The following is a 45600-nucleotide window of genomic DNA, read 5'->3' as shown; positions in this document are numbered from 1 at the left end:
CGTTCGGATAGCGCTGCCGAAACATCGGCCCCAGCCACCATGACGTCGTCGCACGATGCCCATCAAGCAGGCCGCTCTCTGCAAGCAAGAAACTACCGGAGCAGGCGGCACCAAGGTGCGCGCCAGCGGCGGACCACTGCTGCAGCACGGCGACCGCATCGGGCACGTCGGGGCGTGTGAGCCGAGCCGAGAGCGTGTCAGGCATCTTGTCACCAAACGCGGGCACGAGCACGACGTCTGGTTCCGGCACACCACGCGCAGTGACCACGGGGACCGTCAAGCCTTGCGCAGTTCGGATGCGACGCCGCACGCCCACCAGCGTGAGCTCTATGTGCGCGGGAGCCTGTGGCAGCGAGCCCGACATCGCATTGGCCAAGCCCACTGTGTCGGTGAGCGCCGCAAGCCCCAGATCAAACACGCCATCACAAACAAGGAGGTGGAGTTTCATGGCAACAATGATATCAATGTTGTCATTCTTGCCTATAGAGATGTCTGTCATGAAGACTTAGACTGCAGTCTCATCGATCCCTTCCCCCACTTTTCCATTTACCCAAAGGAATACAGCATGACCAAGCTCGCCCTGTTTGTTCGCCTCGAAGCCAAACCCGGCCAGGAGGCTGCGCTTGCCGACTTCCTGGCCAGCGCACTGCCGCTCGCCAACGCCGAGTCCGGCACCACGGCCTGGTTCGCATTGAAGTTTGGCCCTTCGACGTTCGGTGTGTTCGATGCCTTTGCCGATGAGGCTGGTCGCCAGGCACATCTGAACGGACAGATCGCCGCGGCCTTGATGGCCAACGCCGCGACCTTGCTCAGTTCTCCGCCCAATATCGAGAAGGTCGAACTGCTTGCAGCCAAACTGCCGTCTGGGTGAGCCAGATTTCCGGCTCATTGGAAGTCCGCAGTCCGCAAGCGCGGACTGATCAAGCGGGTTGTTCAAAATCAACTGCCGACTATCCCGGATGACAAATGCCAGGTCGGATGCCCACGCGGTCTCGAAATGATGGCGGGCCAGTTGGGATTCGAAGAACCGCTCGGCTTCGGAGGCAGCGAGTTCGTGCCACAAGCCGATGCGCGACGCGAGTCCGTAGTTGTCGTGAGGGACTTCTTCGAGAAAGTCCTCAAGCGCTTGCAAAAGGCCAGGCCGCAGGTAGTCCTTCCAGACATACCGCCACTGGATCTGCTCGATCGGCGTCTCTTCCGCGGTCGGGTCCAGCTCCCATCGGGCGTCTGGCCACGGCGCTTCGATGATCCCCTGCTCGCGTAGGGCATGGAGCATTGCAAGGGAGTGGCGACGGGTGGGCGCTACCGGGATGCGCTTGTGCTGGGCCATCAGCAGCGCAGCAAGCGCCAGGCAACCTTGGATCCCCAAGTCGTCCAGGGTAGGCGCTGGTACGGGGGCCATGAACGGGCCTCCGCCCTCGCTGGTAAGCATCCTAAGTTTACCATAGTATCGCTGGCGGCCGGTCTTTCTCACCCTATTGGCATGGCCAAGTTGAGCAAGACTGTCAAAAGGGTGCAGCCATCGACCACGTTCTCGAAACGCCTCAGGCAGGCACGGGAGCGCGCGGGGCTGACACAAACCGAGCTCGGCCTTCGGGTCGGGATGGACCCGTCAGCCGCCAGTCCGCGAATGAACCAGTACGAGAAGGGCATCCACGAGCCCCCGCACGCGATGGTCAAGCGTCTCGCGGAGGAGCTTGGCGTGCCGGCAGCCTTCTTGTTCGTAGACGACGATCGGCTCGCGGATCTGCTGCTCTTATGGACCGAGCTCGGGGACGAGGGTCACGAGAAGCTTCTGCGGTACGCCAAGCGGCAGGTAAAGGCGCAGGAGTAGGCGTGTGCCACTGCATGAGGTGAGTCGACCGGGCGCTGGCAGGACGACTTCAATGCTGGGTCACGATCCGGGCTTGACCCTGTAGTAGCTCCAGACTCTAGTATTGGTCGCCTGTCCCCGGGAGCTTCAGCATGGCCGAGACATACGACGTCATCATCATTGGCGGTGGACCAGGCGGCTATCCGGCCGCGATTCGTGGCGCGCAGCTGGGTCTCAAAGTCGCTTGCATCGAACGTCGCCGGCGCCTGGGTGGGACATGCCTCAACATTGGCTGCATTCCGTCCAAGGCCCTGCTCGAGTCATCCGAGCGCTTCCACGCGGCCTCGAGCGAATTCGCGGTGCACGGGGTCGAGTTCGATGGGTTGCGGGTCAACCTGCCCCGGTTGCTGGCTCACAAGGATGATGTCGTCGCCGGCCTGGGCAACGGCATCGACTTCCTCTTCAAGAAGCACGGCGTAACGCGCCTGCAGGGTAGTGGCCGGATCGCAGCGCCAGGGCGCGTCGAAGTCACGGACGATGCCGGGCACACTCAAGAGCTTTCAGGCCGCTGGATCATCATCGCGACCGGATCGGACAGCACGCCGCTGCGCGGCGTCGAGGTCGATGAGGATCGGATCGTATCGTCGACAGGCGCGCTTTCGTTCCCGGAGGTGCCTGCGCACCTCGTGGTCATCGGTGCGGGCTACGTCGGCCTCGAACTCGGCTCGGTGTGGCGTCGACTGGGTGCTCGAGTCACCGTGGTCGAATACCTTGACCGCATCACACCAGGAATGGACGTCGAAGCAGCGACGGTGCTGCACAAGGCGCTGAAGTCGCAGGGCTTCGAGTTCCGCCTCTCCCAGAAAGTCGTCGGCGCGGCAGTGAACGGTGACGGTGTTGAGCTCTTGATCGAACCGGCCAACGGCGGTGCTCAGGATCGGATCCACGCTGATCGGGTGCTGGTCTCCATCGGGCGTCGGCCCTTCACCGAGGGACTGAACCTGGAACAGCTCGGCGTGGAGCGCGACGCGAAGGGCTTCATCAAGGTCGACGACCACTGGCGCACGAATGTCGAAGGGATCTACGCGATCGGCGATGTCATCGGTGGCGCGATGCTCGCGCACAAGGCGAGCGAAGAGGGTGTTGCGTTGATCGAGCAGCTGGCGGGACTGCCGGGGCATGTGAACTACGGGACGATCCCGGCCGTGATCTACACGGCACCCGAGGTGGGCTCGGTCGGTCAGACGGAGGAGCAGCTCAAGGCTGCAGGCATCCCATACAAGGTGGGGCGATTCCCCTTCAGCGCCAGCGCGCGTGCACGTGCCAAGGCGCAGACCTATGGGCTCGCCAAGGTGCTGGCGCACGCGGAGACGGACCGCATTCTTGGCGTACACATCGTGGGCCCGGAGGCGGGCTCGCTCATCCATGAGGCCGTCGTCGCGATGGAGTTCAGCGGATCGGCGGACGACGTGGCGCGCAGCTGCCACGCCCATCCCACGCTCCCGGAGGCCCTGAAGGAAGCTGCGATGGCGGTGAACGGCTGGGCCCTGCACATCTAGCAGCCTGTTGAAATTCGACCCGGCGAAGCCCCCGACTCGGTCGGCAGCGCGGATTTCTCGCTGCTCAAGCGCTCCGCAAGCGCGTCCCGCGCTCTGAAACAAGCCCGCTTTCGGACTTCCAGGCGCACCTTCCCCGCCGGGGCCGCCATCACGCGCCCCCCGCGGCGATCAGCTTCGGCAGGCGGACGAGGTTGCTCGCCGCCATCGCCAGCTGAAACAGCGCCTCGACCTTCGTAAGGCCGCGCTGCTTGACCTGACGCATTCCGGCAGCCGCCTTGAGCCATCCGAAGTGCGTTTCGATCCAGGCGCGCGTCCGCAGGCTGATCGCATACCCGGCGTGTCGGGTAGTGCGGCCATCGATGGCGCTGCGGCGGTGCGAGGTGTTCTGCGCAACGTGCGGGGTGATACCCATGGCCCGACAGCCCGCGACGAAGTCCGCCGTGTCGTACCCCTTGTCCGCGGCCAGCGTGCGCCGTCGTCGGCCGCGCAGCGAACCAAGCATCGCCAACGCCGCGTCACGCTCACCATGGCCGCTGGCCTGCGTGACACACGCTGCACGCACCAGGCCGCTGCGATGCTCCATGAGCACATGGGCCTGGTAGCTCAGCTGCGCCCCGGTATTGCCCTTGCGGTAAAGCCTGGCGTCCGGATCGCTGGCCGATTCGTGCGTTTCGTTGCGACGCTTCTGACCCTTGAAATCAGGCTGGGCGTTGCGATGCCCACCACCCGGTGGGTCCTTCGGCGTCCCATCCTTGGGACGGAAGCTCTTGTGCGAGGCCCACGCCTGCAGCAGCGTGCCGTCGACCGAGAAATGCTCGTCCGACATCAGGCCCCAGCGTTGTAGACCACGCTTCCCGCCGCCTCTGGCCAACCGACGACCGCGACGATGCCCTGCGTCGAATGCGCAATGGCCCGCACGGCCGTGTCGCACTCCGCGAGGAACTGGGGGCGAAACAGCAGGTCCTCCGGCGAATAGCCGCTGACGCAGAGTTCGGGGAAGACGATCAGGTCAGCCCCGTGTGCGTCGCGCGCCTGCTCGATGAGCGTCTGGATGCGCCTGACGTTGCCGGTGATGTCTCCGACCGGGAAGTCGTACTGGGCCAGGGCGATGCGCATCACGCCGCCTCGCCCGGGGCAGGAGAGTGCTTGAGGGCGTTGAGGATGGCGCACTGGGCCCTAACGCCGCCACCGCAGCTGCGGATGGTGCGCTCCAGCTCGCGCGCCACGCGCTGCAGGTCGCGAATGCGTTCCTGGACGTCGATCAGGTGCTGCTGCGCGAGGCGGGTGACGTCCTCGCACGCCAGGTCGCCGTCCTGGTCCAGCCGCATCAGGCTTCGGATCTCGTCCAGGCTGAAGCCCAGATCCCGACCCCGGGTAATGAAGCGCAGACGTTCCACGTCCTGCTCCGAATACGACCGGTACCCGCTGCCCGTCCGGGTTGGCGACGGCATGAGGCCGATCCGCTCGTAGTACCGGATCGTTTCCAGGTGGCAGCCGCTTGCCTGGGAGGCTTCGCTGATCTTCACGCTCGGATCCCTTGACTCTGTAGTCGCTACGGACTCTACGATACCGGCTCCGTCGAAGCGTGAAAAGTCGATGTTCCCGATTGCCTGGCGCTGCGTACTGTCCGTCCTCCTTGCCGTGGTGGGGCTGGCGTCCGCTTGTTCGGCACGCGCGGCCGACCCGGCGGCCGAGGCGCGGCAGGCATGGCAGCTGCTCGACTACATCGCGGTCGACTACCCCGCGGCGATCCAGAACGGTGAGGTGGTCGACGCGGGCGAATACGCGGAGATGCGGGAGTTCACCGCATCCGTCAGCGCGAAGCTGGCCGCATTACCGCCGGGCGCGGGGCACGCGGCGCGCCTTGCGAAGGCCAAGCAACTGGAAGGGCTGGTGGCCGAGCGCGCTGACGCAGAGCAGATCGCCCGCAGCGCAGGGGCCTTGGCGTCCGAGCTCCTGACCGTCTACAAGATCGAGGCCGCGCCCGCGGCTGTCCCCGATCTGGCGCGGGGCGCGGCCCTGTACGCCCAGCAGTGCACCGCGTGCCATGGCGCGACCGGCCGAGGCGATGGTCCCGCTGCCGCCGGCATGGATCCGCCCCCGATCGCCTTCACCGACGCCGACCGTGCAAAGCACCGCAGCCCGCTGTCGCTCTACCAGGTCATTTCGCAAGGACTGCCGGGCACCGCGATGATGAGCTACGCCCATCTGTCAAACGATGATCGATGGGCCTTGGCCTACTACACCGGCGGACTCGCGTACGACGCGGCGGCCCGGGAACAGGGTGCGGCGATCTGGGCAGACGACGATCAGGTGCGTCGCGTATTTCCCGACCTGGCTGCGTTATCGGGTGCCACTGAAGCTGACCTTTCGAAGACGCTGGGAGCGGACAGGGCGCGCGCGATCATCGCCTATCTGCGTGGTGAGCCGAGTGCCGTGGCCGCCTCCTCGCCAGTCAACAGCAATGCATCTCTAGCGCTGGCCCGTCAGCGCCTGCAGCAGAGCGTTGCGGCCTACCGGTCGGGTGACCGGGGGCAGGCGTCGGCACTGGCCTTGTCCGCGTATCTCGACGGTGTCGAGCCTGTCGAGCCGCAGCTCGGATCGCGGGACCGCAAGCTTCTGCGACAGATCGAGTCCGCCATGGCAACCCTTCGCGCCAGGATCGGCGAGGGCGCACCGACCTCCGCCGTCGAAGCTCAGGCCGCAGCGGTCGGACAGCTGCTGGACCGCAGCGAGTCGGCGCTTGCCGACCGGAGCAATAGCACCACCGCAGCGTTCCTGGGCAGCTTCACCATCCTCTTGCGCGAAGGGGTTGAGGCGCTGTTGATCGTCATCGGCATGATCGCCTTCCTACGCAAGGCCGAGCGCAGGGATGTGCTGCCGTACGTGCATGCCGGATGGATCGGTGCGCTGCTGGCGGGCGGCGTAACGTGGGCTATCGCGACGTATGCAGTCAGCATCAGTGGCGCGGAGCGGGAGGCCACCGAAGGGCTGTCGGCACTGTTCGCGGCGATCGCCCTGCTCAGCGTCGGGATCTGGATGCACCAGAAGAGCATGGCCGGCCGCTGGCAGCAGTACCTGCAGGAAAAGATGTCCGCAGCGCTCACACGTCGTTCCGCGACCTTCCTGTTCGTGCTGTCGTTCGTCGCCGTGTACCGCGAGGTCTTCGAGACCATCCTGTTCTACGCCGCGATGTGGAACGAACAGGACAGCTCCGCGATCCTCGCCGGGCTGGGCTTGGGCCTGGCCGTCCTGGCCGTCATCGCATTCGCGCTGCTGCGACTGGGAACGCGCTTGCCGATCGGCCAGTTCTTCCGCTTCAGCTCGATCCTGATCGCCGTCCTTGCCGTGGTGCTTGTGGGCAAGGGCGTGGCGGCGCTGCAGGAAGCCGGCTGGATCAGCCAGGCCTTGGCTGCCGTGCCACAGATCGAGTGGCTGGGCCTTTACCCGACGTGGCAGTCGATCCTCGCCCAGATCGCCGTCGCGGCGATCGCCGTCCTCGGCTTCGTCGCCAATGCGCGTGGCGCAAAGGCCATGCCTTCCGCGCACGAACGTCCGAGAGGTAATGCATGAGTGCAGCACTTCGCCAGGTGGTGATTCGTTATGGGAGCTATCCCGTGGTCATGCTGCCGGCGGCAGTCGCGGCCGTAGCCGTGGCCAGCAGCGCCCTGCCCGCGTGGCCCGCGCTTGCCTTGATCGCATCCGTTGGTGTCACGGCCGTGGCCTTGCTGGAAAGGCTCTCCCCTTACGAGCCCGAGTGGCAGAGGGACCATGGCGACCTGAATGCTGATGTGGTGCATGGCGTCGTCAACTTCGGTCTGCTTGCGCTGGCCGGCGTGCTTCTCCATGCGCTGCGCCAGTTCCTGCCTATCGACGGCGGGTGGCCCCACCAGTGGCCTGGCGCGATGCAGCTGCTGCTGGCCGGGCTGATTGTGGATGCAGGCCTCTATACGATGCACCGACTGAGCCATCGGTACGCCTGGGCGTGGCGGCTGCATGCGGTACACCACGGTGCCGAACGTCTCTACTGGCTCAACGGCGAGCGGCGTCATCCGCTGAGTGCGTTGCTGATGGCGGGCCCTGGCCTGGCGGTCGCGGTGCTGCTCGGCGCGCCGTCTCACGTGCTGAGTGCATGGCTCGCCCTGCTCAGCGTCCAGCTCGCGTTCCAGCACGCGAACCTCGACTATCGCGTCGGCCCCCTGCGACGTTGGCTTGGGGTGGCCGAAGTGCATCGATGGCATCACAAGCGCGAGTACGAAAATGCCCAGGTGAACTTTGGCGAGTTCTTCATGATCTGGGACCGCTTGTGTGGAACGTACCTGGGCCGACCGGAAGCCCTGCGGGCGGGCGACGTGGGGCTGCGCGAAGAGAAGCTTCCACTCGACTACCGGGGCCAGCTCACCTGGCCATTCCGGCAGCACGCCCGTCATCGCGAAACTGCCGCTGGGATTTTGGCCTTCGCCCAGCACCTGTCGGCAGGGTATTCGGCGCTATACGCAGGTGATTTGAAAGGCGCGTACGCGGCGTTCGAGCGGGCCCACGTGCTGGCGCAGACGCACACGATCCGGCACGTCTGCAGTCACATCGCATTCCTGAGATGGGCGATCAGCGCCCGTGACTGGCGCGAGGCGGCCGGTCAGCTCGTTCGAATTCCCGCGTCCTTGCTGTTTACCTGGCTATGGATGCCCCGCGGCAATACCGGTGGTGCACGCGTGGGTGCGCTGCGCTCGATGCCGGTTGCCGATGAACTCCGTCCGTTTCTGGAACCCTACCGATGAGTGACTGCGGCTGCCACCACGAAGCGAAAAATGCTCAGGAGCGCAAGATCCTGACAATCGCGCTTGCCCTCAATGCGACGATGGCCGTCGTCGGCGGCATCGCAGGCTGGATCGGCCAGTCCACAGGCCTGCTCGCCGATGCGCTCGACATGCTGTCGGACGCCACGGCCTACGCCATCGGCCTGGTCGCCATCGGCCGCGCCGCGAGTTTCAAGGCCAATGCCGCCATGCTCAGCGGCGCTGCGCTGCTGCTCCTCGGTCTCGGCGTGCTGTTCGAGGTGGGGCGACGGGTGATCTACGGCGCCGAGCCCGCCAGTGGCTGGATGATCGGCACCGCCATCCTTTCCCTCATCGTCAACATGGCGGTCCTTCGCATGCTCGCGCCGCTCAAGTCGGCTGAAGTGCATCTGCGGGCGACCTGGATCTTCACCCGCGCCGACATGGTCGCCAACGTCGGCGTCATTCTCGCGGGCGTGCTGGTGCTGTGGCTGGGGTCACCGTACCCGGACTTTGTGATCGGAACGCTGATCGGCCTCTACGTGGTCAAGGAAGCGGTCGAGATCCTCCGCGAGGCGCGCGAGGCTCGCCACAACGCAGGAGGTACCCCCGAGTGATCCGTTCGAGACGAGTGCCGGCTTTCTGGGTGAGGTGGCTGATGACGGCCGGCCTTGTCCTGGGCCTGCTCGTCCAGCTGGTCATTGGTGCCATGGGCGAGCTGCACGAGCTGATGTCCACCCGGCACGCCGAAGCGATCTCCTCCGGCTCGCTGGATGGACGCTCGAGCCTCGCCGCAGCGACGGACGACTCCGATGCGCTCCAGCTCGTCCACCATATCGCGCATTGCTGCGGTCACATCGCCGCGATGGCGACGGCCGAGATCGCAGTCCCGCAGATGATTCCGGCCCAAGCTGTGCCCCGACTCGATATTGCACAGCCCCCAACGGCTGGGCGATGGCCGGCACCGTTTCGACCCCCAATCGTCAGTTGAGTGCCACCCGGCACCGCCAGACCCTCAACCTGCATTCGGAATTTCAACCTGCATTCGGAATTTCCATCATGTCGATTCGACTGGCGGCTCGCGCCGCCTTGTGTGCGGCCGTGCTGGCTGCATCCGCTGCCCATGCGGCGGAAAGTTTGACCCTCGACGACGCGTTCCGCCGTGTCGAGCAGACCCATCCGGAACTCAGGCTCTTTGGCGGACGCCGGGATGTTCTGACGACCGAGCTGGACCGCGCGGCCTTCAAGCCGCCTCTGGTCGTTGGCATCGAAGCCGAGAACGTACTCGGCACCGGCGAGGCCAGCGGCCTGCAGGGCGCCGAGATCACCTTGAGCCTGGCCTCTGTGCTGGAGCGGGGCGGCAAGCTCGACGCCCGCCGCGCGCTGGCGCAGAGCCGCATCGATGTACTTGCAGTGGAGCGTGAAGCCCGTCGCCTGGACCTGCTCGCCGAGGTGGCTCGCCGCTACCTGGCGGTCGTAGCGGCCGAGAAGCGCGCGGAGATCGCGCGCCTGGATATCGCGCAGCGCAAACGCGCGGTGGCCGGCGCTCGGCAACGCCTTCAGGCCGGGGCATCGCCGGAATCGGTCGTGCTGACTGCAGAGGCCGCGCTCGCGCGTGCGGAACTCGATCAGGCGCGCGCGGTGCAGCAGGCACGGGCGGCCCGACAGCATCTGGCGACCCTCTGGGGCGAGCGCGCACCGAGCTTCGACGTCGTGCCCATCAACCCGTTGGCGCTGCCGAAGATCGCCTCGTTCGACGAGCTCGCCTCCTGGCTCGCCAAGACACCCGAGCTTGCCCAGTTCGCCGGCGAGCAGCGCATTCGAGAGGCTCGCCTCCAGCTCGCGCGAACCGCTGCCACTCCCGACCTGGACTGGCAGGTCGGCGTCCGGCGTTTGCAGGCGACCGACGACTTCGGGTTGGTCGTCAGCGTATCGATGCCGCTGGGCACCAAGGTGAGGGCGCAGCCGGAAATTCGGGCTGCGGAAGCGGAGCTGGCACTGCTCGGCCTCGAGCGCGAGGTCAAGAGCCTGTCGCTGTATTCCACCCTCGCCGAAGCGCATGGACGGTTTCTCACCGCACAGCTCGAAGTGCGCCGCTTGGGGAGCGACGTGATCCCGAGGCTCTCGCGCGCCGAGGCGGCTGCCGAGCGCGCCTACCGCGCAGGCGCGGCGAGCTATCTGGAGTGGGCGCAGCTGCAAGCCGAGCGCACGGCCGCCCTCCGCGACCAACTCGAAGCTGCACTCGAGGCCCACTCGGCACTGCTCGAGATCCAGCGCCTGACCGGGCAGCCGTTCGTTTCGGCCGGCCCGTCCATTGAACAAGGAGACACCCCGTGAAACTTCATTGGATTGCAGCCCTGTCGTTGGCCGCGCTGCTGGCAGCATGCAACGCGTCATCTCCGACGGGAGGCGAGGCGGGCGAGGAAGGTGAGGAGGGCGAGCACGGCGAGCTGCCGACGAGCACCAAGATCGGCACGCAGGCCGCTGCGGCGGCGGGCGTGCGCGTGAGCCCTGCCGGGCCGGGCGAGATCTCGGACGACCATGAAGTGCAGGGGCTCCTGACCCCGGTCGACGGAGCAATCGCGCGGGTCATGGCGCGCTTCCCCGGACTGGTGCGCGCGCTACACGCCAACGTCGGCGACCAGGTCCGCGCCGGCCAGCCGCTGGCGACGATCGAGAGCAACCTGAGCCTGACCACCTACACGGTCACTGCCCCCATCTCGGGTGTGGTGTTGTCCCGCGATGCATCGGTGGGGACTGTGGCAGGCGAGGGTGCGGCCCTGTACGAGATCGCAAATCTCTCGGACCTGTGGGTCGACCTGCATGTCTTCGGGCGCGACGCCCAGCGTCTGCGCGTCGGCAGCCCGGTCATCGTGACGCGCATGAGCGATGGGGTCACCTCTGAGACCCAGATCGAACGGATCCTGCCCAGCACGGCGACAGCGAGTCAGAGCACGGTCGCCCGCGCGCGCCTGCGCAACCTGGACGGCCTCTGGCGTCCAGGGTCGGCAGTCAAGGCTCGCGTAATCGTGGACCAGGCGCGCGCCAATCTCGTCGTGCCACTCAGTGCACTGCAGACGTCCAACGGCGAGGAGGTCGTCTATGTGCAGAAGGGCGAGACCTACCACAGGCGACCGGTGAAAACGGGGCGGCGCGACGCCGACACCGTGGAGATCCTGGCCGGGTTGAAGCCCGGCGAGCAGGTCGTCGTCCAGCAGAGCTACCTGATCAAGGCGGACATGGAAAAGTCCACCGCCGAAGAGCATTAGGGCCGCCACCATGCTCGAGAAAATCATCCGATTCGCGATCACGCATCGGTGGCTGATGCTGCTCCTGACTCTCGCCCTCGTGGGGCTTGGCGTCTGGAGCTTCACGAAGCTGCCGATCGACGTCACTCCGGACGTGACCAACGTCCAGGTCCAGATCAACACGCAGGCAGAAGGTTACTCACCGCTCGAGACCGAGCAACGCATTACGTTTCCTATCGAGACGGCACTCGCGGGCCTGCCGGGGCTCGACTACACGCGATCGCTGTCGCGCTATGGGCTTTCGCAGGTCACGGTCGTCTTCAAGGACGGTACCGACATCTTCTTTGCCCGCCAGCAGGTGGCCGAGCGACTCCAGCAGGTGCGTTCGCAGCTGCCCGGGGGGATGGAACCCGAGATGGGCCCCATCGCAACGGGCATGGGCGAGATCTTCATGTACACCGTGGAGGCCGATGCCAAGGCGCTGAAGAAAGACGGCACGCCCTACACCACGACTGACCTTCGAACGCTGCAGGACTGGGTCATCCGCCCGCAGCTGCGCAACACACCCGGGGTCGCCGAAGTCAACACGATCGGTGGGTATGAGCGCCAGATCCACATCACCCCGGACCCGGCCCAGCTGGTCGCGCTCAATCTGACGCTGCGGGACGTCGTTTCGGCGATCTCGGCCAACAACCAGAACGTGGGCGCCGGCTACATCGAGCGCAACGGCCAGCAGTTCCTCGTCCGCGTGCCCGGGCAGGTCGGGGACCTCGATGCCATCCGCAGCATCGTGCTCGACCGGCGCGGTGGCGTCCCGATCCGGGTAGGCGATATCGCCACGGTGGCCGAGGGGCGCGAGCTGCGCTCGGGCGCCGCGACCCAGAACGGGCACGAGGTGGTCCTCGGCACCGTCGTGATGCTGGTCGGCGCCAACAGCCGCGAGGTCTCGCAGGCGGTGGGTGCCCGTCTGGAGGCGGCCAATGCCAGCCTGCCGGAGGGCGTGCGCGCCGAGCCGGTCTACGACCGCACGGCCCTGGTCGACCGCACCATCCATACGGTCTCCAAGAACCTGATCGAAGGTGCGTTGCTCGTCGTCGTCGTGCTGTTCCTGCTGCTCGGCAACATCCGGGCGGCCCTGATCACCGCAGCTGTCATCCCGCTGGCGATGCTGTTCACCATCATGGGAATGGTGCGGGGCGGCGTGTCGGGCAACCTCATGAGCCTGGGCGCGCTGGATTTCGGCCTCATTGTCGATGGCGCGGTGATCATCATCGAGAACTGCCTGCGCCGGTTCGGGGAGATGCAGCACAGCCTCGGCCGGAAGATGACCGACGAGGAACGCTTTGATGTCACGGCCTCCGCCACGGCGGAGGTGATCCGGCCGAGTCTGTTTGGCCTCGGCATCATCGGAGCGGTGTACCTGCCGATCTTTGCCTTGAGCGGGATCGAGGGGAAGCTCTTCCATCCGATGGCGATCACGGTGGTCCTCGCGCTGACCGGCGCGATGATCCTGTCGCTCACCTTCGTTCCCGCCGCGATCGCCGTCTTCCTGAATGGCAAGGTCGAGGAAAAGGAGAACCGGCTCGTGGCCTGGGTCCGGCGCCGCTATGAGCCGATCCTGGCGTGGGCACTCCGACGCCGTATGGCGGTGATGGCCGGCGCGGCCGCGCTGGTGGTGCTCTCGGGCCTGCTGGCGACCCGCCTGGGCTCGGAGTTCATCCCGAACCTGGACGAGGGGGACATCGTCATCCAGCCCATCCGCATCCCCGGCACCAGCCTGACGCAGGCGATCGGAATGCAGGAATCGCTGGAGCGAACGCTGGCCGGCTTTCCGGAGGTCAAGCGCGTCTTCTCCAAACTTGGCACCGCGGAAGTGGCGAGCGACCCCATGCCGCCGTCCATAGGCGATACATTCGTGATCCTCAAGCCGCGTGAGGAATGGCCGGACCCGCGAAAGCCCAAGCAGGAGCTCATAGAAGAGCTGGAAGAGGCGCTCGAGGCGATCCCCGGCAGCAACTACGAGATCAGCCAGCCCATTCAGCTGCGGACGAACGAGCTCATCTCGGGCGTGCGCGCCGATGTGGCGGTCAAGATCTATGGCGATGATCTCGAGCAACTGGTTCGCACGGGTGCGCAGATCCAGCGGGTGCTCGCCTCGATTGATGGCGCCGCCGACGTGAGGGCCGAACAAGTCACAGGCCTTCCGCTGCTGACAGTGACGCCCGATCGCGCTGCGCTGGCGCGCTACGGGCTCAACCCGGGGGATGTGCAGGAGACCGTGGCGACGGCCATTGGCGGCGAGGTCGCCGGTCACCTCTTCGAGGGCGATCGTCGCTTCGAAATCGTCGTTCGCCTGCCCGAGGAGCTGCGCCAGGATCCGGCCGCGCTGCTCGATCTGCCGATCCCGCTTCGCGAGGCCGAGCCGGACGAGTCCGCACTGGATGCGCGCTGGGCTGCCGGCACCCCCAAGACCGTGCCATTGCGTGAGGTTGCACAGATCGACACCAAGCCCGGACCGAACCAGATCAATCGCGAGAACGGAAAGCGACGGATCGTGGTGACGGCCAACGTGCGTGACCGGGACCTCGGCAGCTTCGTCAAGGAGCTGCAGGAACGCGTCCGTGCCGACGTCAAGCTGCCCACGGGCTACTGGGTGGACTACGGCGGCACGTTCGAGCAGCTGATCTCGGCCAGCCGCCGGCTGGCAATCGTCGTTCCCGTGACCTTGGTGATCATCTTCGGCCTGCTGTTCATGGCGTTTGGATCAGCGAAGGACGCGGCGATCGTGTTCAGCGGAGTGCCGCTCGCGCTCACGGGCGGCGTCGTCGCGTTGGCGCTGCGTGGCATCCCGCTTTCGATCTCGGCGGGGGTGGGCTTCATCGCACTGTCGGGCGTGGCCGTACTCAACGGCCTGGTTATGATCGCGTTCATCCGCAAGCTGCGGGAGCAGGGCGATCCGCTGGACAACGCAATCTTAAACGGTGCGATCGGTCGCCTGCGGCCCGTCCTGATGACAGCTCTCGTGGCCTCGCTCGGGTTCGTGCCCATGGCCCTGAATGTCGGGGCCGGCTCGGAGGTTCAACGTCCACTCGCCACCGTCGTGATCGGCGGGATCGTGTCGTCAACCCTCCTGACGCTCATCGTGCTGCCAGCGCTCTATCGCTGGCTGCATCGCAACGGCGACATTCGCGGAGTTCCAGCGAGCTAGTCTGAACCCTTCGACATCCGGCGGGCTTTAGCCCGCCGGGTGCATGCAGGGTCGGCCTGCGTAATACTTAGGGCATGACGACCCCTGAGCAGCTGGCGCGCCTGCAGGCGCGAGCGATCGAGAATCCCATGGAGGAGCCTGCGTTCTTCCAGGCGCTGCTCACGGCCGTCCTGTACGTCCACCTCCCGCTCTCGGACGACAGCGGAAAAGTGCGACTGATCTGCTTCACGCGGCCGGACGGAATCACTGTGATTCCGGTCTTCAGCGACGACGTCAAAGCACATGCCGCAGCACGAGGCGCTGCAAGGGTAGTCGCCGTGGTGGGACGAGAACTCTTCGAGTCAGCACCGGGCGCCACATGGATGCTGGACCGTAGTCTTTGGCGATGCGCCGATGATTGCGGACGTCGGCGCGAACCCGCGCTACCAAAGCCTCGTCGAGCCTGGCTTTGGGGTGTCTGCTTCCGCGCGGCGGGTTGTCTCGGCGCTTGTTGCGCATGTCCCGAAGGTTCTCCGCCTGCGTACCGACGAAGAGATGCTGCGGGTTGACGCAACCGGGGTTGTCGCAGCGATGACACACCACCAGCCCGGGAGAAAGGACACCAAAGACCAGGCGATAGGCGATGCGATGCGCCAATTGGATGCGCCCGTCGTCATCGGCGATCTTGCCGTAGCCTCCGTCCTTGGTCGATGCGAGCCATTGCCAGCATTCATGCGGGGCGCGCACCTCGACCTTTTCCCAGAAGCGCTCTGCAAGCGGTCGGTGCTTGCGGCTCCACGACCGCACAGTCTCGTCCGACCGCCCCATCACCGCAGCCCCTTTTCCAGGGTGCGATTCAGGAACCAGTAGTTCAGGATGCCTGCGAGCAAGGCCTGATCTGCCTCCGACCAAGCTGCGAGCAACGCCGGCCCGAACCCCACGTCCGACTGAACCGAGCCGACGAAGGTCGAGAGCTTCACCCCGGCATACATCAGCACGAAGAGGTAGGTGACCACGGGCCTGACCGTGGTGGACAGCGCATCGGCCCACTTCACGCCCGAGGTTCGGCCCTGCGCCGCAACCGCCTCGCGCAAGGCCTCGATGGCCCCGGTGTTCCACGCGGCATCTGCACTCGCGCCGATCTCGGCCATGCGGCTTGCCCCGCGCAGTTTCTCGAACTCCAAGGCCTTGTCCTGCATGGCGAGTTCGTGACTGCGCTCGCCCTTGCGGTCCAGCCACTTGAGGATCTCCGGCGCGAGACGGAAGGCCCCGCCGAGGAGGCCGCCGAGCAGGGTCTCGATCATTGGCCACCTCCCATCAGCTTCAGCTTGATGGCGGCCCCGACCAGCAGTGCGGCGAGGATGGCGGTCGTCAGCAACTTGATGGTGGTCTGCCACGCCGTACGGCGTGCGTCACGCCACGCCTCCAGCAGATCGCGCAGTTCGCGGATGTCGCGGGCGGCGTGGCCGTTCTCCAGGCCGAGGTGGGCGAGTACACGCTCGGCTCCGCGCTCGGCGGCGCGGTCGAGCAGGTCGTCGAAGTCCTCGCGGCGCAGGAGCAGCATGTTCTCGACGAGGGCGGGGGCTTGGGTCGGTTCAGTCATGGGCAGTCTCCAAAAACGACGAACCCGCCACGCGGGCGGGTTCGGGGGTGACGGATCGGGGTGCGGGGTCAGACGGGAACGCCGGCGCTCCAGCCAGAGGATTTGTAGACGGCGAGCCTGTCCTCGGCGGCAATAAAGGCGAGCCAGCCGACCTTCGGCACGTGGTACTCCCAGGCGCCTGCGATCCACACGGCGATCTGGTCGGTCCTGCCGGCCCAGGCGCCGGTGGCACCAGCCGGCACGATGTAGCGATCCCCTTCGGCGGGGCTGGCAGGCGGCGTGGTCGTGGTGCGGCTCGTCACCGACAGGCCCACGACGGCGCCCAGGCGCTTCAGGTTCGCGTCCATCCCGGTGTGCCAGCCGGACTCGCCCAGCGTCCAGCCGTAGGCGAGGCCCAGGTTCGGATCGGTCAATGGCATCGGTTCATCTCCTCAAGGTGTCGCAAGACTCGGCAGTGGCCCCGAAGCCGTGCTGCGCGTGCGGCGGTGGTGCTGGTTCGGGTGCTGCCGCCAGTGGCGCCCGACGAGGGGCAGGTGCAGCACGCTGCCCTGCCTGGCCACGAGGCGGGTGAGGAGCCAGTCGGCGCCGGCGTCGAGATCGGTGATGCGAGGAAGCACCGGCTCGACGGCGCTTCGGCGCATCACGATCAGGCCGTGGACGTGGCTGGCCGAATGGGCGTGTTGGAAGGCGCTGTAGGCCAGTCGCCGCACGCCGAGGCTGTCGCCGTGCTCGTCGATCAGTGCCTCGTCGGTGTAGGCGAGCACCGCCGAGGGACAGGCATCGAGCGCATCGGCCAGGTGCGCGAAGGCGTGGGCCTCGTAGCGGTCGTCGGGATCGACGAAGGACACGAGCGGCAAGGTCCCTCGCGCGAAGCCCGCCGCGCGGGCCCTCCCGACACACCCCGGGATGCCGGGCAGCAGGTGCAGGCGGATCGGCGCGCCGGCGAGGCTCGCCAGGCATTCCTGGCGCCACTCGGCGGGCTCGTCGAGGGTGAGCAGGTGCACGTCGATCCTGGGTTCCATCACACGCCACCCCAGTGCTGCCCCCAGCGCAAGCCGTAGCCCGCGCGCTCGACGGTGCGCACTTGCGCCTGCCAGCTCGCCAGCCCGTCGCGCTCGGCCTCGATCTCGAGGGTGACGGTATCTCCCGCGATGCCGGCCTCCAGCGCGGCGCTGGCCACGTCCCAGGTCCAGGTGTTGCCGGTGAGGCCGGTCTCGCTGCGCACGAGGGTGCCGTTGCGGTCTCTGATGCGCACGGTGTAGGTCGTGCCCGGCTCGGGGCCGATGTCGCCCTCGTCCTGGCGCACGAGATAGGCGGTCTGCTGGGTGCGGTCGCGGTGTGCCCAGGTGAGGGTGAGGTCGCCGGCGACCACGGCGGGCTCGCGCTGGCCGTTGAGCCGCACTCGCCCCGGTGGGTACGGCCGCGCCTGGCGGCCCGCGAGCACGAGGGGCGCACCGTTGGCAGCCAGCACCGCATCCCCTTCGGCGCTGGCCGTGCGCGGGATGGCGGCGACGAAGACCGACTCGCCCGGCGCGCGCTCGATGGTCTCGGCGGCGAGCCACTCTCCAACGCCCACCAGCCGCGTGCCGGCCGCGTGGGCCTGCGGCGTGGTGTCGAGCACCCCGCGGGCGAGATCCACCGTGCCCGCGGTGGCATCGAAGGCGAGGATCGCCACCGCTTCGCGCGGGGCGCCGGCCGCATCGACCAGGTAGGCGTAGTCGCCGACCGCCAGGCGCTCGGGCTGGGCCAGGGCCGTCACCGGTACGGCCACGGCATCGGCTTCGGTGGCCGGCAGCGCCTGGCCGAGCGTGAGCAGGGGTGCGTAGTCCTCCGGGGCCACCGCCTCGAGCTCACTGCTCGCTGCTCCCGTGGCGAGCTGCCAGTTCAACTGCCCCGTGCCGCCCGCGCAGGCCAGGGCCCCCACGTAGGTGTCCGTGTCGGTGAGGGTGGCGAGATCGGCCCGCGACAGCCGCCGCGCGAGTTCCCAGTACGGCACCTCGACCGCCAGCACCAGGGCCGGCGGCAGCGCCTCCAGCGGCGGCTCCTCGAGGCGCGGCGGGGTGGGCGTGAGCACGGTCTGGCCCATGCCGAAGACGTCCTCCACGGCCTCGATGCGCCATTCGGTGGCGCCCAGCGTGCCGGTGTCGATGCCGGTCACGCGCACCACCATGCGCTCGATGCCCAGGCGTGGCCAATGCAGCAGGAACACCTCCCCCGGCAGGGGCGGACGCTCCAGGGCGCCGGGGACGATGGTCAAGGTCATGCGCGCCAGGGGCGAGCCGAGTGCGCGCAGGTCGCGCAGCGCCAGCCGCGCGGCCAGCGGCCCGTGGTTCACGCCCGGATAGTCGCGCCGCTGGTTGATCACCCCGCCTTGCAGTTGGATCGCGGCGAGGTTCTCCACCGTGACGGTGGACTCCTTGGCCGTCGCCCAGTCGGTGTAGACCACGGTGATCTCGTTGGGCAGTTCCCCCCACTGCGCGCGCTCGAAGCGCTCCACGCGCACGATCTCGTCGGGGCCCAGCACCGGCAGCCCGTCGATCCAGTAATCGTCGCGCAGGAGCTTGAGCTCGAAGGTGCCCTGCTCTGGGTCGAGGTAGAGGATGCCGCCGACGTGGTCGAGCACCTGGGCGATGAAGGACTCGATCGGCTGCTGGCGCGTCCAGACCAGGTTCAGGCCGAAGCCTTCGGCTTCGAGCGCCCAGGCCGCGTTCCAGAAGCTCGCGCCCAGCGTGCTCTGCGGATAGCCCATGCCCCAATGCGGGTCGGTGAGGCACTGCACCAGGATGTGGGCCGGGTTCATGCCGACGGTCACATAGGCCCCGGTGCCGGCATCCCAGGTCCGCACCTCGGCGTTCCAGGGCATCCAGGGTTCGCCGTGCCAGCCCGCCGTGAAGCGCCGCACCCGCACCGCCCAGGGCTTGAGGTAGGGGTTGTTCGCGGCGAACAGGATCTTGCGTGCCACGATCGACAACACCCCGCGGAACGCCGGGATCGCTGCGCCCAGGCGGCTCATCAGGTAGTCGTTGCGGCCTTGCGTCGCATCGCCGCTGAGCACATCCACCTCACCCACCACGCCGCCTTCGCGTTCGTCGCCGCCGAAGAGCGTGGGCTTGTGGATCGAGAGCCGCCCCAGCCCATGGCCGCTCGCCAGCGGCGCGCGGCTCGCATCGCCCCAGGCGCTGCGATCGCCGACCTGGATCTCCTGCACCGCATCCACCGGCCCCTGGCACAGCACCAGGTGCATGCCGATGCGGTAGCGGTAGCCGACGGTCTGCTTCTTGCGGCGGCCGCCCATCAGCGCGGCTCCTCATGGCAGGCCTGCGCGACCTCGACCACGCGTGCGGCCATCGCATCCCCGGTGGCGAGCAAGCTCGAGGCGGGCAGCCCCCGGGCGAGGAAGTCACGGAAGTCCAGGCCTTGGCGCGCGAACCAGGTGCGCGTGCCGTGCACGCACAGGCCTGCGGCGCGCACGTGGGCGATGGTGACGGTCACGTCCTTGCTCATTTCTTGCCGCCCTTCTTCTTGATCGGTTCGGCCTCCAGGTCGCCGTACCACACGACGTTCGCCCCGCGCAGCAGCACCGCGCCGAAGACGACCGGGATCGGTCGGCCCTCCTCGGCCGTGGGCGCGTCGAGGTCGGAGAGTTCGGCGGGTTTCGGGGCGGGCGGCTTGGGCGCGAGGGCGACGGAGACCAGCGCCGCCACGACGATGACGACCAGGTACCACATGGGAGGATCTGTGCGTTCAGAAGACGCCCGTCGAGAACGGGTTCTTCGTCGGAATGAAGGGGAAGCCGCCGTAGTTGGCGAGGTTGTCGAAGCGCGCGGCGCAGGTGGGCATGCTGTGATCGCAGCCGGCCACGAGCTCGACCGGCGTCTGCGGCGCAAGCCCCACCGGATAGAGCAGTTCCACGCCCGCATATGATTCGCTGACGATCATGTGGCGCGCGCCTGCCGGCGTCTGCAACCAGCCGCCGGCGAGCATGCCGGCCACCTCGGGCGGGAGGCTCGCCAGTTCCACCTGGCGGCCTTCGGAGCGGATCACTTCGGCGGTGGCCAGAATCGGCGTCGCCCCGCACGCGGCGGAATACAACACGTGCGAGCAGGCGCGGCTGTACAGGCGCCGCAGGCCGATGCGCTTCAAGCTCACCTGGGCGGACTCGCAGCGGATGCGCGCAGAGTCATCGGCCACCTCCACCCCGAGCACGCGGCCCATCCAGCGCGTGCCGGACAGCCACCAATAGTCGCCCCAGGCCTCACGTCGGGCGATCCGCAGTCGCACCGCGGTCGCCTCGCCGGTGAGGGTCGCCTGCAGCAGATGCCGCACGAGCGCGTGGTCGGGCGGCAGCTTCAACTCCAGCGCCGACTTGGCCGCCTCGGCCCCGAGCGCGAGCGCGCTGCGCTCGAGGGGGCAGCGCTCGTAGCGCTCCCCGCCGATCTCCACGTCGAACTCGTGCGGGGTGAGCCGGAAGCTGCCGCTCGTGCCCTCGAAGGCGTAGAGCTCGACCTCGAACAGGGGGCCCTCGCTCATGGTCAGGACGGGGTGTAGGTGATGCGATCGTTGCCGCGCGGCTCTGGCAGCCGGCGCAGGGTCAGGGGGATCTCGACCAGCTCGGGGGTGTGCCAGTACAGATCGACGGCGTCGTGGTCGAGCCGGCAACGTGCGAGGCGGATGGCCCGGCTTCCAGCGGGCACAGGCGCCTCGAGGCCGGAGCACAAGACCAGTACGCCGCCATCGTCGCTGTGGAATGTGGCGGTGAGCACGGCCTGGCGCGTGCCGTCGGGGTGCAGGATCAGCGCGGCGGCCGGTCGGTGCCAGAAGGCGGCGCCGGCCTCGGCGTCCACGCGCAAGTACCCGGCCTCGACCTCGGCCTCGGCCTGCACGCGCAGCACCGGGGCCAACCCGTCGGGCAGCCAACAGGCACCGAGCCGCCCTTGGGCGCGGTACAGCCGCGCGCGCCAGCGGACGATGTCTTCGCGCCCGGCCGCCAGAAACCGGCGCTGGAAGGTCGTCGTCGGCCACGGGTCGTCACGGCGGACCCAGGGGTCGGCCGGGGAGAGGTCCTGCCGCGTGACCACGCCATCCGCCGTATGGGTGGGGTCGTCGCGCCAGTTGCCATCGGGCCAGACGGGCAGGCCGTCGAGCCAGAGATCGTCGAGCCGCCCTTCGTCGGGCAGCGGCTCGAAGGCCACCTGCGCGGTGACGCTGCCCGCATCGAGGCCGGGCACCCACTGCGCGAACTCGGCCGGCTCCACCGCGAGGCCCTCGACCAGGGGCAGGACGGTCGTGCCCGCGGGGACCGCCCGTGCCAGCGGCTCGGTGAGCCACAGCCGCTCGGGCTCCACCTCGGTGAGCGCCAGCACCTGCCAGCCCGTCTGCGTGAACACGATGGCGCGCAACGGCGCGTCCTCGCGCTGCAGCCCGCCCTCTTCCAGCCGGTAGGAAGCAGGCGCGAAACCGTGGCCGGCTGGTGCAAGGATGTCCAGCGCGAAGGCCCCGGTCTCAGCGGCAGCACCCAGCCGCACCGCATGTTGCGGCAGCGGCCACCACGCAGTCCTGCCCAGATGGTCGGCCAGCCATTCGGCCGCCAGCGCGTCGCTCGCGCGCCCGTGGCCCACGTGGTAGGTCAGGAAGCGCCGCGGCACGCGCCGCAGCCCTTGCCGCGCCTCGTTGCCCGAGGCGAGCCGCACTACGCCGGTCGCCCATTGCAGGCGCTCGATGAGGGGCTCGGCCCAGTCGTGACGGAAGGCGAACACCCCGCGTGGAGCCTCGGGCCAGGGCGCTTCGCCGAAGGCCTCCATCGCTTCTGCGACCATCGCCGCCGCGGCGGTATCACGGCGCAACACCTCGACGAGCAAGGCGGCGGCGTGCAGCGGCGGCGCGGGCTCGGCCAGCGTCTCGGCCCACAGCGTCGAGAGGTGGGGGATCGGCAGCGGCTGGGCCGAGGTCTCGGCCAGTGCCGTGGCGGCGAGAACCCCGAAGGTCGCGCGCGAGATCGCCTCGGCACGCTGTTCGACCACCTGCGCCATCGCAGCGGGTTGGGCGGCGGCCTCTGCAAGAGCCTCGGTCAACACACGCTCGGTCATGCCGACTCCAGCCCGAACTCGGCGGCGTTGAAGGCGCCTTCCGTCCACGGCACGTTGCCGTTCGGGTTGCGCTCGAACAGCGCCGTGTGCCAGGCCAGTTGCTCTTGCAGATGGATGTCGGCGCTCACCGCCGTCTGCGCACCGCTCGCCACGAGCCCACGCACGCGGCCGCTGCCCGCATCCGTCTTGCGCGCGAGCAGGGTCACCTGCACGCCGTGGATCGCCGGGGTGGTCATCACGGGCAGCGCCTCGACGTCGAAGGTCTGGCGCAGGCCCGCCGTGGCCGCGCGCAGCGCCGTCGTCTCATCGCCGTCGCTCACCGCGGCCCAAGCGGGCAGTCCCGTGGGCTCGACCGTCCATTGGTTCAGCACCCCAGGCGCTTGCGGCTTCAGCGCATCGACCCGCACGTCGCCGAGGAAGGTGTTGTTGATCGTGCCCGAGGTGTCGGCGAGATAGAGGTCGTCCACGTCGACCGTGACCGGGCAGGGCTGACCCGGCACGCTGCCTGCGAAGGCGGTGAGCAGCGGCCCGCCGCCCTGGGTCGTGTTCTGCGCCGACAGGGTGATCGCGAGCACGCCGTTGAGGCGCACGTTCACCGTGCCGTTGCTCGTCCCCTGCACGACCTGCAGTTCGACGTAGTGCCAGCCGCGCGCCGGGGCCGTGGTGACCGAGGTCGAGATCGGCTGGTCGTATCCGTACTGCCGGCGGTAGAGCTTGAGCCGCCCGTCCTCGCCGATGCGCACGAGGTGCGCCACCTGCGCGGTGGTGTCGCGCACGCCGAGCAGCACCGGCTCCTCGCCGGTGTTCTCGAACGGCGCCACGCGCAGTGCCGCGCCCACGATGAGGCTGGTGCGCCCGGCCTCCAGGTTCTTCACATACCCGCCGCCGGCGCCTGCGGGCAGGCGCAAGGCGTAGGACGAGGGTCGCCGGCCGGGGATGCGCGTGGCCTGAGGCGACAGGTACGCCGCCTTGCCGCGCGCGAGCCACGGGTCGCCGAAGGGATCCAGCGCCTGCGGGTCGTAGTGATCGAAGCCGTCGATGAAGATCAAGGCCATGGCTTACCCCTGGAGCGCCGCGCGCACCGCGCGCGCGTTGCGCCCGATGATGTTGAGGATCACCCGCTCGCCGGCGGGGGTCTGCAGGTGGTCGTGGGTGACGCCCGGGTCGATGGCGTTGACGATGCGCACGGCCTGATGCACCTGCGGCGCGGCCGGCTGCACCTGGACCTGGGGCACGAGTCCCCCGGCGGCCAGGGCCAGACGCCGCCCGTCCCACACCGGCGGGGCGGACAAATCGTTGAGGGCATCGAGGAAGGCCACGCCGACACGCCGGACCGCCGCCGCACGCACCACGTATTCGCCGGCCGACAGCCGCGCCGGGATCGAATCCGAGGTCGCCGTGCCGGGACCCGTGACGAAGCCGCCGGCCGCGAACTTCTTGATCCCGCCCAGCAAGGCCATGACGGCCGCCACCATCGCCGCCATCGCGGCGATGGCCAGCGCCGGCCCGGCGATGGGGATGGAGGCCTGCGAGGCCGCCGCGCCCGCGCCGGCCTGGGCCGCGTCCATCGACACCTTGGCGGTGGTCTCGGCAGACTTCTGCGCCACCGACTGGGCCGCCGCCGCTTGCTCGATCGCCTGCTCCTGCTGGAGGAAGCCGAGCTTGAGCGCGAGCATGCGCGCCTGCATCGCCACCCACTGCTGGAAGGGCTGGATCACCATCTGCTGCAGGAAGGCGTCGGCCACCTGGCGGAACAGGTTGGACAAGGCCTCACGAAAGCTTTGCGCACCGGTGACCATGCCCTGCAGGGCGTTGCCGAAGCCTTCGCCGATGCGGTTCCACAGCGGCGCGAGCTCATCGACGACGAGCCGCGTGCGCTCCAGTTCGTTGCGCCAGGCGGCCACGCGATTGACCGCATCCGGTCCGATCGCCTGCGCGGCCTGCTGCATCGCGGGCAGCAGGCGCTGCATCTCGGCCGCAGATTGCTGCTGCAAGGCGACGATCTGCCTGCGCGCCTGGGCTTCGGTGAGCAGCCCGGCCTGCTGCTGGATCTGGATCGCCTCCTGGGCATTGCGCAGCCGCTCGGTGACGAGCCGCCACTCCTGTTCCAGCCGGGCGAGGTTGGCCTGGGCGGCCTTCACGTCGATGAGCCGGTCGATCAGCGCCACGCCCGCGGCGTCGTTCTCGGCCGCCAGGCGTGCGCGAAGATCCCGGACGCTGCGCTCGATCGCGGCGCGCCGGTCTTCCGCCGTGTCGGTGCCGGTGAGCTGGGCGAGTTCCTCGCGCGCCTGGGCCAGGGCCTCGGCCAGTTCCCGCTCGGCCCGGGCGGCGGCGCGGGCGTTGGCCTGTTCGACGTCGGCGCGGCGGTGGTTGAGGACGATGAGGTCGGCCTCGAGCTTGGCGATCTCGGCTTTGGCGCGCAGTCGGTCCGATTCTGATGCGCGCGGGTTGGTCGCGACGGCTTGGCTAGCTGCGAGTGCCAGCCGGCGACGGGCGATCTCGGCGTCGAGTTCGCGCTGCTCCAGCGCAGTCTTGCGGCCGTGGTAGTCGCGCACCGACAGCAGCCGGTCTTCCAGTGCTTGATCGACCGCGCGCTGTTGGCGCTCGAGGCCGTCTTTGAGCAGGGCGAACTCGGCGTCCATCTGCGCCTTGCGCAGGGCCGCCAGGGCGCTGGCGGCCTCGCGGGCCTGGCCCGGAGCCGTGAGCCGTTGCAGCAGCGCCGGGTCGGCCTGGATGCGCGGCGCCTGGACCTCGATGGGCTTGGGGTCGAACAGGCTGTCCCGGAACTCGGCCAACTCGTCCAGACGCCGCACGAGGCTGCCCTTGAGTTCGGCGATGATGGCCTTGGCCCCGGCGGTGTTGCCGCGCAGGGCCTCGACCGCCGCCGCGACACCAGCGCCGATCGCCTCGCCGAGTGCGACGAAGGCCTTGCCGACCGTGGCGGCACCCAGCGCCAGGGTCTTGAGCACCAGCACCACGCCGTCCAGGATCGCGCGCAGCGTGCCGCCCTGCTTGGCCGACTCGACCATGCCGCCGGCCATCTCGTTCAGGGCCGGCAGGAAGGCCTCGATCACCCGGTTGGCCAGACTCGTCGCAGCCAGCCGCAGCTTGGCCAGCGAGTCGTTGAACACCTCGGCCTGCGCCGCGGTGTCGCCGCCGATCTGCACGCCGAGCGCTTCCATCTCGCCGGTCAATGCCGCGATGCCTTCGCGTCCCTGGTTCAGGAAGGGGATGAGCTCCGCGCCGCTCTTGCCGAAGAGCTGCACCGCCAGCGCCGACTTCTGCGCCCCGTCGGGCATGGCCTGGAAACGGTCGGCCAGATCGAGCAGCACCGCATCGGTCGCGCGCAGCGTGCCGTCCTGGTTCTTGAACTCCACGCCCAGCGCTTTGAGGCGCCGGGCGGACTCCTCCGAGCCCGTGGCCGCCTCGAACATCGTGGTGGCGAGCTTCTTGAGCCCGGTCTCGAAGGTCTGCGCCGAGACCCCGGACAGTTCCGCCGCCGGCACCAGGGTGGACAGAGCCTCCACCGTGATGCCCACCCGCTGCGAGAGCTTGTTCAGCGCATCGGCCGACTCCAGCGCCGACCTGACCATCGCGGCCAAGCCCGCCGCCGACAAGGCCACGCCGAGCCCGGCCAGCACGCCGTTGACCCGGCGTGCGGCGTCGGCCAGGCCGCCGAGGTTGCGCTGGATCGAGCCGAAGGCCGCGCGTGTCTCGTCGACGGCGCGGATGAGGATCTGGGCTCGCTCGGTTGCCATTAGAGTTTGTCCAATTCACGCCCGATCGCGGCAGCGAGCTTGGGCAAGGCGCCTTGCACGCCTGCTGCGAGATCGAACCGGCGCTTCAGATCCACCCGCCGCACCAGCACGGCGATGGGGATCTCCTGGCCGCGCTGCAGGCGCTTGACGCCGCTGCGCTCGCGCTCGGCGCGCTTGAAGCGGTTGAGCTGTGCGGTGTTCTCCCGGATGTTCTCGGCCATCAGCAGCACGCGGCCGTTCTTCTCGACGAAGAAGGCGTTGCCCGAGCGCATCAGGCCGTCGATGACCTGACGGAAGCGCTTGGGGCCGATCCGTCCCGGCAGCAGCGGGATCAGCATCCGGCCCGCCACCGTGCCGCCATGCGTGTGAATACCGAGCCAGGGGATTCGACTTCCCACCCACAGGGCGGGCAGCCGTTCGGGCTTCTGGTCGAACACCTTGGCCTGCAGCGAGGCGACGAAGCTCGCACGCCGGACCTGGAAGGCGCTGCGCATCTGGGCGCGGGCGGCCTCGCGCACCTCGCGGCCGCCCGAGGCCATCCCTTTGGCGACGGCGGCATGGATCGCCCGCCGACGCTCCACGCTCCAGGCCGAGAGCCGCCTCGGATCGAGCAGTCCGGAGGTGGTGAGCGTCAGTTTCATGGCCGCACGTCCTCCCACAACTCGCGCTGCAGCCGCTCGATGGCCGCCCGGTCGCCCTGGGCCGCCACCGCGTGCAAGGCCAGCCGCAAGGCGTTCTGCCTACGTTCCAGCCGACCGTGGGCGGCCAGCAACCCGCGCACTTGCGCGAGCGTGTAGCCCATCACCTCGGCGGGGCGGTGACCGCAGGCGACGAGCCGGGCGACGGCATCGTCCCAGCCGGCAGGATCGGCGCCAGCCGCTCGCCCGAGCGCGCGATGCTCGGCGCCACCTGCCGCACGAAAAAATCCGCGTTCACCTCGAACACGGCGGCGGCCAGGGTGACGGCCTCGTCGAGCGCCAGCCCCTCGATCCAGGCGCGGTCGCGCCGGGTGGCGAGCGCGAGCAGCTCCAGCACCGCCTCGCCGTGCCGGGCGAGCAGCGCGAGCCAATCCGGCTCGGCCGAGAGATCGGCGGCGATGGGCCGCACCGCGGCGAGGATCCGGGGTAACTCGCCCAGCCGGATCGGCGTGAGTTCCAGCGCGGTGCCGGCCACCGTGACCACCTGGGGCACGGGCGGGAAGGTCTGGAAGTCGGTATTGCTATCGGTCATCGCCATCCCCTTACAAGAGCACCAGGCGGCCGAACTGGCCGAGCTCGCCGTCGGTGGGTTTGGAGAGGTCCGCCAGCACCTGGCCGGAGAGTTCGAACTTCAGCAGTTCGTCGGTGATGATCGAAAGCTCCTTGGCCGGGTTGATCGCCACGCGATAGAGGTCGATCACCACCTCGCGGTTGGCGTCGGCGGTGTTCAGGCCCTCGAAGCGGATCCAGCGCTCGGGCAGCGGCCGGGTGAACATCGCCGTGCTCTGCGCGGCACCAAAGGCGTAATCCACGGTGAAGGGCTCGACATAGGGGCCGCCGGTCGTGGCGTCGAGGATCAGCACCGAGCCGTGCCGGGCGTGCACCTGGTACTGCGTCGCCGGCAGGGGCTTGGGCGGGCTGCTGCCGTCCTGGATCTGCACCGCCGAGACGTTCTGGTGTGCGAGCGGATAGAGGTGGCCCGCGGTCACCGGGTTGGGCAGCGCCTCGCCCGTGACCGTGCCCGCTGCCACCGTGGTCGAGTGGCCGTAGAGGGCGAGCGCGAGGTTGCCGCTGCTCAGTTCCTCCAGCGTGCAGGCGAACTCGCCCTTCTTGGTCTTGATGAGCTGCAGGTCGGTGAGGCGCTGGCCGGACTGCGCCTCCTGGTGTTCCAGCGTCTCCACCGACAGCGACACCTTCAGTTCCGGCACGTTGCCGACGAAGGTGAGGCCGGCGGGGTTGCCGGCCGCATCGCGCGCGCCGATGTAGACGCGCCCTTGTCCGGAGAAGTAGGCCATGGTCAGTCTCCCGTGGGGGTGGGCGTGGACGGGGCCGCGGCGGCGGGACCGTCACGGCGCGAGGGTTTGAGGGATGCGGCCGGCGCCGGGGAGTCCGGCGTGACGAGCCGGGCCGCGCCCTGGGCGATCAGCCAGCGGGCGCTGGCCTCGGGCAGGTCCAGCCGCGCGCCGGCGCTCAAGCGCCGACCGGCGTGGGTGTGGGCTTGGAGCAGTTCGATGTGCATTGGATGGGTCATCCCGTGGTCGTGAGGTCGGTCAGCGTGGTGCGGTAGCGGATCTCGTAGCGCGCCGGCAGCGTCACCGTGCCGGCATCGAGGTCGTCGGCGTCCCAGTCGGCGTCGAGCTCGCGCACCGCGAGCGCCAGGCCGCCCAGGTTCGGGTCCGCGAGCACGGCGGCGTGGGCGGCGACGATCAGCCGGTCGGCCGCGTCGAAGGCGTCCGCGCCGCGCGCGAGCGCGACCAGGCGCACGGTGAGCGCCCGGTCCACCAGCCGGTTGGCATGCGCGGTGAGGGCGTCGCCCTCGACGAAGACGAGCAGTGCCGGGCCGGCCTCGCGGGGCAGCGGTGTGGCCGGCTGGCGCAGCACGGGCGCCGGGGCCAGGGCCGCCGTGAGCCGATCGATCAGGATGCGCAGCAGGCGCTCGCGCACCGAGTTCATGGCAGCCTCGCAAGCTGGGCCCGGCACTCGCGGCCGTCGCCGAGCGCTCGCACCTCGCGCACGCGGTAGGGCTCGCCGGCGATGGTGACCACGTCGCCCGGTGCGAGCGCCAGGCGCGAGGCCGCGTACTCGAGCTCGAAGTCGCGCGAGAGCGCCAGGCCTTCGAGCACCGTCTCGTCCGGCGCACGGAACGCACAGTGCACGGTGGTGGTGCCCACCACGACGGGCGTCAAGAGCCCCGCGCGCTCGGCGGCGTCGTACAGATCCTCCACACGGACCATCGGACAGGCACCCTCAGACGGTGAGCTTGACCAGCACGCCCGGCCGGTGGCACATCGGCAGCGGGTTGCTCTGGGTGTGCAGATCGGTGCCGCGGTCGAACTTGCGCGGCTCCTGCTTGGCGTAGAGCGGCTGGCCGAGGGTGCCCACCGTCTCGTTGAAGTCGGCCGGGGCGAAGTAGGTGGCGAAGGTGTCCACCGTGCCCAGCGGGAAGGCGTGGGCCTCGCCCGCGGCGATGAAGCGGCGCGCGTTGCCGTGGGCGTCGGTCGCCTGGCCGCGGTACTCCTCGAAGGTGATGCCGGCGAAGACGAAGCCGGCGCGCACGTCGTTGATCAGGATCGCGCCCTGTTGCCACTGCGCATAGGCCTCCTTGACCGACTTGTGGCCGGTGAGCGCCCGGAAGAACTCGGGCGAGCACAGGACGTGCACGCCGGTCATGAACTCGCCCTTGAGGTTCTCCTCGATGTGGGCCAGCACCTCGTAGCAGTGGCCCTTGACGTCGCTCGCGGCATTGGCCAGATCGAAGGCGATGGTGGTCTGCCTGAGATCGAACTCGTCGAACAGGTCGTAGATCGTGCTGCCGTCGGCGTCCAGGATCTGGCCCTTGAGCGCCCCCATGCGCAGGTGTTCGAGGGTGATCGCGTGCTTGTTGCGCATGGTCTCCAGGTGCCGCGCCAGCACGCCCGCGACGGCCTCAACTTCCGTCTCCGAGCCGAAGGCGCGGATGCCCTGGACCTCCTCGGGCAGCACCACGTCGTCGTGCGGGATGTGCGGGATGACGAAGGAGCGCAGCCGGCGCTGGCCGCGTTCGCCCACCGTGCCCGGCGAGCCGGGCGGCCGGGTGGGCAGCAGGTTCAGGCGCCCGGCGTACTCCTCGATCACGACCTGGCGCGTGCGCACGGGCTTGGCCGGAAACAGGTTCAAGGCTTCCAGCCGCCCGTAGCGGTTGGGGATGAGGTTGATGGCGGCGGTCAGGCTCGCCATCGAGAAGCCGGGGGAATCGAAGGGGTTGAGCATCGGGAGACTCCAGAAACGACGAACCCGCCGAATGGCGGGTCGTCCGAGGTGTGGGGAGGGGCGGAATCAGGCGCTGTCGCGCACCACGATGCCGCGCGCTTCGAGCTGTGCGATCGCAGCGAGCTGCTGCGCGGTGGTGATCCCCGCGGGCCAGACCAGTGCGTTTCGCGCGACGATGGCGTGGCGGGCGATCAAGATCGCGTCCTCCCGGTCGATCAGCGTCGCATCGACGGCCAGCGCGAGCACGCCCACGGCGACTTCGCTGCCGTCGCCGGCCGCGGGGTCGAGGGCCTTGAGCTTGCTTGTGGCCGTGACGCGGCCGACCACGGCGCCGAGCGGGAGGTTCTGCCCGGCCGCCACGGTCGCCTGGTCGCGCGAGTACAGGTTCGGCGCCTCGTACTTCAGCAGGTCGCCGAGGTTGGGGGCTTGGGTGAGCGTGGGCATGGCTTACTCCGCGGCAAGGGGTTCTCGACGGACGAGCTTCTTCACGGCGGCGACCACGGGCGAGGCGGCCGGATCGGCGCCGGGGGCGGCCCAGTCCTGGGGCGCGTGGGTCGAGCGCACGGCCGACTCCATGCTGTGGGTGGCGCGCGCCTCGATCAGGGCGCGGCGCACCTCGGCTTCGGTGCGGCCGGCGGCAATGAACTCGGCGGCGCGCTCGGGGCAGCCGGCGATCAGGCACAGTTGCGCGATCGCTTGCGCGGACTGCGCCACTTCGCGGCGGGCCTCGGCCACCAGGGTGGCGGCCTCATCCACGCCGAGCGTTTCGGACGGGGTATCGGTCATGGTGGGGGTTCCTCGGAAAACGGTCGCCTTCCCGGTCGGGGCCTGGCGCGGCGGGGAAGACGGACGCCGCGCGGCAGAAAGATGTCGGTCGAACTCGGCGAGCACCGCGGCCAGCGTCGCCACGCCATCGGCCAGCCCGGCTCGAGCAGCCTGCGGGCCGAAGAAGAGCGCGGCCTCGGTCGCGCGCACCGCGTCCTCGTCGAGGCCGCGCATCGCCGCCACGTGTGCGACGAAGAGCGCGTGCAGCCGGTCCACCTCGGCCTGCAGCGCCGCGCGGGCGGCATCGTGGAGCGGCTCGTGCGGCGAGTAGTCGTTCTTGCGCTCGCCCGCGGTGATCGCGGTGTAGCGCAAGCCGTCCCGGGCGTCCTTGACCGACTGGTCGACGTGCAGCGCGATCACGCCGATCGAGCCCACGCCGCCGGTCTCGGTGACGAAGAGCCGATCGGCGGCGCAGCCGATGGCGTAGGCCGCGGAGAAGGCGGCGTCGTTGGCCACGGCCCAGACGGGCTTCACGGCGGCCGCCTCGCGCACGCGGCGGGCGAGTTCGAAGCAGCCGCCGGTCTCGCCGCCGGGCGAGTCGATGTCGAGCACGATGCCGGCGACCGTCGGGTCGGCCAGTGCCGCCTCCAGCCGCGCGCCGATCTCGGCGTAGCTCGTCAGCCCCGAGGCCGCCTCCAGCCCCAGCGTGCGCTTGACCAGGGTGCCGTGGATCGGCAGGACGGCGATCGAGCTTGACGCAGACGCCGCAGGGTTCGGGGCCCTCGGCAGCGGCGGCGCGAGTTCGACGTCCGGCGCGGCCAGATGCAAGCGCTCGGAGAGCACCGCGAGGATCAGGTCGAGCTTGGCGCGCTGGACGAGCAAGGGCGTGCCAAAGAGCCGGGAGGCGAGATGGGGCAGCATCGGTGTCAGTCCTGGAGTTCGGTGTCGGGCGCAGGTGTCGGCACCGGCCTCGATGCTTGGTCGTGCCGCGGATCCGAGTCGAAGACCAGCCCCAGTTCATCGGCGCGGGCGTTGTCCGCCGCGATCTCGCGGTCGATGTCCTCGGCGTCGTAGCCGTAGGCCGAGATCGCCTCCGAGCGGCTCATCAGCCCGGCGCGGATCGCGAGCTTGAGCGCGTTGAACTCCTTGAGCGGATCGACCCACTGCCAGCCCTGCGGGATCCACTTGGCGGCCTGGTACGCGCGCCGGCGGCGGGCGTAGCCGGGGAGGCTCAGCGCCCCTTCGAGCACGGCCTGCTCCATCCAGGCGCGCCACACCGGGCGACAGAGCTGGTGCACGATCACCCCGTGCTGGATGGCCTCGCAGCGGCGGCGGAACTCCAGCAGCCCGGCGCGGATGCTGGAGTAGTTCACCTGGGTGAGATCGCCGGTGAGCATCTCGTAGGTGATGCCCATGGCGGCGGCCACGGCGCGGAACTGCTGGCGCATGAACTCGCCGTAGCTCGAGCCCACGTCGGCCGGCGCCGAGAACTTGATGTCCTCGCCCGGCTCCAGGATCTGCAAGGTGCCGGGTTCCAGCCCGGCGAGCGCCGCGCCCTGGGCGTCCGGCAGCCCTTCGCCCATCAGGGTGTCCTCGGGGGCGAGCCGCGTGATGAAGCCGGCGAACATCGCCGCGGTCTTCTTGCGTACCAGTTCCGCGTCGTCGTACTGGTCGAGTTCGTGCAGCTTCACCAGGGCGCGGGCGAGCCACGGCTCGCCGCGGATCTGCCCCGGGCGCAGCGGGCGGAACAGGTGGATGACCTCGTTCGCCGGCACGCGCACGGTGTCGAGACCTCCCGCGGAGGTACCCGTGCCCGACATCGGCGCCAGGCTCCCGTCGCCCGGATGCGAGCGGGTCAGGTGATAGGCCACGCGCCGCCCGAGCCGGTCGAACTCGATGCCGGCGCGGATGACGTGGCCCGAGGGCAGGTCGCGGTTGAGCGTCGTCGGCAGGTGCTCGGGCTCCAGCACCTGCAGTTGCAGGCCGACCGCGAGGCCGTCCTCCGGGCGGCGCCAGCGCAGGCGCACCAGCGCCTCGCCGCCTTCCAGCATCGCGCGGCAGGCGAGCGCCTGCAGGCCGTAGAAGTCGGTGAGTCCTGCGGCGTCGGCCTCCTCCACCCAGTCCCACCATAACGCGTGGATGGCCTCGCGCACGGCCGCATCAGTCACCATGCTCTGCGGCTTGATGCCGGTGCCGATGGCATTGGCCACGAAGGCTTCGATGCCCGCGGCCGCCCAGGCGTTGCGCCGGGCGAGATCGCGGCTCTTGGCGCGCAGTTCGTTCTGCGTGAAAGCCAGCGCCGCGACCGCCCCGGGATTGCCGACCTGCCAGGCGACGGCCCGGCGGCCGCCGCCCACGCCGTCGTAGGTCGGGCTCGCACCGAAGATGCGGCGCTTGAGACCGCTCCACCAGCTCACGCGTAGCTCCACAGGGTCGGACGCGGACGGTCCGTCGTGGCGTCCAAGTCGTCCAGATGGATGAAACGCCGCAGTCCCCGCTGCTGCACCCCGATGCCGGTAAAGCCGTGGGCCACCGCGAGCACGACGAGATCGAGGGCATCGCGACCGTGCACGGCCACGTCGCAGGCCCGCCCCAGGGTGTGGGCGCCGCTGCTCGTCTTGGCCGCCTCGGCCGGGTGGGTCGGATCGCGGTAACCGCTGGTGATCACCATCGAGCGGCCATAGGCGCTGCGCAGCCGCTGCAGCCGCTCCATAAACCCCGGATCCATGCGCAGCCGCCCAGTGTGCCGGCAGCGAAACTCCTCGGGACGAAAGTTGGGATAGCGGCGCCAGTCGAGCGCGCTTTGCGTCGTCTCACGCATGATGAACCCTCAGGTCGCTTTGCGGGTATGAATCCGGATCTGCCGCGGCGCGCTGGGCCACAGCCCCGTGGCCACGGCCTGTTCGTGCAGGTCACGCTTGACCGCTCGGATGGCGGCTTGCAACTCCTCGATCGAGCGGTACTCGACCGTCTTGTCGCCGAAGCTCACGCGCTTCTCGCCCTTGGCGAGCGCGGCTTGCAGGGCCTCGAGGTCGGCTTGGGTGTAGGCCATCAGCGGTAGACCACGAGGTCGATCTCGGGGGAGTCGGCGAAGGACGCGGCGGTGGTCGCGCAGCCCACATCGACGTGCGTCGGCGTCTTCTCGTCGGCGGTCGCGCGCACGATCAGCAGCCGCTGCGTGCCCGTGTTGGTGTTGCTGCGGGCGACGCCCACCCAGGCATAGTTCGCGTCCGGCAGCGGGCTGGCGAAGTGCACGCGGTAGCGCCCTGCGGCCAGCCGCGTGACCGAGGCGACGTTGTGCGCAGCGCGCACGACGACCTGGTTGCCGACATAGCCGAAACACACCCAGGCCCGCGCCAGACCCGGGTGGTCGGCGCCGACCTTGACCTCCCGCCCGATGCGGCCGGCCAAGGCGCCGATGCGCGAGGCCAGGCTCATCAGACCAGGGCCCCTTCGAAGATCGCGACGAAGTCGGTGTCGGTGTCGCCCACCTCAGCCGCGGCCACGGCACCGATGTTGCTGCGCGCCTGGGCCTGCTCGGTAGCCGTCAGGGTCTGCGCCGCGTCGAAGCGCACGCGGTGGTTGACCGCGGCAAGCAGCGCGTCCAGGCCGCTGGTGCCGTCCTGCAGCAGCTGCTGGATCTCCAGCAGCGTGTCGTAGGCGGCATCGGCCCCGCCCAGGATCTCGGCCTTGAGGGTGTCGAGCAGCGTGACGATCTTGTGCGAGGAGTAGGTGCTGCTCGTGGCGACCTGGGTGTCGTCGATCGCCCCCGAGGCCTGCACCGCGGCCTTCAGTTCGTTGATGGCCGCCACCAGGCTGGACTTGTCGGTGGTGGTGAGGTTGGCGAGATTGCCGGCCTTGGCGCGGACGTCGTTGAACTCCTGCGCGACGCGCAGGACGAGGCTTTCGATGCGGGTGGCCAGGGACATGGGTTCTCCTTCGGGGTTCGGGACGGCCGGCGTGGATCAGCGCAGCCAGGGGCTGCGGATGACACGCCGGCCGGGGTGGCGGTTCGTAGAAGTAGCGAGGCCACCGCTGGGGGTGGCCTCGGAAGGTCGTTCGATTAGCGACTCGGGCTCGCCGGCCGGCGGCAGCCCCAGTTGCCGCTCCAGTTCGCGCCAATGGCGCTCCTCGAAACGGTCCAGCCCCGCGGCACTGGCCGCGGCGCGGGCGTAGACGTAGCAGTCCAGCGCTTCGTTGCGCTCACGCACCTTCTGCCACTCCCGCACCGGAAAACCATTCCTGTCGCGGCGGGTGATCAGTTGCTCGGCGCAGAGCTGCTGGAGGAACTCGGCGTCGATCTTGGGCAGGTGGACGAATCCGGCCGGGTAGGTCACCGTCACGCCGTCGTCGGCCACCTCCGCGCTCTGGCGCAGGTGGTTGTAGAACTCGAGTTTGGCGAGCCCCACCGCGACCGCATACACCTTGATGCCCCGGCGCAGCTTCTTGCCCGCCTGCGAGACATCGACCGCCGTCGGTGTGCCGATCAGGGCTGCGCCCCCCATCGAACCCGTCCGCACGCCCTTGACCGCCATCACCCGCGCGTCGCGGCAGGCGCGCACGAAGGCGTAGGCCTCCTGTGTCGCAAAGCCGGTGTCCAGCGCCAAGCGGGCCAGCGGCATGGCCGCGCCCGAGGCATGGGTCCAGGTCTCGGCGAGCATCCCGCCCAGCGCCTTCCACACCGCATCCCGTGCGGTGTCGCCCATCAGCACCCGGTGCTCGATGAGCCAGGCCTCCTTGCCACGCCCGAAGGCCCAGACCGAGACCTCGATGCGGTCCTTCTGCACGTCGGCGCCGGCGGTGAGCAAGAGCCCGCCGGCGGGAATGGTGCCGATGGCATAGTCCTCGCGGCGCTCCAGCAGGCGTTGCCAGTCGGGCGCTTCGCCCTCCTCGACCCAGGTCTCGCCGAGCTCGGTGTTCTTGAAAGTCTTGATGGCAGCGGCCGATCCCGACTCTTTACTGACGGCGGCTTCCCACGCAGCGGCGATCTCGCACCAGGCGCGCCAGCCCAGCGGGCTGTACAGCGACGACAGATGAAACCCCGCCGTCTTGCCCGAGCCTTCCGCCGTCGCGCGCCACTCGCCGTGCTCCAGCATCCAGGTCTTGTGGTGCTCGGCGATCGCCGTCTCGCATGATTCGCACACATACGCCGCCGTCTCGGGCCGGCCCTTCTCCCAACGCAGTTGCTCGAAGCGCAGCCACTGCCGGTGCGAGCAATGCGGGCAGGGCACGAAGTAGCGCCGCTGGTCGGATGCCTCGTACTCGCGCTCGATGGCCGAGGCGCCCGCGATCGTCGGCGTCGAGACGATGAAGATCTTGCGCCGCGCAAAGGTGCGCGTGCGCGCCTCAGCGAGCGAGATCGCATCGCCCTCCCCCTCGACGTCGAGCGGGTAGGCGTCCACCTCGTCGAGAAAGAGATAGCGCACCGGCATCGAGCGCAGGCCCACCGCGCTGTTCGCGCCGGTCATCACCAGCACGCCGCCACGAAACTCCTTGGCGAGGATGGTGTTGCCCGAGTCGCGCGAACGCGCCGGAGCGATGAGTTCGCAGAGCACCGGCGACTCCTCGATCAGCGGGTCGATGCGCTGCTTGGAGTTGCGCTTGGCCATCTCCACGGTGGGCCACACGGCCATCATCGGCCCCGGCGCGTGGTGGATCACGTAGCCGATCCAGTTCGAGCCGGTCTCGGTCGCGCCCACCTGCGCGCCCTTCATGAACACCACGCGCTCGATGGGCGAGGTCGGCGACAGGCAGTCCATGATCGCCTTCAGATACGGCGTGCGGCTGGTGCGCCAGCGCCCCGGCTCGCTCGAGGCCTTGCTCGACAGCACCCGGTGACGGTCGGCCCATTCGGAGACGGTGAGCAGCGGGTCCGGCGTGAGGCCCTCGCGCCAAGCGCGCTCGATGACGTCCCAGCCCTCATAGGCGAACTCGTCCATCAATCGACCCGAACCTTGAGTTCCCCGAGCTCGGCGAGGTGCTCGCGCACGGCGGCATCCAGGGCCACGTGCAGGGTGTGGGCCTCCACGCCGAGCCGGGCCGCCATCTGCGCCGAGATCCGCGCCGGCCAGTTGAGCCAAGCGTCGCGCTCCGTACGGGCGAGCTTGAACACATGCGCGATGGCCTGGTGGCGATCGACCAGTTCGCCCTTGAGGCGGGCCAGCCGCACCTTGTTGGTCTGCGCCTTGACCACCTCGTTGACCGTGCGCGCCTGCACGAGCGTGGTGCCGCCTGCGGGCAGGCCGGTGGCGAGGTTGGGGGCCGGATCCTCCGCCACCCGCACCTTCACGGTCCGGGAGCCCGTTCCCGCCTTCGGCGGCTCGGAGTTCCGGGTCCAGTCGCGGTCGGCCCGGTCTGGGTCGATGGTGCCGTCCGCCTCGGGCGTGATGCGCCCGGTGCGGATGGCCTTGTGCACGGCGGTGTCCGATACCCCACGGTGGCGGGCGTAGGCGCGAATCGAGATGCCCATGGCCCTCTTCGATCAAGTCATCGTCAGTTCTTGCCCAACACCCGCAGAAAACGCTTGGCTTCACGGGCGAGAAGCGCGTTCATCACGTCACCCCGAACCACCCGACCGAAAGGACGCCCGATGAACCCCCACATCCCCGACCTTCTCGCCACCAAGCTCGCCGAGGCCGCCCTGACCGTGCTGGTGCGCACTTGCCGCAAGGAGGTGGCCGCCGCCAGCCGCGACGAGCTCGAAGCCGCCTGCGCCGCGATGCGCGCCAAGGCCCGGCCGGTCATCGACCGCTTGTTTGACGACGCAAGGGCTGCGCCCTGGGTCGGCGAGATGGCCTTCCACGCCGCCGCGCTCGAACTGGCGCAGGCCGGCATCGCGGTGTTGCGCAAGGTCTGACGAGCAATGCGAAGCCAAGCAAGAACGCTTGGCTTCTCACGCGAACAGCGCGTTCATCACCTCACCCGATCACCACGCACCAAGGAGCAGACCATGACCCTGCGCATCCGCCAACCCCAGGTCACCGACACCAACGGCAACGCCCTCGGCACCCGCCTGATCCGAATCGAGTTCGACGAGCAAGGCCCAACGACCGTGATGCACGACGGCCAGCGTTACGACTTCACCGGCAAGACCGGCACCCACCTCAAAACCGGCTTGGCGGTGCGCGAGATGGCCACCGCGCGCGATGCGCGCCTGTGGATCAGCCTCGATGGCGAGCACCTCTGGGAAGACTGACTCGCGCCGATCCATCCCTATCCAGGAGCAGACCATGAGCACCATCACCCTGACCCCCGCCCAGCACGCGATCCTGGCCCATGCGCTCGAGCACAGCGACGGCCGAATCGACTGGTTCCCCGAGCACATCCAAGGCGGTGCCCGCCGCAAGGTGCTCGACGGCCTGGCCAACCGCGCCCTGATCGCCCGCCAGGGCGAGGTCTGGGTCGTTGCCGACGCAGGCTACGAGGCCTTGGGCGTGCCGCGCCCGGGTGCCCGCACCGCCCAGCGCCAGTCCTTCGTTGCGAAACTCGATGCGGTGATCGCCCAGGCCGAGCAGGCGCAGACGGCGCGCGACGAGGCCGACCTGGAGGCGGCGGTGAACGCCGCCGAAGCGGCCTGGGCGCAGGATGCGCATCGCAGCGCCGAGCCGCGCCGCCCCCGCGCCCACAGCAAGCAGGCGCAGGTGATCGCGATGCTGCAGCGTCCCGAAGGCGCCACCCTCCGCCAGATCATGGACAGCACCGGCTGGCAGGCGCACACGGTGCGCGGCACCTTGGCCGGGGCGCTGAAGAAGAAACTGGGCCTGACGATCGTCTCCGAGAAATCCCCGGGCGGCGAGCGCGTCTACCGGATTCGCTGACTGTCAAAGGCGCGGCCTAAAGCCGCGCCGTTTCCCAAAGGAATCAATCAACGATCTGATGCTTGGCTTCTCGATCGAACAGCGCGTTCATACGGGTGTCGCCACCCCAACCCGCAGGAGCAACCCATGACCACGACCCAGCCCATCCCCGCCACCCGCAACGACGCCTGGGGCTTTTACGGCACGATGAACGAACACGCCGACGCCGCCTGGCCCATCACGATGACCACGATCTCGCAGGCCACCGGCCAGACCCTGGAGGCAGTGCGAGCCTTCCTCGACAGCCGTCACGGCCGCCACTTCGCGGACGAAGTGCTCCCCCACCTGCATGCGGGCCAGACCCTCCACGACGCGATCGACGCCGCCACCCGGCAGTGGATGGGATGGACCATCGGCCGCCAGACCAGCAAGGACTACGGCATCCCGCGCGGGCTGCCTTATCTGACCGGGTTCGTGATTCACTGCGCGATCGCCGACGAGTCGCTCGCCGCCTGATCGAAGGCCAGGCCATCCGCCTCGCGGGTGGCTTGCTGGCCCGTCCAGTCCTGCCAGCGCCGCACGATCACGTCCGCATACTTCGGGTCGAGCTCGATCAGCCGCGCCACGCGCCCGGCCTTCTCGGCGGCGATCAAGGTCGTGCCCGAGCCGCCGAAGGGGTCGAGCACCACGTCGCCGGGGCGGCTGGAGTTGCGGATGGCCCGCTCGACCAGATCCACCGGCTTCATGGTCGGGTGCAGATCGTTCTTCGCTGGCTTCTTGATCTGCCAGACGTCGCCCTGGTCGCGGTCGCCGCACCAGTGGCGCGTCGCGCCTTCGGGCCAGCCGTAGAGGATCGGCTCGTACTGGCGCTGGTAGTCCGAGCGGCCCAGCGTGAAGGTGTTCTTGGCCCAGATGATGAAGGTCGACCAGTGCCCGCCGGCGGCGCGGAAGGCCGCTTGCAGCGTGTCCAGTTCGCTGGAGGACATGGCGACGTAGATCGCGCCTCGGGTGTGCGCCATGATCAGCGCCAGCGCATCAAAGAGGAAATCGTAGAAGCCTTCGCCCAGCGCATCGTTGAGGATGGGGCGGTGTTTGCCGCGCAGCTTGTCCTTCGCGCTGTTGGCGTAGTTCACGTTGTAGGGCGGATCGGTGAAGACCATGTCCGCCCGCTCGCCGTCCGGAAACAGGCGCGCGTAGGCCTCGGCGGTGGTCGCGTCGCCGCAGACCAGGCGGTGCGGCCCGAGCCGCCAGACGTCGCCCGGCCGAGACACCGGCTCTTCCGGCATCTCCGGGATGGCATCGTCCTCCGTCCGGCCCTCGATCTGTGGTTCCTCATCGGCCAGCAGTTCTGCCAGTGCATCGGCGTCGAATCCGGTGAGATCGAGATCGAAGCCATCGTCCTGCAGCGCCTCCAGTTCGATGCGCAGCAGGGCATCGTCCCAGGTCGCGAGTTCCGCGAGCCGGTTGTCCGCGAGCACCAGGGCGCGGCGCTGGGTCGGCGTGAGGTGATCGAGCACGACCACCGGCACTGTGGGCAGGCCCAGCTTGCGCGCGGCGGCAAGCCGCCCATGGCCCGCGACCAGCACACCGTCGGCGCCGGTGAGAATGGGATTGACGAAGCCGAACTCCGCGATGGAGGCCGCGATCTGGGCGATCTGCTCGTCCGAGTGCTGGCGGGCGTTGCGCACGTAGGGCAGCAGCTTGTCGATCGGCCAGTGCTCGATGCGATCGGCCAGCCAGCTCATGCAGTGACCTCCGCCGTCTCGCCCAGCCGCTCGGCGGCGACTTCGGCGAAGGTCCGGCCGCTGCCCTCCAGCACCGGCACCGTGCCCGGGTGGTGCTGCAGCCAGCGGCGCAGCGCGACGTCCACGTACTCTGGAGCGAGTTCGATGGCGCGTACCGGGCGGCCGGTGAGTTGGCCGGCCAGCAGCGTGGTGCCCGAGCCCGCGAACGGCTCGAAGACGATCTCGCCCGCGTCGGTGTAGGCCTCGATGAAGAACTTCGGCAGGCCCAGCGGGAACACCGCCGGATGATCGATGCCTTCACCGATGCGGCCGCGCTGGCGCGTCACCTCGACGACCGAGTCTGGGATGCGGAACTCCTGCGTGGGCTGTCCGGCATGGTTCCAGGCGCCGACCTTGCCGTCCTTGCCGCGCATCGCGGTGGACGAACCGTCGGCGCGCAGGTGCGTCTCGTGCCCGGCCCACTTGCAGGGCACGGTCTTGTTCGGCTTGCGCGAGCGTCGGTTGAAGTGGAAGACGAACTCGTGCCGGGGCGCCAGCCGCCCGGCCCAGTCGCCGGGCACGGTCACCGACTGGTCCCACACGTACCAGCCAAAGCGCCGCCAGCCTTGAGTGCGCATCCATGCGATCCAGCCGTCCCAGTACGGCTGCCACTCGTTGTCGCGATGCACGAGCCCGAGGTTGACCAGGATTTGCGCGTCCTCGCGCAGTGCCGCGCGGGCAGCGCCGAACACGCCCTGCATCAACGCGTCCCAGTCCGCGATGCCGCCGGTGGTGTAGTCGCGCTGGTTGGCATACGGTGGGCTGGTGAAGAGCAGGTGCGCCCGCTCGCCCTCGAGGAGGCGCGCGACGGCGGCCGCGTCGCTGCTGTCGGCGCAGAGCAGTCGGTGTTCACCGATCAGCCACAGATCGCGGGGGCGTGTGACCGCCACCGCGGGCGGTGTGACGTCGTCCTCGTCCGGGTCGCGGACCAAAGCGCTCGTGTCCTCTTCGGCGGACGGTTCCGTCTTCTCGATGGCGTCGAGCAGGCCTTCGATCTCGGAGGCCGAGAAGCCGGTCAGGTCCAGATCGAAGCCGGCGTCGGCCAGTTCGGCGAACTCCAGCGCCAACATCGCCTGGTCCCAGCCGGCATCGAGCGCGAGCCGGTTGTCGGCGATCACGTAGGCGCGCTTCTGCGCAGGCGTCAGGTGCGCGAGCTCGATCACCGGCACTTCGGCGAGCCCCAGCTTGCGTGCGGCCAGCAGCCGGCCGTGACCGGCGATCACACCGTGCTCGCCATCGACCAGGATCGGGTTGGTCCAGCCGAACTCGGCGATGCTGGCGGCGATGCGCGCGATCTGCTCGTCGCTGTGCGTGCGCGGATTGCGGGCGTAGGGGATCAGCGTCTCGACCTTGCGGTACGTGACGGCGAGCGTGTCCAGAATCGGTGCCTCGGAAACGAAGAAGCCCGCCGACGGCGGACCGTGGGCGGGCTGGGAGTGTCGGGGAGAAGGTCTCGGGCTGGAGGGCTGCAAACCGCAAACCCTGCAAACCTCGGTTTGCACCCTGACGCTATCGAAGCGCCGCGCTCGCGCCCCCCGCATGGCTGGGTCGCCAGGAAGGACCCGTGAATGGCTGGGCGGCTTCCTCGACCGACGCCGCTGTCCAGACCTTAGCCGAAATGCTACCCCCAAACGGGCGGATCTGTTGCAGTGGCGAAAGCCGCATTTCGCCGCCGATGCGCGCGGATGCGCGACCGCACCCGCCAAATCACGCCAAAACACGCAGGCGCGGTGGCCTGCGCTCGTGCCCCGCGACTTCAGAGCACGGCCTCCAGCCCCTTGCGTTCGATGAGGTCGAGCAGCTTCTGCGAGGGACCACTGGGCTTCTTGTCGCCCACTTCCCACTTGCGCACGGTCGAGACGCTGGTGTTGAGGACCGATGCCAGCACGGCCTGACTCAAGTGCAGGCGTTCGCGCAAGGCGCGCACTTTGTCGGCTCTATGCCGTTTTGTGTGGAAACGCTTCGCGTCATGTCGGCATGGCTGGCGCGAACGGACTGGCCGGCAGGTGCTTGAGCTTGGACATGCGCAGGTAGGCGATGGCGATGAAGTTCTGGCTCGTCCTGAAGCCGCGTGCGGCGCGCTTGGCCTGCTGCAGCAGCCCGTTCATCGCCTCGACGAAGGCGTTGCTGCGGTGATCGACCATGCCGCGCACCACGGCGTCGAAGCGCTCCTTGAGCGTGGCGGCCAGCTTCTTGAACGGCTCGAGCCGGCAGCGCCGCGCCCAGCTCAGCCAGGCCCTGAGGTCGGATGCGGCCTGCTCGATGCTGTTGTGCGCTGTGGCCCGTGCGTACACCGCGCGCAGCGCCATCTTCAGCCGCCACGCCCGCGCGCTCTTGAGCGTCGAGCGCTGCAGCCAGTGCATGGCCTGGAGCTGGCGGGCGCTCCAGGTGCTGGGGTTGCGCCGCATGCCCCACAGCAGCTGCCTGAGCGTCTTGCGGCCGCCAGCGCCCAGCGCGGCTCGCACCGCCTGCGCGTCGGTGGCCATCTCCGCGCGGCGCACCTGGTCCATCGCCTCGATGGCCATCGAGACGACGTGGAAGCGGTCGTAGCTGATCTGCGCCTCGGGCAGCGCCAGCGCCACGCCCTTGGCGTAGGCTGCGCTCATGTCCATGCACACGTGCCGCACCTGGGCGGGATCGCCGCCATGGGCCTTCAGATCCTCGGCGAACTCCACCACCGTGCGGTGCTCGCGCCCCTCGGTGGCGAACAGCAGCCGCTTGCGATCCAGGTCGTGCACGACGGTGATGTAGTGCTGCCCGCGCCGCAGGCTGGTCTCGTCGATGCCCACCGTGCGCACGCCGGCGAAGTCTTCCAGCGCACGCGCCTGCGCGACGTAGAACTCGATGCGCCGCCACAGCCGCTTGTCCTTGCAGCGCAGTAACTCGGCGGCCTGGCGCACCGGCAGGTCCAGGCACAAGATCAGCGCCAGCGCTTCGAACGCCGCGGTAAAGCCCGAGGCCGCTCGCGCCCACGGCACGGCCACCTGCGTGGTCTTGCCGCAAGCACCGCAGGCCACGCGCGGCACATCGCAGTGCAGCCAGGCCTCGAACTGGAAGAAGTCCAGGTGCCGCCAGGATCGGCGCAGCCGGTCGTGCACCGGTTGCGTGGCCGCACCGCATGCCGGGCAGGCGAGCCTGCTGGTGTGGCAGCCGATCTCGAAGTCGATGCGGCGCTTGGCGATGTCGAGCCTGACGTCATCGACGACCCACGGCGGCTGCAAGCCCAGCGCGCTGGTGAACAGAGCTTCTACGGCAATGCCCATGGACTCATCCTCCTGATCAAACACGCCCGGTGGACATGTGCACAGGCCGGCCAGCGGCCTGCACACATGCCCACCGGGCTCGACGACCAGGAGTCATTGTGACTGTTGGGTTCCACACGAAATGACGAAGAGCCACTTTGTCGGCGTCGTATTCATGCACCGGCGCCAGGCACAGCGCGTCGTATTTGCGCATCTTGCGCTTGTCGATGAAGCCCAGGCGATGCAGGTCGCGCGCCGTCTCATGGACGGCTTCGAGGATCCGGTCGGGGCGATTCTTCATGGCCATCCAAGACGCCCACTTGACCGGTGCTAGCCACCGAACTGGGCGCCGATATCGCGCGCGCCGTGCAAGACGCGCACGATGCTCACTTCATCGTCGTACGCGCAGAAGAAGATCACGTAGTTGCCGTGGGCGCAGGATCGAATGCCTTCGCCGAGCTCGGGGCGAAGCCGGTACGCCTGGGGTGCCGCGGCGATCTTTCTGCATTGCACGCGAAGTTCTGCCATGAAGCTGACGGCCCGGCCAGGATTGTCCTGGGCGATGTAGTCGCCGATTTCCTCGATGTCGCTTGCGGCCAGTGGGGTGATGACGAGCCGGTTCATGTCGTCCGGCGCTTTGCCTGACCCCGATACTTCGCCTCCAGACGATCAAAGACCTCTTCGGCCGGCTGCCCCGGACCACTGGATCGACCGGCCGTGATGGCCGCGCGCAGCTCTTCCAGCTGCAGGGCGTGACGCTGGGCTTGCTCTTCCAGCAAACGCAGGCCTGCGCGAACGACCTCGCTGGCGTTGTTGTAGCGACCGGAGGCGACTTGCTCCTTGATGAACGCCTCGAAATGGGGGCTGAGGGCGACGCTCGTCGGCATGGGCTTGCATCCTAACAGTTAATAACTGTTATTGGATTCCTGCAACCCCGTCTTGTCAAGCGAACGGCTGGGCAGGCGGTCCGCTTCTCGGTTGCCGTTGAGCGCGTCCGCCACGATCGAGAGCGCCCGCTGCCACCGCCGCCACGCCGTGGTCCGGTCGCAGCCGAAGCGGGCGCAGATGTCGCGCCAGCGGTGGCGCTCGGCGCGCATCCACACGAGATGCCGTTCCTCTTCCTCCAGCCACAAGACCCAGCGCATGGTCTCGAGCATCCGCTCGACCGTCTCGGGTGCGGGCGGGAAGCGCCGGATCGTGGGTTCGGCCCCCAGCGTCTCCCAGGGCCTGCGCCGGAGCGCGGGCCAGGTGTGGACGGGGCCCTGCACGCGCACGGACGGCTAGCGGTGGGCGGTGATGGCCGCCTCCCGGAAGCGTTCGGCCACCCGCTCGACGGTCCACTCAGCCATGGCGCGCCTCCCGTGCACCGTAGAGCCGCTCGCCGATTCGGCGGATCAGCTCGCGTTCCATCCAGTCGAGCCGGTCGTCCTCGAGGGAGACGACGAGCAGGCGTTGCTCGCGCCAGCCGCGGCGCTTGACGGCCTCCACGTCCATCGGCTCGGGCTGCAGGCGCCCCAGCGGGCAGCGGTAGCGAGGGGTCGGAACAATCATCTCAGTCCTCCTGCGCCGCGTCGTGCTGCTGGATGGCCCAGTGCAGCAGGGCCAGCGCGTCGGCTTCGTTGTCGTCGGTGGGCAGGTAGCCGCGCGCACGCACGGCCGCCATCACCGCGTCCTTGCGGGCGTTGCCTTTGCCGGTGGCGTGCTTCTTGATCGTGCCCACCGGCACGCCCTGGTAGGGGATGCCGTGGTGCTCGCACCAGGCCGTGAGCGTGGCCAGGAACCCGCCGTAGGCGTGCGCCGCGTCGGTCGAGACGTGGCGGCGCACTTCCTCGAAGTACAAAAACTGAAGTTCAGAAACCGATGTCTGAATTTCAGAAATCCAACGGCCAAAGCGCAGGTAGCGCATGCCGCCGCCTTCGAAGCGCTGCGGCTTGAAGGATTGGCTGCCGCTGGTGATTCGGCCCGTGCGGTCGCGCAGCGCCCAGCCGGTGGTGGTGCCCAGGTCCAGGGCCAGGATCGTGGTGTGCATGGTGTCAG

Annotated in this window: 55 protein-coding genes and 3 pseudogenes; 15 read left to right on the top strand and 43 right to left on the bottom strand. The window is 69.0% G+C overall.

Features of this window, described 5'->3' with window-relative positions; genetic code table 11:
- On the bottom strand, positions 1-499 hold a 499-nt coding region (locus tag EDC50_RS16525; RefSeq protein ID WP_484606926.1), incomplete at its 3' end, for a type 1 glutamine amidotransferase family protein.
- A 66-nt stretch (positions 500-565) separates the two neighbouring features.
- Between EDC50_RS16525 and EDC50_RS10710 the strand changes: the two genes are divergently transcribed.
- The 3 genes from EDC50_RS10710 to lpdA all read left to right on the top strand — a co-directional run bounded on the left by EDC50_RS10710 (position 566) and on the right by lpdA (position 3372).
- Positions 566-871 (top strand): putative quinol monooxygenase, encoded by a 306-nt coding sequence (locus EDC50_RS10710; RefSeq protein ID WP_123770483.1) that lies wholly within the window; start codon positions 566-568, stop codon positions 869-871.
- Positions 872-1483: 612 nt separating this feature from the next.
- Entirely contained in the window at positions 1484-1834 is a 351-nt protein-coding gene (locus EDC50_RS10705) for a helix-turn-helix domain-containing protein (protein ID WP_123770482.1), read from the top strand.
- Positions 1835-1965: 131 nt separating this feature from the next.
- The gene (gene lpdA, locus EDC50_RS10700) at positions 1966-3372 is read left to right on the top strand and encodes a dihydrolipoyl dehydrogenase (protein ID WP_123770481.1); all 1407 of its coding nucleotides are present in this window, start codon (positions 1966-1968) and stop codon (positions 3370-3372) included.
- A 148-nt stretch (positions 3373-3520) separates the two neighbouring features.
- On the opposite strand, the pseudogene EDC50_RS10695 reads toward lpdA, so the two are convergent.
- From EDC50_RS10695 to EDC50_RS10685, 3 genes and pseudogenes are all read right to left on the bottom strand, one after another.
- Positions 3521-4213, bottom strand: a pseudogene (locus EDC50_RS10695) (IS5 family transposase); the annotation flags it as partial.
- Positions 4201-4488 (bottom strand): annotated as a pseudogene (locus EDC50_RS10690) (nitrilase-related carbon-nitrogen hydrolase); the annotation flags it as partial. The pseudogenes EDC50_RS10695 and EDC50_RS10690, both read right to left, overlap by 13 nt.
- Positions 4488-4898 carry a MerR family transcriptional regulator gene (locus EDC50_RS10685; RefSeq protein WP_123770479.1) on the bottom strand — a complete coding sequence of 137 codons (411 nt, stop codon included), beginning with the start codon at positions 4896-4898 and terminating at the stop codon, positions 4488-4490. The gene EDC50_RS10685 and the pseudogene EDC50_RS10690, both read right to left, overlap by 1 nt.
- 70 nt (positions 4899-4968) lie before the next feature.
- On the opposite strand from EDC50_RS10685, the gene EDC50_RS10680 reads away from it, so the two are divergent.
- The 8 genes and pseudogenes from EDC50_RS10680 to EDC50_RS16885 all read left to right on the top strand — a co-directional run.
- On the top strand, positions 4969-6945 hold the full coding sequence (locus EDC50_RS10680) for a cytochrome c/FTR1 family iron permease (protein WP_123770478.1): 1977 nt from the start codon (positions 4969-4971) through the stop codon (positions 6943-6945).
- The gene (locus EDC50_RS10675) at positions 6942-8150 is read left to right on the top strand and encodes a DUF3703 domain-containing protein (protein ID WP_123770477.1); all 1209 of its coding nucleotides are present in this window, start codon (positions 6942-6944) and stop codon (positions 8148-8150) included. The genes EDC50_RS10680 and EDC50_RS10675 overlap by 4 nt, the downstream gene beginning before the upstream one ends.
- Positions 8147-8764, top strand: coding sequence for a cation diffusion facilitator family transporter (locus tag EDC50_RS10670; protein ID WP_123770476.1), 618 nt, complete (start codon positions 8147-8149; stop codon positions 8762-8764). The genes EDC50_RS10675 and EDC50_RS10670 overlap by 4 nt, the downstream gene beginning before the upstream one ends.
- 29 nt (positions 8765-8793) lie before the next feature.
- Positions 8794-9138 carry a hypothetical protein gene (locus EDC50_RS10665; protein ID WP_123770475.1) on the top strand — a complete coding sequence of 115 codons (345 nt, stop codon included), beginning with the start codon at positions 8794-8796 and terminating at the stop codon, positions 9136-9138.
- A gap of 68 nt (positions 9139-9206) precedes the next feature.
- A complete protein-coding gene (locus tag EDC50_RS10660) occupies positions 9207-10484 on the top strand; it encodes a TolC family protein (RefSeq protein WP_123770929.1) in 1278 nt (425 codons plus the stop codon).
- A complete protein-coding gene (locus EDC50_RS10655) occupies positions 10481-11416 on the top strand; it encodes an efflux RND transporter periplasmic adaptor subunit (protein WP_123770474.1) in 936 nt (311 codons plus the stop codon). The genes EDC50_RS10660 and EDC50_RS10655 overlap by 4 nt, the downstream gene beginning before the upstream one ends.
- 10 nt (positions 11417-11426) lie before the next feature.
- Entirely contained in the window at positions 11427-14603 is a 3177-nt protein-coding gene (locus tag EDC50_RS10650) for an efflux RND transporter permease subunit (protein ID WP_123770473.1), read from the top strand.
- 74 nt (positions 14604-14677) lie between these two features.
- Positions 14678-14914 (top strand): annotated as a pseudogene (locus EDC50_RS16885) (SseB family protein); the annotation flags it as partial.
- On the opposite strand, the gene EDC50_RS10640 reads toward EDC50_RS16885, so the two are convergent.
- The 29 genes from EDC50_RS10640 to EDC50_RS10505 all read right to left on the bottom strand — a co-directional run bounded on the left by EDC50_RS10640 (position 14877) and on the right by EDC50_RS10505 (position 37210).
- A complete protein-coding gene (locus EDC50_RS10640) occupies positions 14877-15410 on the bottom strand; it encodes an HNH endonuclease signature motif containing protein (RefSeq protein ID WP_123770472.1) in 534 nt (177 codons plus the stop codon). The pseudogene EDC50_RS16885 and the gene EDC50_RS10640 overlap by 38 nt on opposite strands.
- Complete coding sequence (locus tag EDC50_RS10635) at positions 15410-15886, bottom strand: hypothetical protein (protein ID WP_123770471.1); 477 nt, start codon at positions 15884-15886, stop codon at positions 15410-15412. Before EDC50_RS10635 ends, EDC50_RS10640 begins: the two co-directional genes overlap by 1 nt.
- Entirely contained in the window at positions 15883-16185 is a 303-nt protein-coding gene (locus tag EDC50_RS10630) for a DUF6127 family protein (protein ID WP_123770470.1), read from the bottom strand. The genes EDC50_RS10635 and EDC50_RS10630 overlap by 4 nt, the downstream gene beginning before the upstream one ends.
- A 68-nt stretch (positions 16186-16253) precedes the next feature.
- Complete coding sequence (locus EDC50_RS10625; RefSeq protein ID WP_123770469.1) at positions 16254-16604, bottom strand: DUF2793 domain-containing protein; 351 nt, start codon at positions 16602-16604, stop codon at positions 16254-16256.
- A 12-nt stretch (positions 16605-16616) separates the two neighbouring features.
- The gene (locus EDC50_RS10620; RefSeq protein WP_211326901.1) at positions 16617-17210 is read right to left on the bottom strand and encodes a glycosyltransferase family 2 protein; all 594 of its coding nucleotides are present in this window, start codon (positions 17208-17210) and stop codon (positions 16617-16619) included.
- Positions 17207-19480 (bottom strand): phage tail protein, encoded by a 2274-nt coding sequence (locus EDC50_RS10615; RefSeq protein ID WP_123770468.1) that lies wholly within the window; start codon positions 19478-19480, stop codon positions 17207-17209. The genes EDC50_RS10620 and EDC50_RS10615 overlap by 4 nt, the downstream gene beginning before the upstream one ends.
- Positions 19480-19689, bottom strand: a complete 210-nt coding sequence (locus tag EDC50_RS10610; RefSeq protein ID WP_123770467.1) for a hypothetical protein — start codon at positions 19687-19689, stop codon at positions 19480-19482. The genes EDC50_RS10615 and EDC50_RS10610 overlap by 1 nt, the downstream gene beginning before the upstream one ends.
- Entirely contained in the window at positions 19686-19913 is a 228-nt protein-coding gene (locus EDC50_RS10605) for a hypothetical protein (RefSeq protein ID WP_019562227.1), read from the bottom strand. Before EDC50_RS10605 ends, EDC50_RS10610 begins: the two co-directional genes overlap by 4 nt.
- 16 nt (positions 19914-19929) lie before the next feature.
- Positions 19930-20715: a phage BR0599 family protein gene (locus EDC50_RS10600; protein ID WP_123770466.1), complete on the bottom strand. Its 786-nt coding sequence runs from the start codon at positions 20713-20715 to the stop codon at positions 19930-19932.
- A gap of 2 nt (positions 20716-20717) precedes the next feature.
- Entirely contained in the window at positions 20718-22271 is a 1554-nt protein-coding gene (locus EDC50_RS10595; protein ID WP_123770465.1) for a hypothetical protein, read from the bottom strand.
- A complete protein-coding gene (locus EDC50_RS10590) occupies positions 22268-23326 on the bottom strand; it encodes a hypothetical protein (protein WP_123770464.1) in 1059 nt (352 codons plus the stop codon). Before EDC50_RS10590 ends, EDC50_RS10595 begins: the two co-directional genes overlap by 4 nt.
- A 3-nt stretch (positions 23327-23329) precedes the next feature.
- On the bottom strand, positions 23330-25912 hold the full coding sequence (locus EDC50_RS10585; RefSeq protein ID WP_242002938.1) for a phage tail protein: 2583 nt from the start codon (positions 25910-25912) through the stop codon (positions 23330-23332).
- Between the two features lie 116 nt (positions 25913-26028).
- Positions 26029-26670 (bottom strand): DUF6441 family protein, encoded by a 642-nt coding sequence (locus EDC50_RS10580; protein WP_123770462.1) that lies wholly within the window; start codon positions 26668-26670, stop codon positions 26029-26031.
- Entirely contained in the window at positions 26667-26831 is a 165-nt protein-coding gene (locus tag EDC50_RS16400) for a hypothetical protein (RefSeq protein WP_170167616.1), read from the bottom strand. The genes EDC50_RS10580 and EDC50_RS16400 overlap by 4 nt, the downstream gene beginning before the upstream one ends.
- Positions 26831-27265 carry a DUF6631 family protein gene (locus EDC50_RS10575; RefSeq protein ID WP_242002939.1) on the bottom strand — a complete coding sequence of 145 codons (435 nt, stop codon included), beginning with the start codon at positions 27263-27265 and terminating at the stop codon, positions 26831-26833. Before EDC50_RS10575 ends, EDC50_RS16400 begins: the two co-directional genes overlap by 1 nt.
- 4 nt (positions 27266-27269) lie before the next feature.
- Positions 27270-28022 (bottom strand): phage tail tube protein, encoded by a 753-nt coding sequence (locus tag EDC50_RS10570; RefSeq protein WP_123770461.1) that lies wholly within the window; start codon positions 28020-28022, stop codon positions 27270-27272.
- A gap of 2 nt (positions 28023-28024) precedes the next feature.
- Positions 28025-28246 carry a DUF7210 family protein gene (locus tag EDC50_RS10565; RefSeq protein WP_123770460.1) on the bottom strand — a complete coding sequence of 74 codons (222 nt, stop codon included), beginning with the start codon at positions 28244-28246 and terminating at the stop codon, positions 28025-28027.
- An 8-nt stretch (positions 28247-28254) separates the two neighbouring features.
- Entirely contained in the window at positions 28255-28680 is a 426-nt protein-coding gene (locus EDC50_RS10560; RefSeq protein ID WP_123770459.1) for a hypothetical protein, read from the bottom strand.
- A complete protein-coding gene (locus tag EDC50_RS10555) occupies positions 28677-28952 on the bottom strand; it encodes a head-tail joining protein (RefSeq protein WP_425477916.1) in 276 nt (91 codons plus the stop codon). The genes EDC50_RS10560 and EDC50_RS10555 overlap by 4 nt, the downstream gene beginning before the upstream one ends.
- A gap of 22 nt (positions 28953-28974) precedes the next feature.
- Complete coding sequence (locus EDC50_RS10550; RefSeq protein ID WP_123770457.1) at positions 28975-29976, bottom strand: major capsid protein; 1002 nt, start codon at positions 29974-29976, stop codon at positions 28975-28977.
- Positions 29977-30042: 66 nt separating this feature from the next.
- Positions 30043-30420 carry a head decoration protein gene (locus EDC50_RS10545; protein ID WP_123770456.1) on the bottom strand — a complete coding sequence of 126 codons (378 nt, stop codon included), beginning with the start codon at positions 30418-30420 and terminating at the stop codon, positions 30043-30045.
- Between the two features lie 3 nt (positions 30421-30423).
- Positions 30424-31662 (bottom strand): S49 family peptidase, encoded by a 1239-nt coding sequence (locus EDC50_RS10540; protein ID WP_123770455.1) that lies wholly within the window; start codon positions 31660-31662, stop codon positions 30424-30426.
- 5 nt (positions 31663-31667) lie between these two features.
- A complete protein-coding gene (locus tag EDC50_RS10535; RefSeq protein WP_123770454.1) occupies positions 31668-33158 on the bottom strand; it encodes a phage portal protein in 1491 nt (496 codons plus the stop codon).
- Positions 33155-33562 carry a D-Ala-D-Ala carboxypeptidase family metallohydrolase gene (locus EDC50_RS10530; protein ID WP_081770272.1) on the bottom strand — a complete coding sequence of 136 codons (408 nt, stop codon included), beginning with the start codon at positions 33560-33562 and terminating at the stop codon, positions 33155-33157. Before EDC50_RS10530 ends, EDC50_RS10535 begins: the two co-directional genes overlap by 4 nt.
- Before the next feature lie 9 nt (positions 33563-33571).
- Complete coding sequence (locus EDC50_RS10525; RefSeq protein WP_054284871.1) at positions 33572-33793, bottom strand: phage head-tail joining protein; 222 nt, start codon at positions 33791-33793, stop codon at positions 33572-33574.
- The gene (locus EDC50_RS10520) at positions 33793-34179 is read right to left on the bottom strand and encodes a hypothetical protein (RefSeq protein ID WP_123770453.1); all 387 of its coding nucleotides are present in this window, start codon (positions 34177-34179) and stop codon (positions 33793-33795) included. Before EDC50_RS10520 ends, EDC50_RS10525 begins: the two co-directional genes overlap by 1 nt.
- Positions 34179-34670 (bottom strand): hypothetical protein, encoded by a 492-nt coding sequence (locus EDC50_RS10515; protein ID WP_123770452.1) that lies wholly within the window; start codon positions 34668-34670, stop codon positions 34179-34181. The genes EDC50_RS10520 and EDC50_RS10515 overlap by 1 nt, the downstream gene beginning before the upstream one ends.
- Positions 34671-34706: 36 nt before the next feature.
- Positions 34707-36680 carry a phage terminase large subunit family protein gene (locus EDC50_RS10510; protein WP_123770451.1) on the bottom strand — a complete coding sequence of 658 codons (1974 nt, stop codon included), beginning with the start codon at positions 36678-36680 and terminating at the stop codon, positions 34707-34709.
- Positions 36680-37210: a hypothetical protein gene (locus EDC50_RS10505; protein WP_019562352.1), complete on the bottom strand. Its 531-nt coding sequence runs from the start codon at positions 37208-37210 to the stop codon at positions 36680-36682. The genes EDC50_RS10510 and EDC50_RS10505 overlap by 1 nt, the downstream gene beginning before the upstream one ends.
- A gap of 120 nt (positions 37211-37330) precedes the next feature.
- Here EDC50_RS10505 and EDC50_RS10500 point away from each other — a divergent pair, with 120 nt between their 5' ends.
- The 4 genes from EDC50_RS10500 (at position 37331) to EDC50_RS10485 (ending at position 39053) form a co-directional block, all read left to right on the top strand.
- The gene (locus EDC50_RS10500) at positions 37331-37597 is read left to right on the top strand and encodes a hypothetical protein (RefSeq protein ID WP_123770450.1); all 267 of its coding nucleotides are present in this window, start codon (positions 37331-37333) and stop codon (positions 37595-37597) included.
- A 93-nt stretch (positions 37598-37690) separates the two neighbouring features.
- Positions 37691-37936: a hypothetical protein gene (locus tag EDC50_RS10495; protein ID WP_123770449.1), complete on the top strand. Its 246-nt coding sequence runs from the start codon at positions 37691-37693 to the stop codon at positions 37934-37936.
- A gap of 34 nt (positions 37937-37970) precedes the next feature.
- Positions 37971-38558, top strand: coding sequence for a DUF3489 domain-containing protein (locus EDC50_RS10490; RefSeq protein WP_123770448.1), 588 nt, complete (start codon positions 37971-37973; stop codon positions 38556-38558).
- Between the two features lie 126 nt (positions 38559-38684).
- On the top strand, positions 38685-39053 hold the full coding sequence (locus tag EDC50_RS10485; RefSeq protein ID WP_115044280.1) for a hypothetical protein: 369 nt from the start codon (positions 38685-38687) through the stop codon (positions 39051-39053).
- Here the strand turns inward: EDC50_RS10485 and EDC50_RS10480 are convergent.
- The 10 genes from EDC50_RS10480 to EDC50_RS10435 all read right to left on the bottom strand — a co-directional run.
- On the bottom strand, positions 39017-40282 hold the full coding sequence (locus EDC50_RS10480) for a site-specific DNA-methyltransferase (protein WP_123770447.1): 1266 nt from the start codon (positions 40280-40282) through the stop codon (positions 39017-39019). The two genes, EDC50_RS10485 and EDC50_RS10480, sit on opposite strands and share 37 nt — an antisense overlap.
- A complete protein-coding gene (locus tag EDC50_RS10475) occupies positions 40279-41823 on the bottom strand; it encodes a site-specific DNA-methyltransferase (protein ID WP_242002940.1) in 1545 nt (514 codons plus the stop codon). The genes EDC50_RS10480 and EDC50_RS10475 overlap by 4 nt, the downstream gene beginning before the upstream one ends.
- A 254-nt stretch (positions 41824-42077) precedes the next feature.
- On the bottom strand, positions 42078-42248 hold the full coding sequence (locus tag EDC50_RS10470) for a helix-turn-helix domain-containing protein (protein ID WP_123770446.1): 171 nt from the start codon (positions 42246-42248) through the stop codon (positions 42078-42080).
- Positions 42249-42288: 40 nt separating this feature from the next.
- On the bottom strand, positions 42289-43584 hold the full coding sequence (locus EDC50_RS10465) for an ISL3 family transposase (protein ID WP_123770445.1): 1296 nt from the start codon (positions 43582-43584) through the stop codon (positions 42289-42291).
- 16 nt (positions 43585-43600) lie between these two features.
- Positions 43601-43864, bottom strand: a complete 264-nt coding sequence (locus tag EDC50_RS16520; RefSeq protein WP_199742047.1) for a hypothetical protein — start codon at positions 43862-43864, stop codon at positions 43601-43603.
- Between the two features lie 29 nt (positions 43865-43893).
- The gene (locus EDC50_RS10455; RefSeq protein WP_123770444.1) at positions 43894-44187 is read right to left on the bottom strand and encodes a type II toxin-antitoxin system RelE/ParE family toxin; all 294 of its coding nucleotides are present in this window, start codon (positions 44185-44187) and stop codon (positions 43894-43896) included.
- A complete protein-coding gene (locus EDC50_RS10450) occupies positions 44184-44450 on the bottom strand; it encodes a type II toxin-antitoxin system ParD family antitoxin (protein ID WP_024892269.1) in 267 nt (88 codons plus the stop codon). Before EDC50_RS10450 ends, EDC50_RS10455 begins: the two co-directional genes overlap by 4 nt.
- A gap of 18 nt (positions 44451-44468) precedes the next feature.
- Positions 44469-44831, bottom strand: a complete 363-nt coding sequence (locus EDC50_RS16515; RefSeq protein ID WP_244922529.1) for a DUF6362 family protein — start codon at positions 44829-44831, stop codon at positions 44469-44471.
- A 73-nt stretch (positions 44832-44904) separates the two neighbouring features.
- Positions 44905-45114, bottom strand: coding sequence for a hypothetical protein (locus tag EDC50_RS10440; protein WP_123770443.1), 210 nt, complete (start codon positions 45112-45114; stop codon positions 44905-44907).
- A gap of 1 nt (position 45115) precedes the next feature.
- Positions 45116-45600: crossover junction endodeoxyribonuclease RuvC (locus EDC50_RS10435; RefSeq protein ID WP_244922527.1), on the bottom strand; the 485-nt coding region annotated here is incomplete at its 5' end.

The sequence above is a fragment of the Vulcaniibacterium tengchongense genome, from assembly GCF_003814555.1.
Classification (GTDB): domain Bacteria; phylum Pseudomonadota; class Gammaproteobacteria; order Xanthomonadales; family Xanthomonadaceae; genus Vulcaniibacterium; species Vulcaniibacterium tengchongense.
The sequence above is the reverse complement of the archived record's forward strand: the minus strand, read 5'-3'. Positions and strand labels throughout refer to the sequence as shown.

Coding starts and splice junctions, on each gene's coding strand:
- EDC50_RS10710 (WP_123770483.1), top strand. CDS start 566: ATGACCAAGCTCGCCCTGTTTGTTCGCCTCGAAGCCAAACCCGGCCAG.
- EDC50_RS10705 (WP_123770482.1), top strand. CDS start 1,484: ATGGCCAAGTTGAGCAAGACTGTCAAAAGGGTGCAGCCATCGACCACG.
- lpdA (WP_123770481.1), top strand. CDS start 1,966: ATGGCCGAGACATACGACGTCATCATCATTGGCGGTGGACCAGGCGGC.
- EDC50_RS10680 (WP_123770478.1), top strand. CDS start 4,969: ATGTTCCCGATTGCCTGGCGCTGCGTACTGTCCGTCCTCCTTGCCGTG.
- EDC50_RS10675 (WP_123770477.1), top strand. CDS start 6,942: ATGAGTGCAGCACTTCGCCAGGTGGTGATTCGTTATGGGAGCTATCCC.
- EDC50_RS10670 (WP_123770476.1), top strand. CDS start 8,147: ATGAGTGACTGCGGCTGCCACCACGAAGCGAAAAATGCTCAGGAGCGC.
- EDC50_RS10660 (WP_123770929.1), top strand. CDS start 9,207: ATGTCGATTCGACTGGCGGCTCGCGCCGCCTTGTGTGCGGCCGTGCTG.
- EDC50_RS10650 (WP_123770473.1), top strand. CDS start 11,427: ATGCTCGAGAAAATCATCCGATTCGCGATCACGCATCGGTGGCTGATG.
- EDC50_RS10640 (WP_123770472.1), bottom strand. CDS start 15,410: ATGGGGCGGTCGGACGAGACTGTGCGGTCGTGGAGCCGCAAGCACCGA.
- EDC50_RS10635 (WP_123770471.1), bottom strand. CDS start 15,886: ATGATCGAGACCCTGCTCGGCGGCCTCCTCGGCGGGGCCTTCCGTCTC.
- EDC50_RS10630 (WP_123770470.1), bottom strand. CDS start 16,185: ATGACTGAACCGACCCAAGCCCCCGCCCTCGTCGAGAACATGCTGCTC.
- EDC50_RS10625 (WP_123770469.1), bottom strand. CDS start 16,604: ATGCCATTGACCGATCCGAACCTGGGCCTCGCCTACGGCTGGACGCTG.
- EDC50_RS10615 (WP_123770468.1), bottom strand. CDS start 19,480: ATGGGCGGCCGCCGCAAGAAGCAGACCGTCGGCTACCGCTACCGCATC.
- EDC50_RS10610 (WP_123770467.1), bottom strand. CDS start 19,689: ATGAGCAAGGACGTGACCGTCACCATCGCCCACGTGCGCGCCGCAGGC.
- EDC50_RS10605 (WP_019562227.1), bottom strand. CDS start 19,913: ATGTGGTACCTGGTCGTCATCGTCGTGGCGGCGCTGGTCTCCGTCGCC.
- EDC50_RS10600 (WP_123770466.1), bottom strand. CDS start 20,715: ATGAGCGAGGGCCCCCTGTTCGAGGTCGAGCTCTACGCCTTCGAGGGC.
- EDC50_RS10595 (WP_123770465.1), bottom strand. CDS start 22,271: ATGACCGAGCGTGTGTTGACCGAGGCTCTTGCAGAGGCCGCCGCCCAA.
- EDC50_RS10590 (WP_123770464.1), bottom strand. CDS start 23,326: ATGGCCTTGATCTTCATCGACGGCTTCGATCACTACGACCCGCAGGCG.
- EDC50_RS10580 (WP_123770462.1), bottom strand. CDS start 26,670: ATGAAACTGACGCTCACCACCTCCGGACTGCTCGATCCGAGGCGGCTC.
- EDC50_RS16400 (WP_170167616.1), bottom strand. CDS start 26,831: ATGGGCTACACGCTCGCGCAAGTGCGCGGGTTGCTGGCCGCCCACGGT.
- EDC50_RS10575 (WP_242002939.1), bottom strand. CDS start 27,265: ATGGCGATGACCGATAGCAATACCGACTTCCAGACCTTCCCGCCCGTG.
- EDC50_RS10570 (WP_123770461.1), bottom strand. CDS start 28,022: ATGGCCTACTTCTCCGGACAAGGGCGCGTCTACATCGGCGCGCGCGAT.
- EDC50_RS10565 (WP_123770460.1), bottom strand. CDS start 28,246: ATGCACATCGAACTGCTCCAAGCCCACACCCACGCCGGTCGGCGCTTG.
- EDC50_RS10560 (WP_123770459.1), bottom strand. CDS start 28,680: ATGAACTCGGTGCGCGAGCGCCTGCTGCGCATCCTGATCGATCGGCTC.
- EDC50_RS10550 (WP_123770457.1), bottom strand. CDS start 29,976: ATGCTCAACCCCTTCGATTCCCCCGGCTTCTCGATGGCGAGCCTGACC.
- EDC50_RS10545 (WP_123770456.1), bottom strand. CDS start 30,420: ATGCCCACGCTCACCCAAGCCCCCAACCTCGGCGACCTGCTGAAGTAC.
- EDC50_RS10540 (WP_123770455.1), bottom strand. CDS start 31,662: ATGCTGCCCCATCTCGCCTCCCGGCTCTTTGGCACGCCCTTGCTCGTC.
- EDC50_RS10530 (WP_081770272.1), bottom strand. CDS start 33,562: ATGCGTGAGACGACGCAAAGCGCGCTCGACTGGCGCCGCTATCCCAAC.
- EDC50_RS10525 (WP_054284871.1), bottom strand. CDS start 33,793: ATGGCCTACACCCAAGCCGACCTCGAGGCCCTGCAAGCCGCGCTCGCC.
- EDC50_RS10520 (WP_123770453.1), bottom strand. CDS start 34,179: ATGAGCCTGGCCTCGCGCATCGGCGCCTTGGCCGGCCGCATCGGGCGG.
- EDC50_RS10515 (WP_123770452.1), bottom strand. CDS start 34,670: ATGTCCCTGGCCACCCGCATCGAAAGCCTCGTCCTGCGCGTCGCGCAG.
- EDC50_RS10510 (WP_123770451.1), bottom strand. CDS start 36,680: ATGGACGAGTTCGCCTATGAGGGCTGGGACGTCATCGAGCGCGCTTGG.
- EDC50_RS10505 (WP_019562352.1), bottom strand. CDS start 37,210: ATGGGCATCTCGATTCGCGCCTACGCCCGCCACCGTGGGGTATCGGAC.
- EDC50_RS10500 (WP_123770450.1), top strand. CDS start 37,331: ATGAACCCCCACATCCCCGACCTTCTCGCCACCAAGCTCGCCGAGGCC.
- EDC50_RS10495 (WP_123770449.1), top strand. CDS start 37,691: ATGACCCTGCGCATCCGCCAACCCCAGGTCACCGACACCAACGGCAAC.
- EDC50_RS10490 (WP_123770448.1), top strand. CDS start 37,971: ATGAGCACCATCACCCTGACCCCCGCCCAGCACGCGATCCTGGCCCAT.
- EDC50_RS10485 (WP_115044280.1), top strand. CDS start 38,685: ATGACCACGACCCAGCCCATCCCCGCCACCCGCAACGACGCCTGGGGC.
- EDC50_RS10480 (WP_123770447.1), bottom strand. CDS start 40,282: ATGAGCTGGCTGGCCGATCGCATCGAGCACTGGCCGATCGACAAGCTG.
- EDC50_RS10465 (WP_123770445.1), bottom strand. CDS start 43,584: ATGGGCATTGCCGTAGAAGCTCTGTTCACCAGCGCGCTGGGCTTGCAG.
- EDC50_RS16520 (WP_199742047.1), bottom strand. CDS start 43,864: ATGAAGAATCGCCCCGACCGGATCCTCGAAGCCGTCCATGAGACGGCG.
- EDC50_RS10455 (WP_123770444.1), bottom strand. CDS start 44,187: ATGAACCGGCTCGTCATCACCCCACTGGCCGCAAGCGACATCGAGGAA.
- EDC50_RS10450 (WP_024892269.1), bottom strand. CDS start 44,450: ATGCCGACGAGCGTCGCCCTCAGCCCCCATTTCGAGGCGTTCATCAAG.
- EDC50_RS10440 (WP_123770443.1), bottom strand. CDS start 45,114: ATGATTGTTCCGACCCCTCGCTACCGCTGCCCGCTGGGGCGCCTGCAG.